Source organism: Salifodinibacter halophilus (assembly GCA_012999515.1).
GTDB lineage: Bacteria > Pseudomonadota > Gammaproteobacteria > Nevskiales > Salinisphaeraceae > Salifodinibacter > Salifodinibacter halophilus.
The window spans coordinates 2,072,850-2,129,484 of sequence record JABEEB010000001.1; the positions used below are offsets into that span (position 1 = coordinate 2,072,850).

56 protein-coding genes, 3 tRNA genes and 1 other RNA gene (2 of these 60 only partly in view) are annotated in these 56,635 nt (G+C 59.6%); 29 read left to right on the forward strand and 31 right to left on the reverse strand.

Features of this window, described 5'->3' with window-relative positions:
- The 3 genes from HKX41_09655 to HKX41_09665 all read right to left on the reverse strand — a co-directional run.
- A protein-coding gene (locus HKX41_09655) for a proline--tRNA ligase (protein ID NNC24409.1) crosses the window boundary here: on the reverse strand, positions 1-867 show its 5' portion. Its footprint begins 837 nt before the window's first position; the window shows 867 of its 1,704 coding nt (coding positions 1-867); it begins with the start codon at positions 865-867; its stop codon lies beyond the left edge, outside the window.
- A 106-nt stretch (positions 868-973) separates the two neighbouring features.
- Entirely contained in the window at positions 974-1,384 is a 411-nt protein-coding gene (locus HKX41_09660; protein ID NNC24410.1) for a M67 family metallopeptidase, read from the reverse strand.
- A 194-nt stretch (positions 1,385-1,578) separates the two neighbouring features.
- Entirely contained in the window at positions 1,579-2,148 is a 570-nt protein-coding gene (locus HKX41_09665) for a L,D-transpeptidase family protein (protein NNC24411.1), read from the reverse strand.
- Positions 2,149-2,432: 284 nt separating this feature from the next.
- On the opposite strand from HKX41_09665, the gene HKX41_09670 reads away from it, so the two are divergent.
- Together HKX41_09670 and HKX41_09675 are read left to right on the forward strand one after the other, a co-directional pair.
- Positions 2,433-3,452: an isocitrate dehydrogenase gene (locus tag HKX41_09670; GenBank protein ID NNC24412.1), complete on the forward strand. Its 1,020-nt coding sequence runs from the start codon at positions 2,433-2,435 to the stop codon at positions 3,450-3,452.
- 584 nt (positions 3,453-4,036) lie between these two features.
- Positions 4,037-5,527: a Ppx/GppA family phosphatase gene (locus tag HKX41_09675; protein NNC24413.1), complete on the forward strand. Its 1,491-nt coding sequence runs from the start codon at positions 4,037-4,039 to the stop codon at positions 5,525-5,527.
- A gap of 83 nt (positions 5,528-5,610) precedes the next feature.
- Here HKX41_09675 and prmC read toward each other — a convergent pair whose 3' ends face one another.
- The 3 genes from prmC to HKX41_09690 are packed head-to-tail and all read right to left on the reverse strand — an operon-like array spanning position 5,611 to position 8,884.
- Positions 5,611-6,513: a peptide chain release factor N(5)-glutamine methyltransferase gene (gene prmC / locus HKX41_09680; GenBank protein ID NNC24414.1), complete on the reverse strand. Its 903-nt coding sequence runs from the start codon at positions 6,511-6,513 to the stop codon at positions 5,611-5,613.
- Entirely contained in the window at positions 6,510-7,595 is a 1,086-nt protein-coding gene (gene prfA / locus HKX41_09685; protein NNC24415.1) for a peptide chain release factor 1, read from the reverse strand. Before prfA ends, prmC begins: the two co-directional genes overlap by 4 nt.
- Positions 7,592-8,884 carry a glutamyl-tRNA reductase gene (locus tag HKX41_09690; protein NNC24416.1) on the reverse strand — a complete coding sequence of 431 codons (1,293 nt, stop codon included), beginning with the start codon at positions 8,882-8,884 and terminating at the stop codon, positions 7,592-7,594. The genes prfA and HKX41_09690 overlap by 4 nt, the downstream gene beginning before the upstream one ends.
- Positions 8,885-8,959: 75 nt before the next feature.
- On the opposite strand from HKX41_09690, the gene lolB reads away from it, so the two are divergent.
- From lolB to HKX41_09730, 8 genes are all read left to right on the forward strand, one after another.
- Complete coding sequence (gene lolB, locus HKX41_09695; GenBank protein NNC24417.1) at positions 8,960-9,640, forward strand: outer membrane lipoprotein LolB; 681 nt, start codon at positions 8,960-8,962, stop codon at positions 9,638-9,640.
- Entirely contained in the window at positions 9,594-10,817 is a 1,224-nt protein-coding gene (locus HKX41_09700) for an MFS transporter (protein NNC24418.1), read from the forward strand. Before lolB ends, HKX41_09700 begins: the two co-directional genes overlap by 47 nt.
- Positions 10,818-10,976: 159 nt before the next feature.
- Positions 10,977-11,051 (forward strand) — tRNA-Gln (locus HKX41_09705).
- A gap of 37 nt (positions 11,052-11,088) precedes the next feature.
- The gene (locus HKX41_09710) at positions 11,089-12,045 is read left to right on the forward strand and encodes a ribose-phosphate diphosphokinase (GenBank protein NNC24419.1); all 957 of its coding nucleotides are present in this window, start codon (positions 11,089-11,091) and stop codon (positions 12,043-12,045) included.
- 195 nt (positions 12,046-12,240) lie between these two features.
- On the forward strand, positions 12,241-12,933 hold the full coding sequence (locus HKX41_09715; GenBank protein ID NNC24420.1) for a 50S ribosomal protein L25/general stress protein Ctc: 693 nt from the start codon (positions 12,241-12,243) through the stop codon (positions 12,931-12,933).
- A gap of 39 nt (positions 12,934-12,972) precedes the next feature.
- On the forward strand, positions 12,973-13,551 hold the full coding sequence (gene pth, locus HKX41_09720) for an aminoacyl-tRNA hydrolase (protein NNC24421.1): 579 nt from the start codon (positions 12,973-12,975) through the stop codon (positions 13,549-13,551).
- 2 nt (positions 13,552-13,553) lie between these two features.
- Positions 13,554-14,645: a redox-regulated ATPase YchF gene (gene ychF / locus HKX41_09725; protein NNC24422.1), complete on the forward strand. Its 1,092-nt coding sequence runs from the start codon at positions 13,554-13,556 to the stop codon at positions 14,643-14,645.
- A 45-nt stretch (positions 14,646-14,690) separates the two neighbouring features.
- A tRNA-Met gene (locus HKX41_09730) sits at positions 14,691-14,766 on the forward strand.
- 128 nt (positions 14,767-14,894) lie between these two features.
- Here HKX41_09730 and ilvB read toward each other — a convergent pair.
- Complete coding sequence (gene ilvB / locus HKX41_09735) at positions 14,895-16,691, reverse strand: biosynthetic-type acetolactate synthase large subunit (GenBank protein ID NNC24423.1); 1,797 nt, start codon at positions 16,689-16,691, stop codon at positions 14,895-14,897.
- 218 nt (positions 16,692-16,909) lie between these two features.
- Here ilvB and ilvN point away from each other — a divergent pair, with 218 nt between their 5' ends.
- From ilvN to HKX41_09770, 7 genes are read left to right on the forward strand one after another with little or no spacing between them, the layout of a single operon-like run.
- Complete coding sequence (gene ilvN, locus HKX41_09740; GenBank protein ID NNC24424.1) at positions 16,910-17,413, forward strand: acetolactate synthase small subunit; 504 nt, start codon at positions 16,910-16,912, stop codon at positions 17,411-17,413.
- A 32-nt stretch (positions 17,414-17,445) separates the two neighbouring features.
- Complete coding sequence (gene ilvC, locus HKX41_09745; GenBank protein ID NNC24425.1) at positions 17,446-18,462, forward strand: ketol-acid reductoisomerase; 1,017 nt, start codon at positions 17,446-17,448, stop codon at positions 18,460-18,462.
- A gap of 31 nt (positions 18,463-18,493) precedes the next feature.
- Positions 18,494-19,165 carry a hypothetical protein gene (locus HKX41_09750; protein ID NNC24426.1) on the forward strand — a complete coding sequence of 224 codons (672 nt, stop codon included), beginning with the start codon at positions 18,494-18,496 and terminating at the stop codon, positions 19,163-19,165.
- 6 nt (positions 19,166-19,171) lie between these two features.
- Entirely contained in the window at positions 19,172-19,939 is a 768-nt protein-coding gene (locus HKX41_09755; GenBank protein NNC24427.1) for a phosphatidylcholine/phosphatidylserine synthase, read from the forward strand.
- A 56-nt stretch (positions 19,940-19,995) separates the two neighbouring features.
- A complete protein-coding gene (locus HKX41_09760) occupies positions 19,996-20,790 on the forward strand; it encodes a uracil-DNA glycosylase (protein NNC24428.1) in 795 nt (264 codons plus the stop codon).
- A 53-nt stretch (positions 20,791-20,843) separates the two neighbouring features.
- Positions 20,844-21,278: a ribosomal protein S18-alanine N-acetyltransferase gene (gene rimI, locus HKX41_09765; protein ID NNC24429.1), complete on the forward strand. Its 435-nt coding sequence runs from the start codon at positions 20,844-20,846 to the stop codon at positions 21,276-21,278.
- Complete coding sequence (locus HKX41_09770) at positions 21,275-22,546, forward strand: MFS transporter (protein NNC24430.1); 1,272 nt, start codon at positions 21,275-21,277, stop codon at positions 22,544-22,546. Before rimI ends, HKX41_09770 begins: the two co-directional genes overlap by 4 nt.
- A gap of 106 nt (positions 22,547-22,652) precedes the next feature.
- Here the strand turns inward: HKX41_09770 and HKX41_09775 are convergent, their stop codons facing one another.
- From HKX41_09775 to HKX41_09790, 4 genes are all read right to left on the reverse strand, one after another.
- Positions 22,653-23,150, reverse strand: a complete 498-nt coding sequence (locus HKX41_09775) for an FxsA family protein (GenBank protein NNC24431.1) — start codon at positions 23,148-23,150, stop codon at positions 22,653-22,655.
- Positions 23,151-23,162: 12 nt separating this feature from the next.
- Positions 23,163-26,102, reverse strand: coding sequence for a valine--tRNA ligase (locus HKX41_09780; GenBank protein NNC24432.1), 2,940 nt, complete (start codon positions 26,100-26,102; stop codon positions 23,163-23,165).
- 71 nt (positions 26,103-26,173) lie between these two features.
- Positions 26,174-26,614 (reverse strand): DNA polymerase III subunit chi, encoded by a 441-nt coding sequence (locus tag HKX41_09785; protein NNC24433.1) that lies wholly within the window; start codon positions 26,612-26,614, stop codon positions 26,174-26,176.
- Complete coding sequence (locus tag HKX41_09790) at positions 26,611-28,119, reverse strand: leucyl aminopeptidase (protein ID NNC24434.1); 1,509 nt, start codon at positions 28,117-28,119, stop codon at positions 26,611-26,613. Before HKX41_09790 ends, HKX41_09785 begins: the two co-directional genes overlap by 4 nt.
- 264 nt (positions 28,120-28,383) lie before the next feature.
- On the opposite strand from HKX41_09790, the gene lptF reads away from it, so the two are divergent.
- A complete protein-coding gene (lptF, locus tag HKX41_09795) occupies positions 28,384-29,478 on the forward strand; it encodes an LPS export ABC transporter permease LptF (GenBank protein NNC24435.1) in 1,095 nt (364 codons plus the stop codon).
- Positions 29,475-30,542, forward strand: coding sequence for an LPS export ABC transporter permease LptG (gene lptG / locus HKX41_09800; protein NNC24436.1), 1,068 nt, complete (start codon positions 29,475-29,477; stop codon positions 30,540-30,542). Before lptF ends, lptG begins: the two co-directional genes overlap by 4 nt.
- A 16-nt stretch (positions 30,543-30,558) precedes the next feature.
- Here the strand turns inward: lptG and hisF are convergent, their stop codons facing one another.
- From hisF to trkA, 9 genes are all read right to left on the reverse strand, one after another.
- Positions 30,559-31,344 (reverse strand): imidazole glycerol phosphate synthase subunit HisF, encoded by a 786-nt coding sequence (hisF, locus tag HKX41_09805; GenBank protein ID NNC24437.1) that lies wholly within the window; start codon positions 31,342-31,344, stop codon positions 30,559-30,561.
- Positions 31,341-32,084, reverse strand: a complete 744-nt coding sequence (gene hisA / locus HKX41_09810) for a 1-(5-phosphoribosyl)-5-[(5-phosphoribosylamino)methylideneamino]imidazole-4-carboxamide isomerase (protein NNC24438.1) — start codon at positions 32,082-32,084, stop codon at positions 31,341-31,343. The genes hisF and hisA overlap by 4 nt, the downstream gene beginning before the upstream one ends.
- A gap of 41 nt (positions 32,085-32,125) precedes the next feature.
- Positions 32,126-32,773, reverse strand: a complete 648-nt coding sequence (gene hisH, locus HKX41_09815; GenBank protein ID NNC24439.1) for an imidazole glycerol phosphate synthase subunit HisH — start codon at positions 32,771-32,773, stop codon at positions 32,126-32,128.
- A gap of 12 nt (positions 32,774-32,785) precedes the next feature.
- Complete coding sequence (hisB, locus tag HKX41_09820) at positions 32,786-33,379, reverse strand: imidazoleglycerol-phosphate dehydratase HisB (protein ID NNC24440.1); 594 nt, start codon at positions 33,377-33,379, stop codon at positions 32,786-32,788.
- A gap of 56 nt (positions 33,380-33,435) precedes the next feature.
- On the reverse strand, positions 33,436-33,873 hold the full coding sequence (locus HKX41_09825; GenBank protein ID NNC24441.1) for a D-tyrosyl-tRNA(Tyr) deacylase: 438 nt from the start codon (positions 33,871-33,873) through the stop codon (positions 33,436-33,438).
- A complete protein-coding gene (locus HKX41_09830) occupies positions 33,870-34,829 on the reverse strand; it encodes a homoserine kinase (GenBank protein ID NNC24442.1) in 960 nt (319 codons plus the stop codon). Before HKX41_09830 ends, HKX41_09825 begins: the two co-directional genes overlap by 4 nt.
- The gene (locus tag HKX41_09835; GenBank protein ID NNC24443.1) at positions 34,829-35,137 is read right to left on the reverse strand and encodes a tetratricopeptide repeat protein; all 309 of its coding nucleotides are present in this window, start codon (positions 35,135-35,137) and stop codon (positions 34,829-34,831) included. Before HKX41_09835 ends, HKX41_09830 begins: the two co-directional genes overlap by 1 nt.
- A gap of 91 nt (positions 35,138-35,228) precedes the next feature.
- Positions 35,229-36,698 (reverse strand): potassium transporter, encoded by a 1,470-nt coding sequence (locus HKX41_09840; protein NNC24444.1) that lies wholly within the window; start codon positions 36,696-36,698, stop codon positions 35,229-35,231.
- Positions 36,699-36,785: 87 nt separating this feature from the next.
- A complete protein-coding gene (gene trkA / locus HKX41_09845; GenBank protein ID NNC24445.1) occupies positions 36,786-38,165 on the reverse strand; it encodes a Trk system potassium transporter TrkA in 1,380 nt (459 codons plus the stop codon).
- A gap of 150 nt (positions 38,166-38,315) precedes the next feature.
- Here trkA and hisI point away from each other — a divergent pair, with 150 nt between their 5' ends.
- From hisI to tatC, 5 genes are read left to right on the forward strand one after another with little or no spacing between them, the layout of a single operon-like run.
- The gene (hisI, locus tag HKX41_09850; protein ID NNC24446.1) at positions 38,316-38,726 is read left to right on the forward strand and encodes a phosphoribosyl-AMP cyclohydrolase; all 411 of its coding nucleotides are present in this window, start codon (positions 38,316-38,318) and stop codon (positions 38,724-38,726) included.
- A complete protein-coding gene (locus HKX41_09855; protein NNC24447.1) occupies positions 38,723-39,046 on the forward strand; it encodes a phosphoribosyl-ATP diphosphatase in 324 nt (107 codons plus the stop codon). The genes hisI and HKX41_09855 overlap by 4 nt, the downstream gene beginning before the upstream one ends.
- Before the next feature lie 39 nt (positions 39,047-39,085).
- Complete coding sequence (gene tatA, locus HKX41_09860) at positions 39,086-39,391, forward strand: twin-arginine translocase TatA/TatE family subunit (protein NNC24448.1); 306 nt, start codon at positions 39,086-39,088, stop codon at positions 39,389-39,391.
- A 14-nt stretch (positions 39,392-39,405) separates the two neighbouring features.
- The gene (gene tatB / locus HKX41_09865; protein NNC24449.1) at positions 39,406-39,996 is read left to right on the forward strand and encodes a twin-arginine translocase subunit TatB; all 591 of its coding nucleotides are present in this window, start codon (positions 39,406-39,408) and stop codon (positions 39,994-39,996) included.
- Positions 39,993-40,754 (forward strand): twin-arginine translocase subunit TatC, encoded by a 762-nt coding sequence (gene tatC, locus HKX41_09870; protein ID NNC24450.1) that lies wholly within the window; start codon positions 39,993-39,995, stop codon positions 40,752-40,754. The genes tatB and tatC overlap by 4 nt, the downstream gene beginning before the upstream one ends.
- 119 nt (positions 40,755-40,873) lie before the next feature.
- Here tatC and HKX41_09875 read toward each other — a convergent pair whose 3' ends face one another.
- The 3 genes from HKX41_09875 to HKX41_09885 all read right to left on the reverse strand — a co-directional run bounded on the left by HKX41_09875 (position 40,874) and on the right by HKX41_09885 (position 43,384).
- Complete coding sequence (locus tag HKX41_09875; protein ID NNC24451.1) at positions 40,874-42,238, reverse strand: PhoH family protein; 1,365 nt, start codon at positions 42,236-42,238, stop codon at positions 40,874-40,876.
- A 79-nt stretch (positions 42,239-42,317) separates the two neighbouring features.
- Entirely contained in the window at positions 42,318-42,806 is a 489-nt protein-coding gene (locus HKX41_09880; GenBank protein ID NNC24452.1) for a peroxiredoxin, read from the reverse strand.
- A gap of 38 nt (positions 42,807-42,844) precedes the next feature.
- Complete coding sequence (locus HKX41_09885; GenBank protein NNC24453.1) at positions 42,845-43,384, reverse strand: amino acid-binding protein; 540 nt, start codon at positions 43,382-43,384, stop codon at positions 42,845-42,847.
- A gap of 194 nt (positions 43,385-43,578) precedes the next feature.
- Here HKX41_09885 and HKX41_09890 point away from each other — a divergent pair, with 194 nt between their 5' ends.
- The 3 genes from HKX41_09890 to HKX41_09900 all read left to right on the forward strand — a co-directional run bounded on the left by HKX41_09890 (position 43,579) and on the right by HKX41_09900 (position 45,109).
- Positions 43,579-44,451: a 4-hydroxy-tetrahydrodipicolinate synthase gene (locus HKX41_09890; protein NNC24454.1), complete on the forward strand. Its 873-nt coding sequence runs from the start codon at positions 43,579-43,581 to the stop codon at positions 44,449-44,451.
- A gap of 79 nt (positions 44,452-44,530) precedes the next feature.
- Positions 44,531-44,872 (forward strand): hypothetical protein, encoded by a 342-nt coding sequence (locus HKX41_09895; GenBank protein ID NNC24455.1) that lies wholly within the window; start codon positions 44,531-44,533, stop codon positions 44,870-44,872.
- 146 nt (positions 44,873-45,018) lie between these two features.
- A tRNA-Ser gene (locus HKX41_09900) sits at positions 45,019-45,109 on the forward strand.
- A gap of 56 nt (positions 45,110-45,165) precedes the next feature.
- Here HKX41_09900 and HKX41_09905 read toward each other — a convergent pair.
- The 3 genes from HKX41_09905 to HKX41_09915 all read right to left on the reverse strand — a co-directional run bounded on the left by HKX41_09905 (position 45,166) and on the right by HKX41_09915 (position 48,935).
- Positions 45,166-46,989, reverse strand: coding sequence for an ATP-binding cassette domain-containing protein (locus HKX41_09905; GenBank protein ID NNC24456.1), 1,824 nt, complete (start codon positions 46,987-46,989; stop codon positions 45,166-45,168).
- Positions 46,990-47,116: 127 nt separating this feature from the next.
- Positions 47,117-47,971 carry an extracellular solute-binding protein gene (locus HKX41_09910; GenBank protein NNC24457.1) on the reverse strand — a complete coding sequence of 285 codons (855 nt, stop codon included), beginning with the start codon at positions 47,969-47,971 and terminating at the stop codon, positions 47,117-47,119.
- Positions 47,972-48,122: 151 nt separating this feature from the next.
- Positions 48,123-48,935, reverse strand: a complete 813-nt coding sequence (locus tag HKX41_09915; GenBank protein NNC24458.1) for a TOBE domain-containing protein — start codon at positions 48,933-48,935, stop codon at positions 48,123-48,125.
- Between the two features lie 502 nt (positions 48,936-49,437).
- On the opposite strand from HKX41_09915, the gene HKX41_09920 reads away from it, so the two are divergent.
- Positions 49,438-50,445, forward strand: coding sequence for an NAD-dependent epimerase (locus HKX41_09920; GenBank protein ID NNC24459.1), 1,008 nt, complete (start codon positions 49,438-49,440; stop codon positions 50,443-50,445).
- A gap of 102 nt (positions 50,446-50,547) precedes the next feature.
- Here HKX41_09920 and HKX41_09925 read toward each other — a convergent pair whose 3' ends face one another.
- Together HKX41_09925 and HKX41_09930 are read right to left on the reverse strand one after the other, a co-directional pair.
- A complete protein-coding gene (locus tag HKX41_09925) occupies positions 50,548-51,600 on the reverse strand; it encodes an NAD(P)-dependent alcohol dehydrogenase (GenBank protein NNC24460.1) in 1,053 nt (350 codons plus the stop codon).
- 167 nt (positions 51,601-51,767) lie between these two features.
- Positions 51,768-54,017: an ABC transporter substrate-binding protein gene (locus HKX41_09930; protein NNC24461.1), complete on the reverse strand. Its 2,250-nt coding sequence runs from the start codon at positions 54,015-54,017 to the stop codon at positions 51,768-51,770.
- Positions 54,018-54,133: 116 nt separating this feature from the next.
- Between HKX41_09930 and HKX41_09935 the strand changes: the two genes are divergently transcribed.
- A complete protein-coding gene (locus HKX41_09935; GenBank protein NNC24462.1) occupies positions 54,134-54,910 on the forward strand; it encodes an SURF1 family protein in 777 nt (258 codons plus the stop codon).
- Positions 54,911-54,990: 80 nt separating this feature from the next.
- On the opposite strand, the gene HKX41_09940 is transcribed toward HKX41_09935, so the two are convergent.
- The 3 genes from HKX41_09940 to smpB form a co-directional block, all read right to left on the reverse strand.
- Entirely contained in the window at positions 54,991-55,770 is a 780-nt protein-coding gene (locus HKX41_09940; GenBank protein ID NNC24463.1) for a 3-hydroxybutyrate dehydrogenase, read from the reverse strand.
- 387 nt (positions 55,771-56,157) lie between these two features.
- Positions 56,158-56,516: a transfer-messenger RNA gene (gene ssrA, locus HKX41_09945) on the reverse strand.
- A 39-nt stretch (positions 56,517-56,555) separates the two neighbouring features.
- Positions 56,556-56,635, reverse strand: partial view of an SsrA-binding protein SmpB gene (smpB, locus tag HKX41_09950; GenBank protein NNC24464.1) — the 3' end only. Its footprint extends 394 nt past the window's final position; 80 of the gene's 474 nt are visible here — the last part of the coding sequence; its start codon lies off the right edge, out of view — the gene reads right to left on this strand; its stop codon occupies positions 56,556-56,558.

The window sequence follows — 56,635 nt, forward strand, 5'->3', positions numbered from 1 at the left end:
GTCGCCATCGGTGCCATCAACGACGATCGCCTTGACCGTGTTCTCGGCGGGTACGTTCAGCGCACGGCATAGATCGGCGATCGTCGCTACGTTCGGTGTGTTGACCTGTTGCAACGCCGCGACTGGCGCTGGCCGCGGCGTGGTGGGTGGTGCCACGTCCGCGGTTTCGACGTTGGCAGCGTATCCGCCGGCGCTGGCGACTGCGAGTTCATCCTCGCCGGAGTCGGCCAGAATATGGAATTCTTCCGATTTCGAGCCGCCGATCGCGCCCGAGTCGGCGGCGACGACGCGGTAATCTAGCGCGAGCTGGTCGAGGATCCGCCGATAGGTCGCCGCCATGTTGTGGTATTCATGGTCCAGACTCGCGTCGTCGATATGGAATGAATAGGCGTCTTTCATGACGAATTCGCGCGCCCGCATCAGACCGAAGCGTGGGCGAATTTCGTCCCGGAACTTGGTCTGTATCTGGTAATAGTTGACCGGCAACTGGCGGTAGCTTTCCAGATCGCGTTTGACGAAGTCGACGACGACTTCCTCGTGGGTTGGGCCGAAACAATAGTCGCGTTCGGCTCGGTCGCGGATGCGCAGCATCAATCCGCCCATCTCGTCCCAGCGGCCGGATTCGTGCCAGAGATCGGCTGGCTGGACGGCAGGCATGAGGATTTCGAGCGCGCCCGCTGCGTCCATTTCGCTGCGCACGACGGCTTCGACACGGCGTAGGACACGCATGCCAATTGGGGTCCAGGTGTAGAGGCCAGCACTTAGGCGTCGAATCATGCCCGCGCGCAGCATCAACTGGTGCGAGACGATTTCGGCTTCGGCCGGGGTTTCGCGCGTGGTGGTCAGGGCTAGTTTTTGTAGGCGCATAGGCAGTGTTTCCGAGCGAGACCGAATTCTACAAAAAACACCGCATACAGGTTGCACGACGAAGGGCAGTAACGGTGTGTAGTTGGTCGAATATGGTTGTTTTTGTTCAATTCGATACGCGCAGTTTGACTTCCACAAAGCCGTGTTCGCCGAGCCGCCATGCGCGCATCACGTCGGCGGGCGACTGGGTGGGCGAGATGATCAGTGTGAAGGCATCCGGATAGCCGACGCCCGCGCGATCGGCCGCGCTTGGCTCGGCTGGTTGATCAGGGTGGCTGTGATAAACCGCGAGAAGCCGAGAGCCGGCGTGACGCATCGACTTGAAAGCCGCGATCTGGTCGCGTGCGTCGAGCGTGAATGCGCGCGCCGGATCGGGATGGACGTTGGCGATTGGATAAATCGTATCCTGGTGGTTGCCCTCACGCGCGATCACGCCGCAGATTTCAACCAACGGTTGCGCATTGGCGGCGTTAAGGAGCTCGTGCGTGGTCGATGGTGACAGCTTGAGTGTTTCCATGATCCGCTCAAGATCGGGCAGAACGCGTGCCTGCTTCGCAGCGCGGCGCGATCTGCGGCATAAGCAGACGGTGGCTGCGCCAACGCAGGTGAGTGTAAGCGTGCGTTATCCAGTTCAACGCCATGAGGCCGCATTCGAAAGTGGCTGCGATTGGCATCGGCTATGCCGGCCAAATGGCGGGTGACGTAGCACGCTCACCTGTAGATTTGGATGGGCGTGCCTTTTGGGACCAGCCGCCAGATCTCGTTGATGGCCTTATTTGAAACAGCGATGCAGCCGTGGGTCCAGTCGCCGCTACGCTTTTGCGTACTGTAATCCGGCTGGCCGTGAATCATGATGTTCTTGCCGGGATCGAAGCCGTGTTTACGGGCGTGGGCGCGGTCGGCCGCATTCGGATACGAGATGTGAAGCGACAGGTGAAAGCGGCTGTCGGGATTGCGCCAGTCGATGATATAGGCGCCGACCGGTGTTTTATCGTCGCCGCTTCGACGCTTGGTGCCGACTGGATCGAGCCCGAGTCCGATCGGATAACTGTCGATCACGATGCCATCGCGGTATAGGTACAACTCGCGCTGCGATTTCATCACGACCACGCGATCCACCTGCTCGGCGCCGTTTTCGAATCGGGCGGGATCGGTGGTCGCTGGCACCACGCTGGCATAAAGTGAGAGCACGGCGAAAAAAAGCGTGGTGACCAGTACTCGGCCGTGCGCTATAGCGCGGGCGAAAAAACGGGGTGGCAAGAGCGGGGTGTCGGCGGTCATGATCCTCTTGCGGCGTGTTATGGGGCCATGTTACTTATAACCAAGCTGGCACTAAATACAAGAACAACATGCATGCCACGTCAAGTAAGCCGAGCTGCGCGCAGGGTGTGAAGCGCCTTGCCGGCATTGAGACAGACGCTGAACTCTATAGTAGCGATTTAGGTTGCGGCTAAGCGTATTACTCGATCTTGGTCGAGTCGTATAATACGTCCATTATTGCCACGTCCTAAAGCGGCGCAGCTAGCGTTATACGCTACATGCGTTAGTAAACCAATGGAGTCAGTATGAAACCAATCCCCGCCACAATTATCAAAGGCGACGGCGTTGGCCCGTCGATCGTCGATTCGGCACTGCGGGTGCTTGATGCACTGGATATCGAGCTGCAATACGAATATGCCGATGTCGGTAAGGCCGCGTTGGACGCTGGTGCCAGCGATCCGGTGCCGCAATCGGCGGTGGATTCGATCGAGCGCACTGGGTTGGTATTGAAAGGGCCGGTGACGACGCCAGTCGGTGAAGGTTACAGCTCCGTCAACGTAGCACTGCGTAAACGCTTCAACCTATTCGCCAACGTCCGGCCGACACTGTCGCTGCCGGGCGCCCAATCGCGCTTCGAGAATCTCGACATTATTACGGTGCGCGAGAACACAGGGGGTATGTATTCCGGTGAAGGGCAAACAGTGACCGACGATGGCAATCGCGCCGAAGCGCTGTCGGTGGTCACGCGTGAACAGTCTGAACACATCATCCGCTTCGCCTTCGAGTTGGCGCGTGAACGTGGCCGTAAGAAAGTGACCCTCGCGCACAAGGCCAACATCATGAAGACGACCTCGGGGCTTTTCCTGCGTGTCGGCCGTGAAATCGCCGAGCAATATCCGGACATCGAATACGACGATGTCATCGTCGACGCGTGTGCCATGAAATTGGCGATGACGCCGGAAAACTTTGACGTGATTGTGACCACCAACTTGTTCGGGGACATCCTGTCGGATCTTTGCGCTGGTCTTGTCGGCGGATTGGGTTTGGCGCCAGGCGCGAATATCGGTGACGACTGCGCGATGTTCGAGGCTGTGCACGGCAGTGCACCGGATATAGCAGGCCAGAATATCGCGAATCCGACTTCAGTCATTCTGGCGGCTGCACTCATGCTTGATCATCTGAATGAGCACCAGAACGCCCAGCGTATTCGCACTGCCGTGCGCGGTGTGATTGCCGACCATGACCGCGTTACGCCGGATTTGGGCGGCCAAGGTACAACCGAGAGCTATACCGACGCTGTGGTGGAGCGCCTGCAGCAGGATTAGCCGTTTTTCCAGAAGCGGCCAGGAAGTGAAGCGTCGCGGTTTGCGTTGTATTTAGTTACGCCATGTGTGGTCGGTTGCCGGGACGGGATCGTTGAGCCGCGCCGCGTTAGCGGTCGCGGCTGTGGCTGCCGCTCTGGGAGGGTGCGGTGGCCCCTGGAATAGCCCGTAGCCGGATCCTGAAGCCGCGACGGATACGCTCTATACAACATTCAAAACACCGCCGCACCACCTCGGTCCCGCACGCTCAGAGCGAGTGCGCGGCCCGTTATCCGGCGGCGAGGACGATGAGCGACGGTTCGACCGTCCGTTGTTTTTTATACTGACGACACCTAAGCCAGGTTGATTCGTATAGCACTTGCCGCTTTCACGGTTTGCGTGAAAGCGGCACAAATAACTGGGCGAGGTAGAGTTGGTGGCTCTGGTTTGGTTGGCATGCCGTACTTCGCTTAGGCACTAGGACCTTGGACAAGGTGAGTGCTTTCGTTTGACAGCTGGTAGATATACTGTGAATGCGTGCTGGCGATGTCATTCGGCAGCATCGGTTCCGCGTCCGGATGCAGCCCGTGAGTACAGCGTCTGAAGCCATGCTGGAGCCCGCGACCACGGTCGCGGCTGTGGATCTGGGATCCAATAGCTTTCACTTAGTGGTGGCACGCGCCGTGGGCGGCGAGCTGCACGTGGTGGATCGCATCAAGGAATCGGTGCGTTTGGCAGCAGGCCTCGACGAAGACCGCTGTCTATCGCAAGCTGCCAGCGAACGGGCGCTGGATTGCCTGGCGCGTTTTGGGCAGCGCCTGCAACATTTACCACGCGGTCGGGTGCGTGCGGTGGGCACGAATACCCTGCGGCGCGCACACGGACTGGATGATTTTCTGGAGCGCGCCGAAGCCGCGCTCGGCCATCCCATCGACATTATCTACGGAGCCGAGGAAGCGCGCCTGATCTACGGTGGCGTGGTCCAGGATCTCGGCGAAGATTGGCCGCGTCGGCTGGTTGTGGATATTGGCGGGGGGTCTACCGAGTTGATCGTGGGCGAGCTCGCCGAACCCAGCGCCATGGAAAGTGTCTCCTTGGGCGCGGTGGTGCACACCTGCCAGCATTTCCCGGATGGCGAGATCACCGAGCCGCGTTGGCAGGCCGCCGTGCTGGCTGCGCAGGTGGCGCTGGAGCCGCTGGCCAGGCGCTATCGCGAGGCTGGCTGGGACGTGGCCTTGGGTGCGTCCGGGAGTGTCAAGGCGATCCGCGATGTCTGCGTCCAGGCCGGATGGACGGAGATGGTGCTCACGCCCGATGTGCTTCGCAAGCTGGCCAAGGCAATCTGCCAGGCCGGACATGTCGACAAGCTGGATTTCGGCGGCCTTTCGGCAGACCGTCGGCCCATTTTTGTGGGCGGTGCGGCGATTCTCACGGCTGTTTTTGAAAGCCTGGATGTGGCCGCCATGTCGGTTTCCGACAAGGCGTTGCGCGAAGGGGTGCTGCTGGATCTGCTCGGTCGGCTGGCGCAAAACGATGTGCGCGAGGCGAGTGTAGCCGCGGCCGGCCGTCGGTTTAGCGTGGACACGGCGCATGCTGAACGGGTTGCCGAGACCGCACAGCGATTGCTGGCCGATGCCAGTGACTGGATCGAGGATACGGCCGCATCGGATTTGTTGCGCTGGGCTGCCCTGCTGCATGAGGTTGGGCTGGTGATCGCCCACAAGGGGTATCACAGGCATGGCGAATACATCGTGCGCAATGCCGACCTACAGGGTTTCTCGCAGACCGAACAGACCGTTCTTGCGGCGCTGCTTCGGCTGCATCACGGCAAGTTTGGTCGCAGCGCGTTGGCGGCGTTGCCTTCAACGTATCAGGACACCACCGAGCGGCTCGCGGTGCTGCTGCGTTTGGCTGTTTTGCTGCACCGGGGCCGCTCTCCCCATGAGCAGCCGCCAGTTCATCTAATCATCGACAAATCATGTTTAACGCTGACATTCGACGACGGCTGGCTCGAGCGTCATCCCCTGACGCGTGAGGATTTGGCGCGCGAGTGCGAGCGCCTCAAACGCGTCAATTACACATTGCGCGTCGACGGATAGCCGGAGTCGCTGGTGGCTGCGTCACTACGGTGTCGGGGGCGCCATCAAGCGTCACTGGGCGGCCAATGGCCGCGTTCGGTTGGTTAGGAGGGATCCGCTGCGAAGCCATCGGCTGGCGCTATGGCGAGCGTGGCTCTCTTACGATCCGTGAGGTCCGCTTTTGTCTCGACCTGTGTAAAGCCGCCTCGTTGCAATGCCGTGCCCACGCCTTCGGCTTGCCACGGTGCGTGTTCGAGCATCAATAAGCCGCCAGGGGCGAGTGCGTTTGGCGCTGTCGCAATGATCTGGGTTAATGCGGCGTTGCCTGAGTCCGCGGCGATCAACGCCTGGTCTGGTTCCGCCGCAACCGCGGGGTCAGTGAGATGTGGGTCGCCGGGGGCAACGTACGGCGGATTGGCGATTACAGCGTTGAATTGCTGGCCGGCGACTGCGTCAAACCAGTCGCCGATGACAAACTCGATGTTGCTCGCGTTGTTGCGGGATGCGTTGTGTCGCGCTGTTTCAACGGCATGCGAGCTGATGTCGGTGGCGGTGATCTGCCAGCTTGGGCGTTCATGGGCTAGCGCGATCGCGATGGCGCCGCTGCCGGTGCCGAGGTCAGCGATGCGTAGTGGTTGATCGGCGGCCAGGCGTGCCAATGCAGTTTCGACAAGTAGTTCGGTCTCGGGGCGTGGAATCAGCACGTGACGATTGACCGTCAAAGTCTGACGCCAGAACCCGGCATCGCCGAGTAAATAGGCAAGTGGCGCACCGCGTGCGCGGCGTTCGAGCAGGGTTTCCAGGCGTGAGCGGGACGCTTGGTCAACGGCTTGGTCGCCGTGGGCAATCATGTGAGTGGTCGTCATGCCGGTGACTGAGGCCAATAATCGAAACGCTTCCAGCCGCGGTGCGTCGCTTGTTGTTTCAAGCCGTGCCGTGGTGTTTTCGATCAAGCCATTGATCGAGTCGGCATATGCGCTGTCGCCAGGCGGCGTCGTGTAATTCACTCGGCGCCGAGCGTGGCCAGTTGGTCGGCCTGATGTTCGCTGGTCAACGCGTTGATGACTTCGTCCAGCTCGCCTTCGATCACGCCTTCAAGCCGGTAGAGCGTGAGGTTGATGCGGTGGTCGGTCATCCGGCTCTGCGGGAAGTTATAGGTGCGGATGCGTTCGGAACGGTCGCCGCTGCCGACGAGTTGGCGGCGTTGTGCGGCCTGTTCGTTGGCTTGTTTGTCCTGTTCTGCGGTCAGCAATTTGGTTCGCAATAGCTTCATCGCACGCTCGCGGTTTTTATGCTGCGAACGTTCCTGCTGACATTCGACCACCACGCCAGTCGGCTGGTGCGTTATGCGGACAGCCGAGTCGGTAGTGTTGACATGCTGGCCGCCAGCGCCGGCGGCGCGGTAGGTGTCGACCCGTAACTCATTGGCCTCGATGTTGATGTCATTAATCTCATCTTGTTCCGGCAGAACAGCGACTGTGCAGGTCGAGGTGTGGATGCGGCCTTGTGATTCGGTGGTGGGCACGCGCTGGACGCGGTGCGCGCCGGATTCGAACTTGAGCTTCGAGTACGCGCCGTTGCCGATCACCCGCGAAATAATCTCTTTATAGCCACCTTGTTCGCCGGGACTGGCGGATAATAGTTCGACTTGCCAGCCTTCGCGTTCGGCATAGCTCGAATACATGCGTAGCAAATCGCCGGCGAACAGGGCGGCTTCGTCGCCACCAGCGCCGGCGCGTATTTCGAGGTAGACGTTGGCGTCGTCGTTGGGGTCGGTTGGGATCAGGTGGGTTTTTAGTTTGTCTTCCAGATCGGCCAGACGTTGACGCGCACCCGGGAGTTCGTCGTCGGCCATGGATCGGAGTTCGCTATCCGCGCTTTCGGTCATGGCGGCCAGGTCGTCGACTTCGGCGGCTAGTGAGCGCCAACTGCTGTAATCAGCTGCGACCGATTCCAGGCGCGCGTATTCCTTCGAGAGTTTGCGGAGCTGCTCGGCATCGCCGGCAATCTCCGGTTGCGCAAGTAGGTGTGAGAGCTCCTCGTGGCGTTCGATGAGCTCGTCGAGCTTATGGCGTAGCGTGGGTGTCATCGACCGGCCGAGTTGCCCCGTGTTGCTCGATTCGCGCCGGCATCGATGTCGAATAGCTCTTCCGCTGGTCGCAGCAGCCGTTGACGGTCGTGATCAGAAGCTTTTCTGAGTGCCACGGTAGGCGCGTGGATCAGGCGGTTGGTTAGTGTGTTGCCGAGATAATCGATTACGGCTTCCGGCGATTCGCCACGTGCAAGCCGTCGTTTAGCGCGGGCGATGACGTCGTCACGTGTCTGGTGCGCGTTTTCGCGGAGTGCGCGTATGGTATCGGTGGCCTGGCGGGAGTCCACCCACTCGAGATATTGCTCGGCGCGGTCGCGGATCATCGCGTCGGCGGCCTGTGCGGCGTCTTGCCGCGCTTGATAATTATCGTCGATCACTTCCTGTAGATCGTCGATCGACCATAAATGGACGTGGTCCAGCGCCCCCGCCGCCGGGTCGATGTCCCGTGGCACGGCGAGATCGAGCACGAAAATTGGCTTGTTCTGCCGCGCATGTATCGCGCTTTCAATCGTGTCAGCGCCGATGATTGGATCCGAGGCTGCCGTTGAACTAATCAACAGATCGGCTTCGGTCACGGCCTGATCGACCGCTTCGAAATCTACGGTTTGGCCGCCGAATCGTTCGGTCAGGGCCTCAGCGCGCTCGCGGTTGCGGTTGGCGAATGTAAAGTCGGTTAGACCGATATCGGCGAGATAGCGAGCGATCAGCTCAATGTTATCGCCGGCGCCCACAAGCAGCACGCGTTGTGCCGCCAGGTCCGGAAAAACATGGCCTGCGAGCTGGGCGCTCGTGTAGGCCACGGAAACGGGATTAGCGCCGATGTCGGTTGCCGTCCGGATATATTTGGCGGCCGAGAAACTGTGTTCGAACAGGCGCGTAATAACCGGGCCGACACCGTCGAACCGACGCGCGTTTTCCAGCGCCTGCTTCATCTGGCCGAGTATTTGCGATTCGCCGACCACCAGCGAGTCCAGACCCGCGGCGACGCGCAGGCTGTGCACGACGGTTTCCCGATCGCTCAGCCGGTAGAAGTAGTCGCTGTAGCAACTGTAATCGAGGCCGCGGAAGTCGCACAGCCATTCGGCGAGATCCACATCGGCCGGCGTGTTGGCTGCGGCGTAGATCTCAGTGCGATTACAGGTCGAGAGCACGACCGCCTCATCCACGCTGGTCCGCGCCAGCAAATCACTGAGTGCTGGGCTGAATTCGTCGGCTCCGAGTGCGACAGACTCGCGCACTGAAAGCGGGGCGCTATGATGGCTTATACCGGTACTTACTAGCGACATTGATGTATTCTACCGCGGTTGGCCAAAGGCGACATTAGAGTCCGCGCTATTATTACGTATTCCAATGGTTGGATCGTGACTTCGCGTGTTCAACCCCCGCTTTACCACCTTGCAATATTGTTGGTCGCCGCGATGCTCGGCGGCTGCGCAGTCATACATAAACCGCCCGAGCAACAGGCCGGTGTGGCTGATTCGGCGGCATGGCAGGCGCATAAGCAAGCCGTCGGGCAGCTGGATCGCTGGGCGCTTCAGGGGCGCGTAGCCTCAGGTAAGTTGCTGGGGTGGACAGGCAATCTCAATTGGCGCCAACGCGGCCAGCATTTTGCAGTGCGCTTGGCTGGTCCGCTTGGGGCAGGTGGGCTGCGCGCCAATGGCACGTTGAAACGTGTACAAGTGCGCACCCCAAAGCGCCGTTTCACGACGCGCCATCCCGATGCGATGGCCAAGCGCACGCTCGGGTTCGCGTTCCCGCTCAGCGCGCTCCGCTACTGGGCGCGTGGATTACCGGCGCCGGGCGATTACAAAAACATAAGCGTCAGCACCGACGGTAAACTGCAATCGCTGCGCCAGAATGGTTGGCATGTGGCCTATATGGACTACACCACGGTTAATGACACCGTAAAGCTACCGAAACGCGTCGTATTGGAAAATGGCGACAATCGCCTGCGGCTCGTTGTCGACCGTTGGTTCAATGTCGAGTCGGCTGGCGATGCATCCAGCCAGCGTGATTCGAAAACGACAGGTGGTGCGGGCTGACCAGGTGCCCGTAAAAGGCTTGCGCAACGGCTCATCCAGCGTTGCCGAGCGTATCGGTGGGATTAGCTGGGCGCATTTCGTCAACGACGGGGCAGCCAATTTTTTGCCCGGCGTGTTGCCGGTAATACTGGTCGAACTCAATTTCTCGGCTGGCCTGGCTGGCTCGATTATGGCGGCCCTCTTGATCGGGCAGGGGTTGCAGCCATTCATTGGGCTACTCGCTGACCGTATTGGCGGCCGCAGCCTGATGATTGCCGGTATTGTTGGCACCGCGTTTGGTGCAGCTCTCGTGGCTTTGGCCCAAAGTGTGCTCGTACTGGTGATCGCGCTATTGATCATTGGCGTGTTCAATGCGGTATTCCACCCGCAGATGCTGGCTGCGACACGCCAAATTGCCGCCAAGAGGGCGGCGGGCGCGATGTCGGTCGTGCTGGTCGGTGGCGAGATTGGCCGTGGCGTGTGGCCGGCGTTGGCCAGCGCTATTCTGGTAGCCTTCGGCCGGGAGTCTCTGGTCGTGTTGGCGGCACCGGGCGTGATGACCGCATTGTTGCTGCTGCGCTGGGCGCCGAAGCTTGAGCCGCAGCGCAAGGCCACTCGCATCGACTGGCGCACACATGCCGGGCCGCTCGGTGCGCTGGTCGCATTCTGTGCGCTGCGCGCGCTGGTTAATTTCGTGTTGATCACATTCCTGCCGCTAGTCTGGCATCAACATGGCGGTAACATGACCACCGGCGCGAGTCTGATCACCGTGCTCTATGTGGTCGGTGTTGTCGGTAACCTCGGTGGTGGCTGGCTGGGTGATCGTATCGGCAGACGAGCACTTCTCGTCACGTCGATGCTGGTGCTGCTGATCGCCACGGCGTTAATCCCGCTGATCAGTGGCATCGCATTCTGGCTGGCAATCGCGATCGCTGGAGTATGTTTATTCGCGACGCTGCCACTGACCGTGTTGATCGGCCAGGACTTCGTGCCCGAGGCGCGCGCATTTGGCTCGGGCATCGCGCTCGGTATGGCCAATGCTATCGGCGCGCTCGGGTTGTTGATCGTGAGTCCGCTGGCCGATATGTTCAGTGTCGAAACGCCGATGTGGATAGCTTGCGGGGCCGCTGCGATCGCGCTGGTGCTCGCGCTGAGCATGCCTTTACCGTCGCATCTGCGCGACAACCCCGCGTCGTAAGCCTGTTTTGGCCAGCTTTGGCAGCATGCGAATGCGCCCGCTACTCGTTGCAGTGGCAGCGTTTATTGCATGCCGAGCAGTGTGAATATCTGTATTTGGGATTGACGTTGTGCTGTGTGCGCTGGAAAATTTCGCACTCACCGCAGCATTGATACTTATTGGGGCGTAGCCAAGTGGTAAGGCATCGGGTTTTGATCCCGTGTACCGCAGGTTCGAATCCTGCCGCCCCAGCCAAAAATCGTGCACACGCTGCCCGCCATAAAGGTCGTTGATGATCGACTCGGGACTCATGGTCTTTACCGGCAACGCCAATCCGGCGTTGGCGCGCGAAGTTGCTGGCTATCTCAATCGGCCGCTGGGCCAGGCCAGCGTCGGGTCGTTTTCCGACGGCGAAGCGTATGTGCAGATCGAGGAAAACGTCCGTGGCCGTGACGTTTTCGTCGTACAGTCGACTTGCGAGCCGACCAACGACAACCTCATGGAGTTGCTGATGCTCATCGATGCGCTGCATCGCGCATCAGCGGGGCGTGTTACGGCCGTTATTCCTTATTTTGGCTATGCGCGCCAAGATCGGCGCCCGCGTTCGGCGCGTGTTCCGATCTCGGCCAAGGTTGTCGCGAATATGCTGGCGACCGTGCGCACCGATCGTGTATTAACGGTCGATATCCATGCCGACCAGATCCAAGGGTTTTTCGACATGCCCATGGATAATGTCTATGCCTCGCCGGTGCTCGTCGGCGACATCTGGCGGCAGAACAGCGGTGACGATCTCACCGTGGTTTCGCCCGACGTTGGCGGCGTGGTACGCGCTCGGGCTTTAGCCAAGCGGCTGGACGAGGCCGATCTGGCCATTATCGACAAGCGTCGGCCGAAGGCCAATAACGCCGAAGTCATGAACATCATCGGCGATGTCGACGGCAAACGATGTATCATTGTCGATGATCTGGTCGATACCGCGGGGACGCTCTGCCAGGCTGCTGGTGCGCTGAAAAAACGCGGCGCGACCGAGGTCAAGGCCTACATCACCCATCCCGTGCTCTCAGGTAAGGCGGTTGACAACATCAATGGCTCCGAACTCGATGAGATGGTGGTCACGGATACAATTCCGCTATCGGAGCCGGCTGAGGCGTCGGATCGGATCCGCCAGTTGCCGATTGCGGCACTGCTCGCCGAAACCATTCGCCGGATCAGTAGCGACGAGTCGGTTTCCACGCTTTACGTCGACTGAGCGCAGGGCGCTGCTCACTACGGGCGCCCCGCGACCTGGCTGCTTTGGCGTCGAGTTGGGATTAAACGCCCATTCGGCTCAAGATACGGGTCGCAAATTTTGGTTAAAGACGAATTAACGCGTTACACTAACGCGTTTTACAACAGCGCACGAAGCTGCGCGATACGCGCTGCTCGCTTGGACTAGGGTCAGGTCATGGACGAATTCGAACTGGAGGCAAAACCTCGAACAGAAACCGGGCGCGGTCCGAATCGGCGCCTGCGGCGTAGCGGCTGGGTGCCGGCGATCATCTACGGCGGCAATGGCGAGCCGTCCAAGATCGCGCTCGAGCAAGATGATCTTTGCCATCATCTCGAAAACGAAGCGTTTTTCTCGCACGTCATCCGCATCAAGATTGAAGGCGGTAAAAGCGAGGACGCGATCCTGCGCGATCTACAGCGCCACCCGGCGCGGCCGTTCGTCGAGCACGCGGACTTCCAGCGCGTCGTGGCGAATCAGCCGTTGCGCATGGGCGTGCCGTTGCATTTCGCGGGTGCCGAAGAATGTCCGGGCGTAGTCGAGGAAAACGGCATCGTTGAGCATAACCTCAATGAAGTTGAAATCGAGTGCTTGCCACGGCATTTGCCGGAATACATCGAAGTTGATTGCCACAACTTGAACGTCAACGACACGGTGCATTTGAGCGAGTTGACCATGCCCGCCAATGTCACGCTTGTTGCGCTGATGGGCGAAACCGACGAGGACGAAGAGAGTTCTCGGGATCAAAGTGTGGTCACGGTTAGCCTGCCGCGCGCTGAAGTCGAGACGCAAACCGAGGAAGAAGCGGAAGGCGAATCGGCGGACGCCGAGCAGCAAGGCGACAGCGAGCAAGACAGCGACAAGGAATAGAAACGCCGCGGATCGTCGGTCACAAAACTCGTCTCGACGATGGCCGAAGGGATTCGTGCTGTTCTAGCGCTGGGTAATCCGGGTGCCGGGCATGCAGCCGACCGTCACAATGTGGGCTTCTGGTTTGCCGATGAGCTGGCCAGCCAAGAGCGCGTCGATTTTTCGCGCGAGAAGCGCTTCAAGGCGGAGCTGGCGCGCCTGGGGGTCCAGGATGCGACTGCATGGTTGGCCAAGCCTTGGACTTATATGAACCACGTGGGTGAGAGCGCCGCTGCACTCGCGCGTTTCCATAAGCTGTCGGCTGCCCAGATATTGGTTGTCCACGATGAGTTGGATCTACCGCCGGGCACCGCTCGATTCAAAGCGGGCGGTGGCCATGGTGGGCATAACGGGCTGCGTGATGTGACTCGCGTTCTGGGTGTGGATTTCAAGCGTCTGCGTATCGGGATCGGCCATCCCGGTCATATGGATGCCGTGGTCGGTCATGTGTTGAGCAAGCCGGGCAAATCCGAGCGTGCGGCCATTGATGAATCGATCGAACGGTCGGTCGATGCAGTCAACGTGTTGCTGGCTGACGGTTGGGATCGCGCGGCACAAAAACTGAATTCTGCGAACTAAATATGGCGTTACAAGCCGGCATCGTGGGTCTGCCGAACGTAGGCAAATCAACGCTTTTCAATGCATTGACCGCCGCTGCTATTCCGGCGGAGAACTATCCGTTTTGCACTATCGACCCGAACGTTGGTGTGGTCAGCGTGCCGGACGAGCGGCTTGGTCAGCTTGCCGAAATCGCCAACCCGGCGGCAATCGTGCCGACCACCGTCGAGTTCGTGGATATTGCCGGCCTGGTCGCCGGCGCGGCGGATGGTGAAGGGCTGGGCAATCAGTTTCTAGCTAATATCCGTGAAACCGACGCCATTATCCATGTCGTGCGCTGTTTTGAGGACGACGACGTCATGCACGTTTCCGGTCGTGTCGATCCTGTTGGCGACGTTCAGACCATTGATACCGAATTGGCGCTGGCGGATTTGGCGACCGTAGAACGTGGTCTTAAGCGGGTGGAAAAAGCCGCGCGCTCCGGCGACAAGGACGCCAAACGACAACTGGATGTGTTTACCCGCGCCTACGAGCATTTGGATAGCGGCGCGCCGATCCGTTCGCTAACGCTGGACGATGATGAACGCGCCGCGCTGGCTGAACTGCACTTGATTACCGCCAAGCCGGCCTTGTTTGTTGCCAACGTCGACGAGGGCGGCTTCGTGAATAATCCAGCGCTGGATCGGCTCCAGGCCCATGCCGATGAGCAGGGTGCGCCGGTGGTCGCGGTTTGCGCTGCGCTTGAGGGCGAACTGGCGCAACTCGACGCCGACGACCAGCAAGCGTTTCTGGCCGATCTCGGTCAACAGGAGCCGGGGCTGAATCGAGTCATTCGGTCGACCTACCGTCTGCTCGGTCTACAGACGTTTTTCACAGCGGGGCCGGAGGAAGTCCGTGCCTGGCCGGTTCCGGTCGGCGCTACTGCGCCACAGGCAGCAGGCGTCATCCACTCGGATTTCGAGCGTGGCTTTATCCGTGCCGAAGTTACCGAGTTAGAAGACTATGTCCGGCTCGGTGGAGACAAGGGCGCCCGAGAAGCGGGGCGTCAACGCCTCGAAGGCAAGACCTATGTGGTCGCCGATGGCGATGTTGTCCATTTTCGGTTTAACGTCTGAAGTCTTGACAGCGCGAGGCTTGCGCCAGATCATATTGCGCTTTACGGCTATGTAGCTCAGGGGTTAGAGCACAGCATTCATAATGCTGGTGTCGCTGGTTCGATTCCAGCCATAGCCACCACTTTTCAGGGTTATGAAGCATGTGGATTCGCTACGTAGTAAATGCGTAGTACAAATTCACTTCACAACCCGCAGCATTGGCTGCAATACGAAAAAGGCCGGGCATTTGCCCGGCCTTTTTTATGCGTGCTAAGTGCGACTCGGGATATGGTCGCCGGTGATCATCTCCCGGTACGTCTTGCCGGGGCCGACCATCGGGTAGACGCCGGCATCCGGGTCGACTTGAACTTCCAGAAACGCCGGACCGTCGAAGTCGAGGAACGCCTCGATGGTCGCCTCCAGCTCCAAGGGGTCGTTTATCCGGCGTGCAAAGTTGAAGCCATCGGCTTCCGCCGCTTTGACGAAGTCTTTTTTGTGCAGTGACTTATCCGATGCCGATAGCCGGCCCTGGAAAAACAGCTTTTGCCACTGCTTAACCATGCCATCGCCGTTGTTGTTGAGTACCAGGATCTTGACGGGGCAGTTATAAGTCGTGGCCGTTTCCAATTCGCCGCTGGTCATACGGATCGAGGCGTCGCCGTCGATGTCGATGACCTGACGACGAGGCTGTGCAAACGCTGCACCGATAGCTGCCGGTAGCCCGAAGCCCATAGTGCCCATCGACCCCGACGTCAGCCACAGACGTGGCTCGCGGAAATCGAAGTACTGCGCCGACCACATCTGATGCTGACCGACGCCGGTTGCGATGACGGCTTCGCCGCCGGTCCGACGGTTGATCGCTTCGATGACCGCCTGCGGCTGGATGTACTCGCGGTCGCGGGCGTAGTCCATCGCGTAGGTGCTGCGCAGGTTGGCTATATGGTCGTGCCAGGCGGCGGGCGCGGCGTTGATACGCTGTCTCTGCCCGTAGTCGGTCAAACGTTTCAATGAGTCCGAGAATAGGCCGACGTGGTGCCAATCCACTGACTTGACCTTGTTGATCTCCGAGGCGTCGGCATCTAGATGCGCCACCGCCTGTGCCGACGGCGCGAATTCCGATGGCACACCGGCCACGCGGTCATCGAAACGGGCGCCGATGGCGATCAGCAGGTCGCAGTCTTCGACCGCATAGTTGGCGTAGGCCGTGCCATGCATCCCGAGCATGTGTAAGCTTAAGTCATCGGTCGTGTCCATCGTTCCGATGCCCATGAGCGTGGTAACGACTGGGATCCCGAACGTGTGCGCGAAGTCGCGAAGCGCCTGGCTCGCATCGGCGTTAACCACGCCGCCGCCGGCGTAAATCAGTGGCCGCTGGCTGGTGGCGAACAGATCGAAGAATGTCTGGCACTTATTGTCGTCGAGCTGGTTATCCCTAAGCGCTTGCATGCGCTGACGGTAGCCGGGCACAGGCAGCACGCCGCTGCCGCGGAAGATGTTTTGCTGGGTCTGCACATCCTTGGGGACATCGATGACCACCGGGCCCGGTCGGCCCGAGCGCGCGATCTCGAAAGCAGTGCGCACCGTGGCTTCGAGTTGATCCGGGTCGGTGACCATGAAAACGTGCTTGGAGACCGGGCTCATCAGGTTGGTGACTGGCGCCTCCTGGAAGGCATCGGTGCCAATGGCTGCACGCGCGACCTGGCCGGTAATCAATACCATCGCGACTGAGTCAGCCATGCAGTCGCGCACCGGTGTCACGGCGTTGGTCGCCCCGGGGCCGGAGGTAACAATCGCTGTGCCGACTTCGCCGCTAGCGCGCGCGTAGCCGGCTGCCATGAAACCAGCGCCTTGCTCGTTGGCGGGCACCACGAGCGGCATGGAGTCGTCGTGCGATTCGTTATAGCGGAAAATGGCGTCGTAGGTCGGCAGAATCGCGCCGCCGGAGTAGCCGAATACCGTCTTTACACCTTCGTCAGCCAGCACCTGTACAATAATATCTGCGCCCGCGAGGGTGCGGCCGGCGACCGGGTGAGGTTGTTCGACGATGGGTTCGACGGTTTCGGACATCGTGTGTTGATTCCGGTTGACAAACGGGCTTTTCATTATATCGCATGCACGGATTCGCGACTTGGCTTGTTCGGGGTGCGAGGCACCGGATAAGGCCTTTGGCCGGCGGCGTCAGTGACGCCAAGGTTGAATAAAAGGCGATTGAAGCGTAATTTTGTCGGCTTATCTTGATGTTGCCTGAGGCCAGCCCGCCCATGCGCCATATATTGTCGATACTGATGGCTAACGAGTCGGGCGCGCTCGTGCGCGTGGCCGGTATGTTCGCCCAACGTGGGTTCAACATCGAGAATCTGAATGTCGCGCCGACCGACAACGATGCAATGTCGCGACTGACGTTGGTAACCCGCGGCAGTGAGGCTGTGGTTGATCAGATTGTTCGGCAAACGCAAAAACTCGTTGACGTAATCGACGTACAGAACATGACCGCCGTTGACCATACGGAACTTGAAGTTGCGTTGGTCAAGATCCGTTCGGATATCGATCAGGAGAATCTGAACACGGTGCTAGGCGAGGTCGATGTACATAGCGTCGACACAACCGATGATCGACGGATGCTTCGTTTTCTAGGCACCGGTGACGAGTTGACTGCATTGATTGAACAACTAGGCGACGCGCGGATGCTCGAAGAACACGTCCGCAGTGGCGCCGTTACTCTGGCGCGCGGTGCCGAGCTGTTGCACAAGACCAACGACCGTTCGATTGACAAGACGATTGTCGAATAACGCCCAATCAACTGGAGAATCAGACCATGGCGATGACCGTTTTCTACGATAAGGACGCCGACCTCGAACTGATCAAACGCAAGAAGGTCGCGATCATTGGCTACGGCTCACAAGGCCATGCCCATGCCAATAACTTGAAGGAATCCGGTGTCGACGTTGTAGTTGGTCTGCGCACGGGTTCTGGCTCGGCCGCCAAGGCGGAACGCGCCGGTTTGCAGGTAGCGCCCATCGAGGACGCCGTGGCCGCTGCCGATCTCGTCATGCTGCTGACGCCCGACGAGCATCAGGTTGATGTCTACCAGAATCAGATTGAACCCAATCTCCCGAATGGCGCCACCGTTGGTTTCGCGCACGGTTTCAATATCCACTATCAGCTGATTGAGCCGCGTCCGGATGTCAACATCGTGATGATCGCGCCCAAGGGGCCGGGACATTTGGTGCGCTCGACGTACGAATCCGGGCGTGGCGTGCCGAGCCTGATCGCGGTGTATCAGGATGCCGCCGGGCAGGCCAAGGACCTGTCGCTGGCCTACGCGGTGGCCATCGGCGCAGGCCGGGCCGGGGTAATTGAGACCAGTTTCCAGGCCGAGACCGAAACCGACCTGTTTGGTGAACAGTCGGTGCTCTGTGGCGGTATGATGTCACTGATCCAGGCCGGCTACGAGACGCTGGTGGAAGCCGGTTATGAACCCGAAATGGCGTATTTCGAGTGCCTGCACGAAGTCAAACTGATCGTGGACCTGATCTACGAAGGCGGTATCGCTAACATGCGTTACTCGATCTCGAACACCGCCGAATACGGTGACATCACGCGCGGCAAACGCTTGGTCAACGAGGATACGCGTGCCGAAATGCGTAACATCCTCGAAGAGATCCAGAGCGGCTCGTTCGCGCGTGAATTTATTGCTGAGCACCAATCCGGTAGCCCAATGCTCAAGGCGGGTCGTCGGCGCGCGGCCGACAGCCAGATCGAGCAGGTTGGCGAGAAACTACGCGGCATGATGCCGTGGATCGCGGCCGACCGGGTCGTGGATCAGTCGCGGAACTAGCGCGGCGCTGGCTCGGTCGCGCGTCGTGGCCATGCAACGTAAAACGCTGTTCCGGATTGTGCCGGAAGGCTGGATTGTGTTGGCAGCGCTCCTGGCGTTGCTGGTGCTGATCCAGTCGTTTTTGTCGATCTGGTGGGTGTTGCCATTGGCGATATTAATCGCCGGTGTCGCCGCCTATTGTCATGATACGCCGCGTCATGTTCCGGCCGAGCCACTGGCTGTGGTTGCGCCGGTGGATGGTCGTGTCATCGAGACGGGGCGTGCCGAAGATCCGTTTTTGAATCGCGCAGCGATACGGATCTCGATCCGTGTGAGCTGGTGGTCAACGTATCTCATGCGTTCCCCGGTCGAAGGCACGGTGCTGGAATTGGCCGGCGAAGTTGTGGCGCGCGAAGGCGCGGTGGCGTCCTGGATACGGACCGACGAAGGCGACGAGCTGATCATGGCCGTGGTGCGCGGCAGCCTGTTTGGCTGCCACCCGTGCCGTGGTGACTACGGCGAGCGCGTCGGTCAGGGCCGCTGTTGTGGCACGCGGCGTTTGTCACGGCGGGTTGATCTCTACTTGCCACTCGGCACCCGTGCCGATGTCGAACCGGGGATGCGCGTTCGTGCCGGTGCCAGCGTGCTCGCCAAACTGGTGCACAAGCAACGCCGTGCGCGGCCGGCGGCGACGCCGGCGGCCGTTGCGGGCGCCGCGGGCTGAGCGGGCGTGCACGACCACGATCCGGATGCGCCCACGCAACGACGTCGGCGCGGTATTTATCTGCTGCCGAATCTGTTTACCACCGGCACCCTGTTTGCCGGTTTCTACGCCATTATCGCCGCAACGCAGGACTATTTCACGGTTGCCTCGATCGCTATTTTCGTAGCCATGCTTACCGACATGCTCGATGGGCGTGTCGCGCGTTGGACGCGCGCCGAAACTGATTTCGGTATTCAGTTCGATAGCCTGGCCGATTTAGTGGCTTTCGGCATGGCGAGTTCGCTTGTGGCATTCATGTTCAGTTTGGATGCCTTGGCACAAACCAGTGATGTGGCCGGCAAGTTGGGCTGGTTGGCGGCGTTTTTCTATATTGCATCGGCCGCGCTCCGCTTGGCGCGTTTCAATATTGCTCGCGGTGCGCCGACGGAAAAGAATCATTTCGTTGGCTTGCCGAGTCCGGCAGCGGCCGGCGTACTGGTCGGCTTTGTCTGGGTGATGACGCGCATGGGGGTCAGCGGTGACCAAGTCGTCGTGCCGGTGTTTGGCCTCACGGTGGCTACCGGCGCCCTCATGGTCTCGAATGTGCGCTATCGCAGTTTCAAAAAGCTAAGCACCCGCCGCCGTGTGCCGTTTCATTACGTGCTTGCCATGGTGGGTGTGTTCGTTCTGATCGTCTTGTTCCCGCCGTTTGTTCTGTTCGCCGCGTTTTTTGGTTTCGCCCTCTCGGGACCTGTCGAGGCGATCCTTCGGCGTCGGCACATACGGCGAAACTAGCGCGTGTGTTGACCTTGGCTAATGCCAAACAGCTTCGTTTGAGCTAATCTTTAACCATGACGGATGGGCATCGACAAGCTGTGTTCGATGCGCTGGGGCTGACGCCTTGGCAGCGTCGCGCGGGTGGGCCGCTTGGGCCGCCGAATCGGGACTACGACGCGGCGCGCGAAGCGTGCGCGGCGGCCCACGATGTGGATGCTGAGGCCGAGGCCAAAGTGGCTGATATGCCGGCTGCAACGTCGTCATCGTCGAAATGCGATGAGTATGTCCCGGACGCCGCGGCCGGCGACTGTGCTGGCCTCGATTGGGATGAGCTGGAGGCCTATCTGGAGCGCTGCGACCATCGCGGTGCCAGTCAGCCAGTGTTTGGAGTGGGCGCTCGCACGGCCGATGTGCTGATCGTCGGCGAGGCCCCCGGTGCCGAGGAGGACCGCCAGGGTGAGCCGTTCGTGGGCCGTTCGGGGCGGCTTCTCGACCAGATGCTCGCCGAAATTGACTGCTCGCGCACGTCTAACGTCTTCATTACTAACATCTGCAAATTTCGGCCACCCGATAACCGGGATCCAACAGCCGCGGAAGTTGCCGCCGATTGGCCGATACTCGAGCGCCAGATTGAGCTAATGGCGCCGAAACTGGTGGTGGCCACCGGGCGTGTGGCGGCACAGACGCTGTTGGCCAGCACGGTAAGTCTGGGAAGACTCCGTGGCCAGCGCCATCGTTATCCTGGCCGTGACCTGGACGTGATCGTCACCTATCACCCGGCTTTTCTGCTGCGTAGTCCGCAGCAGAAAGCGAAAGCGTGGATCGACCTGTGTGCCATCGCCGATTGCATCGAAACGGCGGCTCTATAGACGGGCACTTCCGAGTGTGTGCACGATCTGACACCGCGACCCACGTTCGCCCCATGCGCCGGGGTGACGTCGACGCTGTGCTGCAACTCGAGCGTGCGGTCTATCTTTTCCCCTGGAGTGCCCGCATCTTTCACGATTGCCTGCGCGTGGGGTATCACGCTTGGGTCGTCACGGATGATGCGGGCCGGGTGCTGGGGTACAGTTTCTTGTCGATCGTGCTGCAGGAGGCGCATATTCTCAATATTTGCGTCGCCGAGTCCGAACGCGGCCGCGGTCTGGCCGATCAACTGCTGGATATCATGATCGAAGCGGCAACAGCGGCTCGAGTGGAATCATTGATGCTCGAAGTTCGCCCGTCCAATCGGGCGGCACGGCGCCTGTATAAACGGCGTGGCTTTACGTTCCTCGGCCGGCGACCACGTTACTATCCCGCGTCGGAGGGGCGCGAGGATGCGTTGCTGCTCTGCCTTTCGCTTGTCGACGCATGACGCGGGCCTGGCGCTGGGCGTTTTACGACTGGGCTAATTCAGCGTTCGCGACAGTCGTTATCGCGGCGTTTTTCCCGGTCTTTTTCAAGACCGTGGCCGCGGCCGATCTGGCGTCGTCCGAGGCTACGTTCTGGCTCGGGCTCGGTAATGCGGCCGCCAGTCTGATCGTTTTCATCGCCGCGCCGGTTCTCGGTGGAGTAGTCGATTACGCGGGCCGTAAGCAGGCAGGTTTGATTACGGCAACCACCGTATCGGTAATCGCGACCGCTGCCCTTTTCTGGGTCGGCGCTGGTCAGTGGCCACTGGCACTAACCTGCTTCATCGTCGCACTTGCCGGATTTTTCGCGGCCATGGTCTGTTATGACAGCTTGCTCACCGACGTCAGTGAATCGGCCGACTATGCGCGCGTCTCGGCGCGCGGTTATGCGCTTGGTTATCTCGGCGGTGGCCTGTTACTGACCTTCGATGTCGTACTTGTCAGCGCGCCGCAGTGGTTTGGGTTGAGTGGGCCGAGCGCGGCTATTCGGTGGTCATTTGTCTCGGTCGCACTTTGGTGGTTGGTATTTTCGTTACCGCTCTGGCTCGGGGTGCGTGAGTGCCGGCCGGCGTCGCCTTTCGACCTGCGTCGAGCCGCACGCCAGAGTGTGCTCGATTTGTCGGATACAACCCGCGCGATTGTGACCCAGCCCGTAATCTGGCGTTTCCTTGCCGCTTACTGGCTCTATATCGATGCGATCCACACCATTGTGCGCATGGCGGTTGATTTCGGTCTCAATCTAGGTCTTGCCCGGCAGGATTTGGTCATGGCCATATTACTGGCGCAATTCGTCGGTTTCCCGGCCTCACTCTTTTTCGGCTGGTTAGCCATGCATTGGCGGCTCAGGGCCTCAATATTCATCGGGCTCGGTGTGTACGCGGCCATGAGTATTTGGAGTTATTTCCTGGTCGCTGCCTGGCAGTTCTATGTCATGGCTGTTTGCATCGGATTGGTCCAAGGTGGTGTGCAAGCGCTGTCGCGCGCCTACTTTGCAGCCATCATTCCGGCCGCCCAAAGTGGGCGCTATTTCGGCGTCTACAATATGCTTGGCAAGTTTTCCGCGATCATCGGCCCAGTGCTGGTCGGCGTGACGACGATGTTGACCGGAAATGTGCGGTTTTCAATCGTCTCGGTGAGCATCTTGCTGGTTGCCGGCGCTATTTTTCTGGCCACTAGCCGGGACCCGAAGCAAGCGCATAGGGCAACAGAGACCGTAAAACGCTCCGGTTAGCGGGCCAAACGGCATTCATTCGCCATCACGGTCTTAGCTGATTACGCTGGACTAAGTGGTCCGCATAATGCCGGCATTCCGGCGCCGGATATAGGCGGTTGGCCAATCAGGAGCGGTGGTGGTCGTGGCCGTTTCGCAGGTTGCGGCGCGGTTGGTCCTTGCGGCGTTCGTATTCGCCCTCAATTACGCTGTCGTCGTCGTTGTCGGTATCGCTATCGCCGAACGGGCTTTGGCGACCGAACGGTGTCGAGACGATAATGCGTGAGACCAGATACCGTGCGATACGCTCACGCAGCCGCGGGATCAGTAGTGCGAAGCCGACGGCGTCGGTGATTAAACCGGGGGTGAGTAGCATGAACCCGGCCAGCAGCAGTGCAGCACCGTTCAACATCGGTAGGGCCGGCATCTCGCCGCGCGCCTGCGTCTTGCGGATGCGCGCCAGGACGTCGATACCCTGTCGACGGGCGAGTTGACTGCCGACGATCGCGGTAATGACGACGATCACGACAGTGGCCAGTGCGCCGATTTGGCGGCCGACTTCGATCAGCAGCCAGAGTTCGGCGATGGGAACGACGATGAATGCGATTAAGAGTCTAGCGGCCATGGGATTGAAACGTTAGATTTCAGCAATGCGTTGGCGTTGTTCGGCCAACTCGTCTAGTTCAGTCTCTAGCGTACACTTTTGTTCCCGGTTTTTGTTGACAACCGTTTCCGGTGCTTTGTTGACGAAGTCAGTGTTGGCAAGGCGCGCGGTGACGTTATCGAGCTCGCCGCGGCGCTTGGCGATCTGGCCGTCGAGACGCTCAAGTTCGACTTCCTTGTCGATCAAGCCCGCCAGCGGCACACGTAACTGAAGGTGGCCAACTTGCGCGCTAGCCGAGGCCGGTACGTCGGCGGCTTCAACGTACTCGACCGATGCGACGCCAGCTAGAAAGTCGATAGCCGCACGCGATTGGTCGATGCGCGCACGGTCGGTTGTGTCGGCGTTGACCACATAGACCGGGATTGTGGACCGCGGCGCGAGGTCCATGCTGGCGCGGATTTGGCGCAGGCCAGTAATCACTGACTGTAGCCATGCCATGTCGGTTTCCGCGGTATGGTCCACGCGGGTCTGATCCGATGTCGGGAAGGGTTGCTCGGAGATGGTTTCACCGTCGGCAGCGAGCGAGCGGCCGCGCGCGATGGGCGCGATGCGTTGCCAAATGTCTTCGGTGATAAACGGAATCAGAGGATGCGCCAGCCGCAGCAGGGTTTCGAGAACCCGAGCAAGCGTGGCTCGCGTGGCATCGGCTTGAGCCGAGTCTGTTGCGGCGAGACTGGGCTTGGCAAGTTCTAAGTACCAATCGCAGAAGTGGTGCCAGACAAATTCGTGGATTGCGGCGCTGGCCAGATCGAAACGGTAGGCGTCGAACTGGCGGCACACTTCGGCTTCGGTGGTTTGCAGCTGCGACACGATCCAACGCGCGGCTAGATCGGGGTCGGTTTGGGTGTGCGCGGTAGCGTCGAACTCGTCGCCGACTTGCAGTAGTACAAAACGCGCGGCGTTCCAGAGTTTGTTGCAGAAATTGCGGTAGCCGGCCACGCGGTCCAGATCGAAGCGGATATCGCGTCCGGGCGAGGCCAGGGCGGCGAATGTGAAGCGAAGCGCGTCGCTGCCGTTGGCCGGGATGCCATCCGGATAAGCGGTTCGCGTTTGTTTCGCGATGGCATCGGCTTTTTGCGGCTGCATCATGCCGGCGGTGCGTTTTTCGACGAGCGACGCCAGGTCGATGCCGTCGATCAGATCGATTGGATCGAGCACGTTGCCCTTGGATTTCGACATCTTATTGCCGTCGGAGTCGCGCACCAGGCCGTGGACATAGATCTCGCGAAACGGGACGTCGTCCATGAATTCCAGGCCCATCATGATCATGCGGGCGACCCAGAAGAAGATGATGTCGAAACCGGTCACCAGCACGCTGGTTGGATAGAACTGGTTCAAAGCTTCGGTCTGTTCCGGCCATCCGAGTGTGGAAAATGGCCACAGCGCCGACGAGAACCAGGTATCCAGCACGTCGGTATCACGTTCCAGGTGGACGTCGTCGGTGAGGCCGTAATCGGCTCGAACATTGGCTTCGGATCGGCCAACGTAGACATTGCCACTGTCGTCGTACCATGCCGGGATGCGGTGACCCCACCAGATCTGGCGCGAAATACACCAGTCCTGGATATTGTTCATCCACTCGAAATAGGTGCGCGCCCAGTTATCGGGTACAAAGTGAATGCGACCGTCTTCGACGGCGTCGATCGCCGGCTTAGCCAGCGTTTGAGCGTCAACAAACCATTGATTGGTCAGAAGGGGTTCGATGACCTCGTTCGAACGATCGCCGTAGGGCTGCATCATCGTGCTTTGTTCGGCCGCGATCATCAGGCCTTCGGCGTCGATGGCCTCGACAATTCGGCGGCGGGCTTCGTAGCGGTCGAGGCCGCGATATTCGTCGGGTACGAGATTGATGGCGTCGACAGCGTCAGGATCCGGTGTTCCGGCTTGGTCACGGATGGCGCCGGCCGTGCGCGCGGCCGCGCTGTAAGGTTCGCCGTCGGTGCGCAGGCTGGCGTCGTCGGTCATCAGCCGGTACATCGGGATGGCGTTGCGGCTGGCGACCTCGTAGTCGTTGAAGTCGTGTGCGCCGGTGATCTTGACTGCGCCCGAGCCAAAATCGGGGTCCGGGTATTCATCGGTAATGATCGGAATCAGTCGGCGCTGAGATTCCGGGCCGACCGGGATCTCGCAATATTGGCCCACAATTGGCGCGTAGCGTGTGTCGTCGGGATGTACGGCGATCGCGCCGTCGCCGAGCATCGTCTCGGGCCGGGTCGTGGCGATCGAGATATAGTCGCGAGACTCGCGGAAGGTCTCGTTACCGTCATCATCAGTTTCGATGTAGTCGTAGGTCGCACCCGCCTCCAAGGGATACTTGAAGTGCCACATCGTGCCGTCGGTCTCGACGTTTTCGACCTCGAGATCAGAGATGGCGGTTTTTAGGACCGGGTCCCAGTTGACGAGTCGCTGGCCGCGATAGATCAAGCCGCGTCGGTGCAGGTCGACGAAGACTTCGACCACGGCTTCGGACAGGCCGTTGTCCATGGTAAAGCGCTCGCGCGACCAATCGACCGAGGCGCCGAGCCGGCGCATCTGGCGTGTGATATGCCCGCCCGAGTTTTGTTTCCAATCCCAGATGCGGTTCACGAGCGCTTCGCGACCAAGTTCGGCGGGGGATTGGCCTTCGGCTTCGACCTGGCGTTCGACCAGCATCTGAGTGGCAATACCGGCGTGATCGGTGCCCGGTTGCCAGAGCGTTGGTTGACCACACATACGGTGGTAGCGGGTCAGCGCGTCCATCAACGTATGTTGGAACGCGTGGCCCATATGCAGACTGCCGGTCACGTTCGGGGGCGGCAGCATGATCGAGTACGGTGCGCCGGTCGCACTCGTCGACGGCGAAAAGCGTCCATCGGCTTCCCAGCGCGGATACCAGCGCGCCTCGATGGTGTGCGGATCGAACGTTTTGGCCATCGAGTCCTGCCGGGTAGTGGCCGGGGAATCGGTCTGGGGGTCAGGCAACGCTGTTCCTCGGAGTTTTCGCGTCAGCCGTTGTCGGCCGACACATGGTGGGTTTGCAGTTGGTAGCCGCGGTCGCGGTAGAAACGATACGCCGCGCGCGCTTCATTGCGGCGCTCATCGGCCACGATCTCGCTTTGAGAGGTAAAACGCGAGAAAAATGGCGACACATCACCGCCCAGGTTGATCAACACATCGTTGAAATCGGTCGGTGGTTCTTCTGCGCCAATCAGGATTGGCGTGCGGCGATCGTCGCTAGCGCGGTTCGCGGCTGCGAGATGCGGCACGAAACTGTTCTGGCGGAACGTCCACATCAGTTCGTCGAGACGCCGGGCTTGCGCGTCGTCGACCGCGTGCACGTAGACGTGTCGCCGACTGGCCCGGTTGTCCTCGGCCAGTCGGCAACAGAATCGTTCAGCCGTCGTCGCGGCGCTTTCGGCGAGTATGTAGAACGATATCTCGGTCACGCGTCGTCGTGGGTGCGGTCGATGAGGTACTGGGTCAGCAGGCCGACCGGACGGCCCGTCGCGCCCTTCTCGCTACCCGATTTCCACGCCACACCGGCGATGTCCAGATGCGCCCAGCGCAACTTGCGTGCGAATCGGTTCAAAAAGCAAGCGGCTGTGACCGAGCCGGCGAGGTGGCCGCCAACGTTGGCCATATCGGCGAAGTTGGAATCCAACTGCTCCTGGTATTCATCCCAGACCGGCATCGGCCAGGCGCGGTCGCCGACCGTGTCGCCGGCGTCACGCAGCGCGCGCCGCAGCGGGCTATTATTGCCGTAGAGCGCGGCTGCCTGCGAGCCGAGCGCGACCAAGGCGGCACCGGTAAGCGTGGCCATGTCGATGACCGCGTCCGGGTCGTAGTGGCGTTCGACATAGGTCAGCGCATCGGCCAACGCCAGCCGGCCTTCGGCGTCGGTGTTTAGGATTTCGATCGTCTGGCCCGACATGCTGGTCAGAATATCGCCGGGTCGATAAGCATCGCCATCGGGCAGATTTTCCACCGCGGGCACGACGCCGACCACGTTCTGGGGCAGGTTCATTTCGGCCGCCGCTTCGACTGCACCGAACACGCTCGCAGCGCCGCCCATGTCGTATTTCATCTCGTCCATGGCCGCACTGGGTTTGATGCTGATGCCACCGGAGTCGAACGTTACGCCTTTACCGACCAGTACGATCGGTTTGTCCTTTTTAGCACCGCCGTTGTACTCCATGACGATCAGGCGCGCCGGCTGGCGCGAGCCACGCGACACGCCGAGCAGGGCGCCCATGCCGAGCTCGGCCATTTCGTCTTCGCCCAACACGCTGGTTTTGAGCTTGTCGTGAGCGCCGGCTAGCTCCTTGGCATTGTCGGCCAGATAGCTCGGTGTGCAGATGTTGGCTGGCAGATTGCCCAGATCCTTGGCGCGTTTGAGGCCCGCGGCGGTGGCCCGACCTTCATTGACACCGCGCTCGGCGGCGCGCAGATCCGACCGGCGGGGTACCTGGAACACTAGCCGGGTCAATTTTTGACGCGGTGATTCGAATCCTTGGCCACGACAGGTGTCAAAGCGATACAGGTTCTCTTCGACGGTCAGCAGCGCACTTTTAACTTGCCATGCAAAATCATCGCGACCACGCACGTTCTGCTCGGTCAGGTAAAACGCCGCATCGACGCCACCCAGTGCGCTCAGTTGTTTGATTGCGGCGGCGCAGGCTTTTTCATAAGCACGGTCGTTGAATTCCCGCTCTTTGCCGCAGCCAACCAGTAGCACGCGATCGCACAGGAGTTCTTCGACGTTGTGGAGCACGGCGGTGTCGCCGAGCTTGCCGTCGAGGTCGCCACGGCGAAGGATCGAACTGAGGAGTCCATCGGCTGCGAAATCGAGTGCGCGAGCTTGTTGTGTGAGTTTGCGGCGATCGAATACACCGACGACGACGCAGCCCACGCGCTGTTTTTCCGGGCTGCCACTTTTGACCAGATATTCCATTTCGTCTCCGTTGCCAGTTCGTGCAAGACGTTCTAATTGACTGCTCCAGCGCGCGTACTGCAGATGCCCCTATGCGCGCTCGGTATGCAAAGCTATCGGACTTTGTTCACAATGCATCGGCATGCAGACTTGAGTGTGGTTGTTACGTCTGCGCGCCTAATTGTGGAAGTCAACATTATTTTACACCGATTTTTGAAAAAAATCATGCCAATAGCCGAACGAAGTAGAAGTTTTCGTTCAGTCGGTAGCTGAAAGTATTCGTTCATGACGACGATACTCTTTCGCTATTTACTAGCCGAGTTAACGCGCACATGGCTCGTTATCACCGGTGTGTTTTCGGTGCTGACGCTTGGGCTCGGTTTGTCTAAGTATGTTGCGCGTGCCGCGGCCGGACAAATCCCCGTGGATACCGTGTTTCGGTTGGCGCTCGATACGCTGATCAAGAACCTGGAGATCGTCCTGCCGGTCGCGATTTTCCTGGCAATACTGCTGGTACTCGGACGACTGTGTCGCGACAACGAAATGATGGCGCTTTTTGCCTGCCGCAGCGGTATCTGGCGGGTATATAAACCGATTCTTGCGTTTGCGGTCGCGGGGGCGATTCTGGCGGGCGGTATCAGTAATGTCGCTAAGCCGTATGCTGAGCGCTCGATGCACGCGCTGGAGCAGCAGAACGTTGTGTCCATGATCCAGTCGCTGTCACCCGGTCAGTTTCGCAGCTTTCGCAACGGCGATATGACGTTCTACGGGGGGCGGCGGACGCAAAGCGGCGGCCTCGCCGAAATCTTTATACAGTTAGATCAAACTCCGGAGAGCAATAAGTCTCGGCCGGTTGTGATCCATGCGAAACGTGCGACTCAGCGGACCAATTCGGAAACCGGGCGTGTGGTGTTCGTTTTGCACGATGGTTGGCGTTACGAGGGCGTGGCCGGCAAGGCCGATTTCCGCATCGTGCGCTTTGACGAATACGGTATTCAGGTTAAACCAGGGCAAGCGTCGCCGTCCGATAGTTTCAACACCAAATCTACGTTGTATCTGATGGCCAGCAATGACCCGGATGCCATTGCTGATTGGCAGATTCGGCTGTCTGTGCCGTTATCCATCATCATCCTCGCGTTGCTGGCGTTGCCGATTGGGCAGGTGCCGCCTCGCGCCGGGCGCTATGGAAGGATCGTGCTTGGCATCGTGCTGTGCGTGTTTTATGTCAACGGCATCAACTTAGCGTCTACTGCGATCAAATCAGGTGCGGTTTCGGCATGGGTTGGTGTCTGGTGGGTGCATCTGATTGTGCTCGGCCTCGCGTGCGTACTCATGGCGCGTCAGCAGGGCTGGTTCTACTTATCGAGGCATGCGCGATGACGCTGATCGACCGCTACATCGCACGTACGATCTTCGCTGCGACTGCCGTCGTGGCGGTAGTCATCATTGCGTTGATGATGTTGATCGGCGTAATTAATCAACTCGACGAAATCGGCCAGGGCAACTACCACGTTATCGCGATGCTTGGTGTTGTCATGCTGCAATTACCCAGCCGTATTCTCTTGACGCTGCCGGCGATCGTGCTGCTTGGAGCGCTGGCAGGTCTGGGGTCGTTGGCAAGTCATTCGGAATTAATCGTGATCCGCGGTGCTGGGCTTTCGATGCGTCGACTCGCTGGTTCTGTCGCGATTATCGGCGCGATTCTGGCGGCTATTACGCTCGCAATCAGTACTTATATTGCGCCGCGTGCACAGACCGCTGCACTATCGGTTCAGCACACTGCGCTAAACGGTGGTGAGAATTCTGGCGCATTGGGCAGCGGGATTTGGTTACGTCAGAAAGACAAGGTTTTTAACTTCGGCCATGTGCTACCTGACGGGCGGCTGACCGGCATCCACGTTTATCAGTTCGATTCTGGCGGCGGCATTGGCAAAATCGTGGCGTCGGACAAGGGTCGGGTCAAAAAGAATCAGCTTGTTCTGGATAACCCACGGATCACGAAGCTGTCGACCCAGCGTGTGACCACCGAACATCCGGATCGGCGTGCCATGCCGGTGACGATCGATCAGCATATTCTCAAATTGGCCGTCACGGCGCCGTCACAATTGACTATCGTCGGGCTGCATCACTACATCCAATTTCTCGAGGCCAACGACGTCGATGCGACGCGCTATCGGCTTGCTTTCTGGCAGCAGGTCGCGACGCCGATCACGGCCTTCGTGTTGGCGATTTTCGCGCTGCCATTCGCTTTTGGCGCCTTGCGTGACGCCGGTGCGGGCCAACGGCTGTTCATCGGCGGCTTGGGTGGGCTCGCTTTCGTGTTGCTACACCGTATTGTGGCGGCGATGGCGCCAGTTTATGGCGTGTGGCCGCCGTTGGCCGCACTGTTGCCGACGCTCGTGTTGGCGAGCGCGACCGCAATCTGGATTCGTCGGCTGGATTAGGACCGGGAGCGGGGTGCTAGCTTATCGCGGTGTTACGCATCACAAGGCCACGCTCGCGCAGATAGGCCTTGGCCTGCTGGATGGTGTAGGTGCCAAAGTGAAAGATCGACGCGGCCAGCACAGCGTCAGCATGGCCGGCTGCCAGGCCGTCGTAGAGGTCATCAAGTTCGCCCACACCGCCCGAAGCGATTACCGGGATGTCCACCGCATCCGAGATGGCGCGCGTCAACGCGACGTCGAAACCGGATTTTGTGCCGTCTTTGTCCATGCTGGTGAGCAGGATTTCGCCGGCGCCGAGCGCGGTTAGCTTTTGTGCCCACTCGATGACTTCGATGCCTGTCGCACGCCGTCCGCCATGGGTGAATATCTCCCAGCGTGGGGCTTCGTCGTCGTGTGAAACCCGCTTGGCGTCGAGCGCTGAGACGATGCACTGCGAGCCGTAGCGTGCTGCCGCTTCGCCAATAAAATCGGCGTTGTCGATGGCCGCGGTATTGATCGAGACCTTGTCGGCGCCTGCTGACAAGAGGCGACGGACGTCGGCCAATGTGCGGACACCGCCGCCGACAGTGAGCGGGATGAACACTTCGCCCGCCACGCGTTCCACGACGTTCAATAGTGTGGCCCGTTCCTCGTGACTGGCGGTGATGTCCAGAAAGACCAGCTCATCGGCACCTTGACGATCATAGCGCCGCGCGACTTCGATGGGATTGCCGGCTTGTTTGATGTCGAGGAATTGAACGCCCTTGACGACTTGTCCCTGGTCTATATCCAGACAGGGGATGATGCGCCTGGCTAGGCTCATGGTGTCGTGTGCGCTTTGTCGACCAGGGCGCGAGCTTCGCCGAAGTCGATGCCGCCTTCGTAGAGCGCGCGGCCGAGTATCACGCCACTGACACCTTCCTCCTCGGCATCCAGCAGCGCGCGGATGTCGTCGAGATTGGTTGCCCCGCCGGAAGCAATGACGGGTATAGTCAGCTCGCTGGCGAGAGTTTGCGTGGCATCGGCGTTCAAGCCTTGCATCATGCCGTCGCGGGCGATATCGGTATGAATAATCGCAACGACCCCTTCGGCTTCGAAACGCGAGGCTAGTTCTCCGACTCGGTGGTTGGAGAGTTTCGACCAGCCATCGGTGGCGACCATGCCGTTTTCCGAGTCGAGTCCCACGATGATGTGGCCGGGGAATTCGACTGCCGCGTCAGCGACGAAATGGGGTCCAGACACGGCCCGAGTGCCTAGAATGACGTATTCGACGCCTTGTTCCAGATATGTGTCGATATCGGTTTCTTCGCGAATGCCGCCGCCGATTTGCACCGGGACGTCACCAGCCGCAGCGACGATATTGCCGACGACTTTATTGTTGACGGGGCGACCGGCGCGGGCGCCGTCGAGGTCGACAACATGAAGCCGGTCGGCGCCTGTTGCCAACCAGTGCTCGGCGACGCGCACCGGGTCTTCGTCGAAGACCGTTGCGTCGTCCATCCGGCCCTGGCGCAGACGTACGCACTGGCCATCCTTGATATCGATCGCGGGGATCAATTGCACGCCTTAACCTCCCTTGTGTCAGCGGCTTGTTGGATCGTTAGTCAGCCGGCCTGTCCGTTCCAGGCGAGAAAATTGGCCAGCAGTTGCAGGCCTGGTGACTGACTCTTTTCGGGGTGAAACTGTACGGCAAAGACATTAGGACGCAGTAGCACCGAAGCAAACTCCAGGCCGTAGGTTGTTGTACCGGCGATATCGTTCGCGTTGGTTGGCAGCGCGTAGTAGCTGTGGACGAAATAAAACCAACTGGCTGCGTCGATGTTTTGCCAGAGTTGATGATCGCGGGTCTGGCGGATCTGATTCCAACCCATGTGTGGAATTTTGCGCCGGCGACCATCCGGCTGTGCGTCGGGGGATGCAAACGCCACGGTATCGCCGTCAAAAGCGCCTAGACACGATACGCCGCCCGACTCCTCCGAGTGCGCCATCAACATCTCAATGCCGAGACAGATTCCCATCAACGGTCGTGTCTCGATAAAGCGCCGGACCATGTCGTCTAGGCCGAGTCGCGCCAGTTCGTTCATGCAATACCCGATCGCGCCGACGCCGGGCAGAATCAACCGGTCCTTGGTCGCCAGGTTCTTGGGGTCGGAACTGACTTCAATGGACTCGCCGGATGACACGTGGTCGAGTGCTTTTCCGATCGAGTGCAGATTGCCCATGCCGTAGTCGATAATGCCGACAGTCGCCATTGCGTGGTCCGTCTAGAGTGTGTTTTTTGTGGACGGTGTCTGATTCGTGCGGCGCTCGTCGATCGCGATCGCGCCACGAAGCGCGCGGGCGAATGCTTTGAAGCAGGTCTCGGCGACGTGGTGCGCGTTGCTGCCTTTGAGCCCGTCGAGGTGAAGCGTGAGGTCCGCGCCGCGGGCGACGCCTTGAAAGAACTCTCGCACGAGTTCGACGTCGAACGTGCCGATCTTGTCGCAGTAGAACGTCACATCGAAGTACAGCCCAGCGCGGCCCGAACAGTCGATGACGGCGCGCGTCAGCGCTTCGTCCAGCGGCACAATTGCATGGCCGTAGCGAACGATGCCTGTTTTGTCACCGAGTGCCGACGTAAGCGTGGCGCCGAATACGAGACCGACATCTTCGACCGTATGGTGGTCGTCGACCCAGGTATCTCCGGCCACACTGAGTTCAATATCGATTAGGCCGTGTCGCGCGATCTGCGCGAGCATATGGTCGAAAAAACCGATGCCGGTACTGCCTGCGAGCGCCCCCGTGCCGTCAAGGTCGAGCGTTATCTCGACATTGGTTTCAGCGGTTTGGCGACGATTTGTAGTTTGGCGGCTTGTCATGCCGGCTGGTTCCTATCCCCGGACGTTCTGATAATACGCATATTTGTCGGTGTGCGCTAACCCTCGATCCAGAAGGTCACCGGGCCGTCGTTGACCAGTTCGACCTGCATATCGGCCCCGAAGCGTCCGGTGGCAACGGGTGCATCTCGAGTGTTTAATTCGGCGACGAATACGTCAAACAATGTGTTAGCGATCGCTGGTTCGGCTGTCGGTCCGAAGCCGGCGCGATTACCGCGCGACGTGTCGGCCGCTAGTGTGAATTGAGGGATGGCGAGCACAGCGCCGCCAGCATCGACGACATTGACATTCATACGGCCCGCGCTATCGCTGAACAGCCGGTAGGCGGCCACGCGCTTGGCTAGACGTGCGGCGTTGCTGTGGTCGTCGGTAGCCGTGACGCCGACAAACGTACAGATCCCGGTCTCGATATGGGCGATCGAGGTGCCGTCGACGGAAACGCTGGCGCGTTGGGCGCGTTGCAGTAAGGCGATCACGATGACTGGCGCGGCATGAGGGCCGGCGGATCGGCGCGCAGTTGTCGCAACAGGCGTTCGAACGGTGCTGGGTCGTGCACGTTCGGAGCTGCTGCGCTACGCGGAAAGTGATAGTCGATCAGGCGTGAGACCCAGAAACGAAGTGCCGCGGCACCGAGCATGCGTGGCCAGGCATCGATTTCCGGCTGACCGAGCGTGCAGCGTTGTTGATAGGCGGCGATAAACGCCGCCCAGCAGTCAGCGTGGAATTGGTTGTCGGCATCGAATGCCCAGTCGCAGCAGATCACGGCCAGATCGAACAGGGTGTGTTCGTCACAGGCGTAGAAGAAGTCGATAACGCCGGTCACGCGTGTGCCTTCGAACAGCACGTTATCGCGGAACAGGTCGGCATGGATCAGCGTGCGCGGTAGCCCGTCATAGGCCGCGAGAGCTGCCCGTTGATCTGCGAGTTCGGCGTCGACAAGCGCGCGCTGATCGGCTGTTAGCACGGATGCCAGCTGTGGGCGATTGTCTGCGATCCACGCGAGATCACGCGGGTTGGCCTGACTTAGCCCGCTACCGGACGCAGCGCGGTGCATTTCGGCGACTACGCGGGCCAGCGATGCGCAATGCGCCGGACCCGGCTCGACAACACTGGCGCCCGGCAGCCGATAAGCCAGGGCGCATGGACGGTTGCAAATCTCGCTGAGAAAACCGCCGTCATCACGCGCGACTGGATGAATAACCGGCAATCCGTGGCCAGCGAGGTGGTCCATTAACTGCATGAAAAACGGCAGCGACCTGTGTTCGAGATCCTCGAACACGGTTAAAACCCAGGCGCCGAGCGTAGTGTCGACGAAATACGTCGAATTGGTCACGCCTTCGCCGATACCGCGGAAGTCGGTTAGTTCACCGACCGAGTAGGCGTCGAGGACCGCGCGGATATCGGCCGCGGCCAGCCGGGTATAAACTGCCATCACTCGTTATCGGGCGTGTCCAGGTGCTTTTGTGCGCGTTTGGCGAAGACTCGCATTTCTTTGGCGGCTTGGTGGTCGCCGCGGCGTTCGGCGACTTCGATGCCGGTGTTGAATGCCTCAAAAGCTTCACGCGGGCGATCATCGGCCGCCAGCGATTGTCCGTAGAGTTTCCACGCAGCCGAGTATTCGGGGTCGTGCGCCACGGCAGCACCTAGATGCCGGGCCGCTTCAGCGGTCTCGTCGGCCTTGAATAGTAGATCGCCCAGACTGAACCGAAGCAACGGCCCGTCGTGGCCGGCGGCAAGCATGTTTTCGAGTTGTTCGCGCACCTTTTTGCCTATGGACCCGGCGTATTTGAATATTTGTCAGTGTGATTATAAGCAACTCGATGCCGGCCCATCAGTGCCGCCAGAAAGTTGGTGTAAAAATCACGAGTAGCGTGAAAATCTGGAGGCGTCCGAGCAGCATCGCCACGCATAGCACCCATTTGGCTAAAGCCGGGAGTGAGGTCATGGTGCTGGAAATATCACCGAGACCGGGGCCAAGGTTGTTCAGTGTTGCCGCGACGGCTGAAAACGCCGTGACCGGATCTAGATTGAAGCCGAGTAAAATCAGAAACAGCACCACGTAAACGGTGATGTAGACCGAGAAAAATCCCCACACAGCGTGGACCACGCGGTTGGCCACGACTTGTTCGCCCATCTTGACCGGAAACATGGCGCTCGGATGGACGAGCCGGCGTATTTCTCGAAGGCCCTGTTTGGCCAGCAGGACAACACGGACGACCTTCATGCCACCCGTGGTCGATCCCGCGCAGCCGCCGACGAAGCTGCCGAGAATCAAAAACATCGGCAAAAAGCTGGGCCAGACGCTGTAATCGGTGGTGGTAAACCCGGTCGTGGTGCCGATCGAGACGACTTGAAACAGGGCGCGGATGATCGCCGTGCCTGGATCGGTATAAGTGCCGTGGGCGAGCAAAACCACGGTGGCCAAAGCGGTGGCACCCGCGGCCATGATCCAGAGCATGCGCGTTTCGAAGTCGCGCCAGTAGTCGAGTGGGTTGGCGCTGCGCCAGATCGCGAAATGCATGCTGAAGCTAGTAGCGCCGAGTAGCATGGCGACAATCGAGATCAATTCCACCAGTGCGCTGTCGTGGTAGCCGATTGATTGGTCATGGTTGGCGAAACCACCGGTCGCGATCGCCGAAAACGCGTCCGAAATCGCATCGAACGGGGACAAGCCGGCGAGCCAGAAAAGTAGCGCGGAGGCCGCCGTCAGCGAGACGTAGAGATACCAGAGCATCTTGGCCGTCTCGCGGATACGCGGGGTGAGTTTCGAGGTTTTAACCGGGCCGAGCGTATCGGCTCGATAGAGTTGCATGCCACCCACACCCAACATTGGCAGCACGGCGATGGCCAGCACGATGACACCCATGCCGCCCATCCAATGGAGTAGCACGCGCCAGAACAGGATGGCGTGTGGCATGTAGTCGAGCTCGGTCAGCACGGTCGCGCCGGTCGTCGTCAGGCCGGATACGGACTCGAACACGGCGTTGGTGATCGATATCTGCGGCGTTGTAACCAGAATGAATGGAAGAGCGCCAAACAGGCTGAGTACGAACCAGAAAAATACCACCACCAGGAAGCCGTCGCGGATTTTCAATTCGCGTCGAGCGTTGCGCGTTGGCCACCAAATGATGCAACCGGCGACCACTGTGATTGCGAAGCTGGCGACAAACGCTGGTATTTGGCCGTCGCCGTAGATCGCACCCACGATGGCCGGACCCAGCATGGCGGTCGAGAAGATCATCAGCAGGATGCCGATGACTCGCTGGACACCGGCAAAGGCGTAGTCGAATTGCAGGCGCATCAAGGTTTAGGGCCGGCTGAATGCTCGTCCGCCGCAGCTGGTGCTGATAGGTGGCTGCAAGCTGGTTTGAAAATGGATTGGCGCCCGTCAGACATGCCGTGCGCCCACCTGGAACAGACGTTCGACGCCCGGTGTGGCTTGTTTGTCAGCGATGAAAACGATGACGTGGTCGCCTGCGCCGAGCACCGTGTCGTCGGCGGTGAGAAGCTTGCTGCGGCCGCGTATGACACCGCCAAATGTGGCCCCCTTGGGTAGTTGAATATCGCCGATCCGGCGATCAACGACGCGAGAGCTGTCTTGCTCACCGTGCACGACCAGTTCCATGACTTCGGCGGCACCCCGGCGCAGGGCGTGAACGCGAACCACGTCGCCTCGGCGCACGTGGGCGAGTAGCGCGCTGATTGTCGATTGTTTCGGCGAGATCGCGATGTCGATCTGGTTGCCTGAGGATTGCACCAGGTCGACGTAGGCCAATCGATTGATCAGCGACATCACCTTGCGTGCGCCCAGGCGTTTGGCCAGCATCGCCGACAGGATGTTGGCCTCGTCGTCGTTGGTGATCGCACAGAAAACGTCGACGTGGTCGATGTTCTCCTCGCGCAGCAACGATTCGTTGGCCGCGTCGCCCTGGAGGGTGATGGCGTTGTCGAGATTGTATGAGAGCTTGCGCGCGCGGCGCGCGCTCGACTCGATGACCTTGACCTGACAGGTACGTTCCAGCGCCTTGGCCAGACGTTCGCCGATATGGCCGCCGCCGGCCAGCATCACGTGCTTGATCCGCCGATCAGCATGACGCAGTTCACTGATCACCCGCCGCACATTGGCACGCGCTGCGACGAAGTAAATCTCGTCGTCGGTCTCGATTATGGTGTCGTCTGTTAACTCGATGGGGCGGTCGCGTCGATAGATGGCCGTCACGCGGAGATTGACGTTGGGAAGCCGTTTCTTGAGCTGCGACAGGGGTTCGCCGACGAGTGCACCACCGTAATAGGCTTGTACGCCCGCGACCTGGATATTGTCTTGGGCAAAATCCACGACCTGAAGCGCTCCGGGGAACTGGATCAACCGCTTGATGTAATCGGTGACCAGTTGCTCCGGACTGATGGTCATGTCGATTGGAATGGCTTCCTGGTGGAAAAGCTGTGGCTCCGCCAGGTATTCCGAGGAGCGGATGCGCGCGACCTTGGTCGGCGTGTGGAACAAGGTGTAGGCGATTTGACACGCCACCATGTTGACTTCGTCGGATTGGGTGACGGCAATGATCAGGTCAGCGTCGTCGGCACCGGCTTGACGCAGAATGGCTGGATGACTGGCATAGCCGGTGACTGCGCGCACGTCGAGACGATCCTGCAGCGGGCGCAGCAGGACCTCATTCGTGTCGACGATCGTAACGTCGTGATTTTCCTCGGCGAGATTCTCGGCAAGTGTCGCGCCAACCTCGCCGGCGCCTAGAATAATTGTTTTCATGGCGCGAACCGTAGTCGCTGGTGCGTCAATGCGCAACTAATGGCTTTGATCCGGCTAAACCCACCGGGTTCCAAAACCGACTGAGATTGCCGAATCGGTCTGCAGGCGTTCCAATAGCGGTACGCTTAAAAAGATAACGACCAAATCACGATGGCCGAAACCGACGAAAACGAAAATGCGTGGCTGGAGAGTGTTGCGTGGTCCGACGATGGATTGGTGCCGACGGTTACACAGTCGGCTGCCACCGGACGCGTTCTCATGCTTGCTTATATGGACCGCGAGGCGCTCGCCGCGACCCGGGACAGCGGCTTTGCTACTTACTATTCGCGATCCAAGGGGCGGCTCTGGGTCAAGGGCGAATCATCCGGTGCGACCCAGCAGGTGCGCAGTATCCATCTGGATTGCGACGGCGATACCATCCTGTTGATGGTCGACCAACGTGGCGGTGTGGCCTGTCATACAGGACGCCAATCCTGCTTCTATCGGGCGTATGATGAAGGTGAGTGGCGTGAGACTGATACTGTCCAGGTCGCGCCCGAAACGTTATACAAAAGCCCATGACGACTACCGACACGCTGGAACAACTTGACGCCATTCTGGCCAGCCGCCGCGAGGCGGACAGTGGATCGAGCTATACGGCCAATCTATTCGCCGGCGGTGCGTCCGATATAGTCGCCAAGATCGAGGAAGAAACTGGCGAAGTCGCCGAAGCCGCACAGCTGGACGACGATGGTCACCTAGCTCGGGAGGTGGCAGACTTATGGTTTCACTGCATGGTGCTTTTGCAATCACGCGGTCTCGACAGCCAGGCTGTTCTGGCCGTGCTGGCCGAGCGACTGGGTATGTCCGGCCTGGACGAAAAAGCGGCTCGAACGAACTAGCGCGGGAACCGACAATCAAAGTCGGTAGACGAGGTTATTATGGGACTTGGCGGTATCAGCCCTTGGCAACTACTTATCTTGCTGGCCATCGTGCTGGCGATCTTCGGGACGAAGAAACTCCGCAACATCGGCGGTGACCTCGGCTCGGCAATGCGCGATTTTCGCGGCGCGATGCGCGATAGCGACAGCGACGAACAAGACAACAACCCATCCGAAGACGACGATGATCAGCGGGTCGTTAACCATCAGGCAAGTGAGAACGCTGATGCGGGTGCGCAAACGCGTAATACGAGCGAATCGAAAACTGGGCAGACGACTGAAGAGTCGGGCCAGAACAAAAGCTAGCCTAGTCGCCAGCGATGTTCGACTTCGGTTTCTGGGAACTATCGCTGATCGGCGTTCTCGCGCTCGTTATCCTTGGCCCGGAACGACTGCCGGTGGTGGCGCGCACGCTGGGTGGCTGGGTGCGCCGTGGCCGACGTTTCGTCAGAAACTTCGGTGAAGAGATAAGCGGCGACACAAGCGTTACCGAACTGCGTCAAGAAGTCCGGCGGATGCGTAGCGAAATCGAAGGCGAGACCCGCCATGCGATGGATGAAATCGATCGCATGGGTCGGGGCGACGACCTAAATGGCAGCCAGGCTTCAACCCAGATAAACGATTCCAGCGAGTCTGAACAGCCCCCTTCGGCTTACGAATTCGGCCTCGACGACGTTGATAGCGCGCCCGGCACGGATGGCGACGCCCAATCCGCCACGACAGCAGACGCGTCCCGGAACCATGAGTCGGTCGACGAATCAGTGCTCACGCACCACGAAAGCGAAGACGCGGAAGCCCTGTATGCTCGGGCACGGCAGCACTACTTCCAATCCGACGCCGATTCGGCCGGGGATGAACCGGACGACCAGTTCGCGACCGCGGATGACATAAGGCACGCGGACCGCGAATGAGCGAAGAAGAAGACGATCAGCCCCTGAAGCAGGAACCGCTGATCAATCATCTCCTCGAGCTTCGCACCCGGTTGCTCAAGATACTGATCGGCGTCGTGCTGGTTTTTACGCCGTGCGCTTATTTCGCGCGTGATCTGTTTTCTTATCTGTCGGGCCCACTGCTGGCCGCCATGCCGGCTAAGAACAGCCTTATTGCCACCGGCGTGGCCGCGCCGTTTTTGGCGCCGTTCAAGTTGGCAATGCTGGTCGCGGTCGCGATTTCGTTGCCCTGGACGCTGTTTCAAATCTGGATGTTTACGGCCCCCGCGCTCTATAAGCGCGAACGTAAGCTGATCATTCCGTTATTGGCCTCCAGTACCTTCTTGTTTTTCGCGGGTATGGCGTTTGCTTACTACGTCATCTTCCCGATCATTTTCAGGTTTTTTATATCGGTGGCGCCGGCCGGTGTGCAGGTAACCACCGACATCTCGGCTTATCTCGACTTCGTGCTAAAGCTTTTTATGGCTTTTGGCGCCGCGTTTGAAATGCCGGTCGCCATCTTTCTAATCGTCTGGACGGGGTTTGTGTCGACCGCGCAGCTTGGCCGCTACAGGCCGTACGTCATCATTGCGGCGTTCGCCTTCGGGATGCTGTTGACGCCACCGGACATCATTTCGCAGACGTGCTTGGCGGTGCCGCTCTATCTGCTTTATGAGGTCGGCATCCTGGCCGCCCGGCTGCTCCTGCCGGATACCAGCGACGACGCCGACGCGGGTTAAGCAGTCAGCTCATGGTAATGCGCGGCCACCGGTGATCAGCGCAGGCTGACGGGTAATTTCAGCGATGCTGAACGGCGTGTCGCTTGGCGTGTGTCGTTCGGTGTGGCGCGAACTGGCGGCTAGAGTTGACTCGAGGCGTAGTCGGCCAAGCGCGACCGTTCGCCCCGGGCGAGGGTGACATGGCCGGCGTGGGGCCAGTTGCGGAACCGGTCGACGACGTAGGTGAGCCCGGAGCTGGTTGCGGTGAGATAGGGGGTGTCGATCTGGGCGAGGTTGCCAAGACATACGAATTTGGTGCCCGGCCCAGCTCGGGTGATCAAGGTCTTCATTTGTTTCGGCGTTAAATTCTGGGCTTCGTCGAGGATGACAAAGCGCTCGAAGAACGTGCGTCCGCGCATAAAGTTGACCGAGCGGATCTTGATCCGGTTCGAAAGCAGCTCCTGAGTCGCGGCGCGCTCCCAGCCGCTGGATTCCTCGCGACCGGTCAGCACTTCAAGATTGTCCATGAGTGCGCCCATCCAGGGCGTCATCTTCTCTTCTTCGGTTCCGGGTAGAAAGCCGATATCGTCACCCACGGGTACGGTCACACGGGTCATGATGATTTCGCTGTAGCGGTCCGCGTCCAAGACCTGGGCCAGAGCTGCGGCCAGGGTGATCAGCGTCTTACCGGTGCCGGCCGAGCCCAGCAATGTCACGAAATCGATTTCCGGATCCATCAGCAGATTGAATGCGAAATTCTGCTCGCGGTTGCGCGCATGCATGCCCCAGACCGCGCGTTTGCCCGGGCGATAGTCGTCGGCGAGTTCGAGTGTCGCGGCGCCGTCGCCGATCTCGCGGGTGATCAACTCCGGATCGTTGGGGCGCTCGAAATGCAGCAGTTCGTTGAGGTGCCAGTCGGACAGATCGTCGGATTCGATGCGATACCAGGTGCCGGTTGCGTCCTGCCACGACGATAGATCGTCGGCGTGCATGTCCCAGAAGTTATCCGGCAGCCGGGTATAGCCGGTATACAGCAGGTCGAGGTCTTCCAAGACCTTGTCGTTGGCGTAGTCCTCGGCTGCAACCCCGACCACCGCGGCTTTGATCCGCAGGTTAATATCCTTCGAGATCAACACCACGTCGGTCTCGACCGCGGCCTGTTGCAGCGCTAGTGCGCTTAGCAGGATCGAATTGTCCGGTTTGTTGCCGGGCAAAAGCGTCGGCAGCGCCGTTTCTGGTGAGCGGGTTTCGAAGCGTATTCGGCCGCTGGCATGTGGCGTCGTATCGCCGTTGATGACCGGGTTGATGGCGTTTAGCGCGAGGCCTTGTTCGATCGACGCCGTATTGGTGGCCGCCATTAAGTCGTCGAGGAAGCGGTTGACCTGGCGGACGTTGCGCGCGACTTCGGAGACCCCTTTTTTGCCGCCGTCGAGCTCCTCGAGCACGACCATGGGGATGAAGAGATCGTGTTCTTCGAACCGAAACAAGGCACTCGGATCGTGCATCAGGACATTGGTGTCCAGCACGTATGTCTTGTGGTTCGTGCGGGTGCTGCGGACGGGGGCGTTGGGTGTCACTGCCAAATTAATCGGTTGCTGTGCACTCGGTGTTCAAGTTGTGCACGGCGCTCAGTACGGCGTCGGCGTGGTCGGGAACTTTGACATCCCGCCACATCCGGCGAAGGACGCCGTCGGGGCCGATGATAAACGTCGAACGCTCGATGCCGATGTGTTGCCGGCCGTAGAGTTTTTTCTCTTTCAGGACGTCGTAATCCTGGCACATGGTTTCGTCGGCGTCGCTGATTAGCGCGAACGGAAATTCGTGTTTGGCCCGAAAGTTTTCGTGCTTGCGAACCGAGTCGCGCGAGACGCCGACGATCTCAGCGCCTTCCGCCTGAAACTTCGGGTAGAGATCGCGAAATGCTTCGCCTTCCTGCGTGCAGCCCGGCGTATTATCGCGCGGGTAGAAGTACAGCACGAGATATTGTCCAGCGAAATCGGCGAGCGCGAGCGTTTGATTATCGGTCGCGGGCGCGGAGAAATCCGGCGCGGGCCGGTCGAGTTCGATTGCCATGGAACGCCTCGACTACTGTGGTTGCGGTATCTGGATGGTCAGTGCTTGATGGGATCGAGCACGCCGTCGGCAAATAGTTCGTCGCAAAGATCCATGAACGCGTCACGCAGGCTTTGCGGGTGTTGAATGGTCGGTACTTCGAGCGTGAAATGCAGACTGCACATAGCCGCTCCGGTAAGTGACGAGCGGTAGGTTTGGGCTGTCAATTCCGTGGTTCGCACGCCGTAGTCATTGAAAAAACGCGACAACGACACTAGCAGGTTGTCCTGATCGGGCGCGACAATATCTGCCGCGTACGGCCGGCAGTCGGTGGTGCTCGGTCGCCGGGCTGCTGTATTTGACTGAATGGCAAGCCCGAGTGAATCGCCCAGCCCCGGCAGCGCTGACTCCATTTTGGCGATCTCGCTCCAGTTGCCAACCGCAAGGATCGTGACCACGGTCTGGTCGCCGACTGGCATGATGCGGAAATCGTCGATCGCGCAGCCGCGTTGACTGATGGCAGTGAGTAGTTCGGTCAGCAGCGTTTCCCGGGCGGGGCCCATTGCAACGATCGACAGATATTTTTTGGTGTCGGCCATAAAAGGTTGGGGGTCGGCGAACGCCGGATCGACGCAGATGTTATTACAACCCTGTAAGGATACGGTTACAATCTGGAACTGAACAAGTTGTCGGGCTGGCGTGAGTGCGCCGCATATCTACAGTCCGGCTACGATACAGCACAACTAATGAGGGCGAGGACTTGGTAGCGAATGATTCGGGCCTTGGCGGCAGTATGGTGGCGCTGGTCACGCCGATGCACGCTGACGGCAGCGTCGACTGGAATGCGCTCGAGCGCTTAATCAACTGGCACATCGAGTCCGGCACCGACGGTATCGTCTCGGTTGGAACGACCGGCGAGTCCGCCACGCTTGGCTTCAACGAACACGATGAGTTGATCGGGCGGACCGTGGAAATCGTTGACAATCGCGTGCCGGTGATCGCCGGTACTGGTGGCAATGCCACCGATGAGGCTATTCGTTTGACGCGCCAAGCCAAGCGAGTTGGAGCCGATGCGTGTCTGCTGGTTACGCCGTACTACAATAAGCCAACCCAGGAAGGCTTGTATCGGCATTTTCACACCATCGCCATGGCCGTGGACATCCCGCAGGTGTTGTATAACGTTCCGAGTCGCACCGGGGTCGATATGCTGCCCGAGACCGTGGCGCGCTTGGCCGAAATCGATAACGTGGTGGCATTGAAGGAAGCCAAGGGCTCGCTCGACCGCATCCACGAGTTGATTAAAACCCTGGGCGAAGATGTTGCAATCTTCTCGGGCGATGACGGCACCGCCATGGAAACCATGCTGGTCGGCGGTAAGGGCAATATATCGGTGACAGCCAATGTCGCGCCCCAGAAAATGCATGAAATGTGTCAAGCCGCCGTGGCTGGTGAACGCGAGCGCGCCGAAGCACTCGACGCCGAGCTGGCGAAATTGAACAGTGCTCTGTTTCTGGAGCCCAACCCCGTAGCTGTGAAATGGGCACTGGCAGAACTCGGCTATATGGAGCCGGGCATTCGTCTGCCGATGACACCGCTGGCCGAACATTTTCACGATACGGTGCGCGACGCGCTCGCCGACTTCGGGTTAAGCCCGGCCGGTGCCTGAGCATACATACGTAGCGGAACCGATCCCGGCGACCTCAAGGAATCCAAACGGCAACCGAATCGGTGCCAAAGCGACGACTATGACAATGCCAATCACTCGTCAAACGACGCTGCTTATCCTAGGGGTGGGCGTCATAACGCTGCTCATTGCCGGGTGTAGTGGGCCACCGAATTGCACGAAACCCCAGCCTTACATGAAAGCCAAGAGCTATCCCAAGCTCACGATCCCACCGGGGCTGGATAAAGTGTCTGCCGACGACGCGATGAATATTCCAAAGGTTCCGGACGACGGTCCCATTGGCCAATATGAGCAAGCGCCGGCTAACACAGCGCCCGATGACCCGGCCGCACGCTGCCTGACAACGCCACCGCCGTTGCCGAAGTCGACAATCGATATGAGCAAGTCGAACGACGAATCATAATTGCCGGCTGTGCTTCGGTAAGACCACTATGGGGTGGCCCAAGGGCGGCGGTCACATTACAATCGGCGCGAGCATCAGCGCGATTCGATAATCGCTTGATCTCGTGGCCCGAAAGAGGGCAATAACGGTTACAATTTTGCACCGACGGAGAGGTGGCCGAGCGGTCGAAGGCGCACGCCTGGAAAGCGTGTGTACGGTGCTCCCGTACCGAGGGTTCGAATCCCTCCCTCTCCGCCACATCGATGATCAAGTGGGGCGCGGCCTGGACGGTGAGTGCTCAGGCGCACACCTGCTTACGCATCGCCATCCGGCCAAACTTGAATGGCCTCGGGCGGAATCCGAAGCCGGCATTGCTCGCCGTCGGCCAGTTGGCCAGGGCCCAATCCGCGAAGCGTTAACTCGAGCCTGTCGCCTAGACGCACAATGGCCTCAAATCGGCTGCCCAGATCGACGCTGTCGATGACCGTGGCCAGGTAAGGCCCGTTGGCGTCGATGATGATCTGCTCGGCGCGTAGGCTCCAAGCGACAGGCGTGCCGGTGGCCTGCGCGCGCGGGGTGACACGCAGTTCGACGCCGTCCGCCGCAATGTGGTCGATCGAGCGAACGGTGCCCGTGCCGCGGTTGGGAATGCCGACAAGCCGGGCGACTTGAGGCGAAGCCGGGCGTTGGAATATCCGCTGGCGTGGACCGGACTGGAGACAGCGGCCGGCGTCGATAACCATGATGTCGTCGGCCAGTAGTGCGGCTTCTTCTGGATCGTGGGTAACCAGCACCGTCGTCAGGCCCACCTCCTGTTGCAGGCGGCGCAGTTCGCGCTTTAAGTCATCGCGAACCGGTGTATCCAGGGCGGAAAACGGCTCATCGAGCAGCAGCAGACGCGGTTGACGGACCAACGCCCGTGCCAGCGCGACACGCCGCTGCTGGCCGCCGGATAGCTCATCCGGAAATCGATCTTCTAGGTCTTGTAGATGCAGTCGGTCCAACCAATAAGCAGCCACGCCGGGGTCGGCGTCCACGCCGAAATTAATCTGTTGCCATACGGTTTGTTCGGGCAGCAGGGCTGAATGTTGCGGCACGTAGCCGATTTGTCTTTGTTCAGCGGGCAGGTCAACGAGCGACTGGCCATTGGCCGTAATCGTGCCGGCGGTTGGCTGCATCAGCCCGGCGAGCAGTTTCAACGTTAGCGATTTACCGGCACCGGATGGGCCGAGAACAGCCAGATGGTGACTAGCCGCGGTATGGGCGAGATGTAGCTTGAACTGTCCGAGTCGGGCGGATAGATCGAAATCCAGGCGCGATGCGGGTGCGGCGTTCGGTTCGACCGGCGCTGGCATGGCCACGCGCGGTCGGCGGCGGCGACCGGGGCGACGACTGCTAAGCAGGAGAACCGCAAACGCGGCCAGTAACGTCACGGCGACCGGGGCGCGGGTCGCCGGCAGGCCGGTGCTGCTGAACTGAACGTAGGTATAGACCGGTAGCGAAAAAGGGTGGTAGGCGAGAATCACGGTGGCGCCGAATTCGCCAAAGGCACGTAGCCAGGCAAGCAGCAGTCCCGCCCGGATGTTTGGTGCGGCGATCGGCAGAGCGACGCGCATGAAACGTGCGCGCCGGCCGTGACCGAGTGTGGCCGCGACGGCCGTGAGATCCGGGTCGATGGTGGTGAAGGCCGAGCGTGCGGCAATTATTAAAAATGGTGCCGCCACAAAAATTTGCGCCAGTACGATGCCCGTTAGCGAGTCCGTGAGATGGCCGCCGAAAAGCCGCCCGAGTGGCGTGTACGGACCGACAACGTAGATGAGTAGAACGCCGCTTATAAGCGGTGGCAAAGCCAGTGGCAGTTGGACCGCGACGCCGATTAAATGGGCGAGGCGGCCGCGGGCGTGGGCCAGAACATAGGCCAGCGGTACGCCGAGAATGGCGATTATAGCCGCCGAGATTGTGGCGGCTGCAGCTGAGGTTGCCAGAGCTTCCAGTAGGCGCGGTTGTGCGAGGTTGAGCCCGGTTTCGGGCAATTGCCAGACGCAAAAGACCAAAATCGGAGCGAGCAGATAGACCGCCAATAGACTGCCCAGGCCGGTGAGCAACGGCGCAATGGACGTGGTGCGGAATGGGGTCATGGTGTGTCGTCCACAGCCCAGCGATACGGAGGCGCGCCGGTTTTAGTGATCGGCATCGCCATCATGCTGTGTGCGCGTGACGAGCATTGTCGGTGACGCTGTGGGTGACATCAGCGAGTGAGATCGTTTATCTCGTGGCTGGCACGCTGTTCAGCGAGGGCATGGCCGATTTATCGCCGCTAATGGAAGGCGGTTGAATCAAGTTAAAGCCGTTGTTCCGAAGTATCCGTTTACCCTGTTTGCTGAGCAGGAAGTTGATGAACGCCGAAGCGGCGGCCTTGTGTGGTGCGTGGTCCAAGATTGTGATCGTATAGCGTGCACCGATGTGTGCTGGCTCGATGGTCACCGTCGGAATATCAGCAGCGGCTGCTTCGCCGGCATAGAAAAAACCGGCATCAATCTGGCCGGATTGCAGGCGGCCGATTAGATCCTGCTCTGGATAAACCTTTGCGCGCTCGAGTAGTTGTTGTTCCAGTTTGGGTTGGTTTTTCTTGGTCGCGATTTGCCGGGCCGCTTTGACGGTCAGCTCGCCTTTGGGGTCGAGTTGCGGATCGGTGCGCCCGGCTTTTACGCCGGGGCGGGTTAAGACTCGATACCACGGCTGTGATTGCAGCGCGTTTGAGAAATGGCTCTTTGGGTTATAACCAATGACCAGCGGCGATTTCATGAAAGTGGCGTACCAGTCGATGTAGCCGGCGTCGCCGCTACCCAGCAATTGCCGATTGACCGATGGGTGGGCGCTGATGAATACGTCGCCGTGGCGTATGCCGCCCTTGATTTCGCTGGCCAGTTTGCTCGATCCGGCGGCGAACCCTTGAAATTGATCACCAGTCGCTTTTTCGAATGCGGGGCGAATGGCTTTCTGCATGACGTGGGCCAGTGAGCCTGCGTAGAGAACTTTGACCGTGTCCGACGCAGCGGTAATAGGGAAAAACTGCGCGCTCACGAACACGAGCAAGGCCAGTACTTGGCCCGCGCGCATGGAGAAGCGGCGGGGTCGGCCGTTCTGGCTGTCGGTGTTGACGCTCGGTTGGCGGATCAATCTAGAGCGTGGAATTGTTCAAGCTTCGATATGAAGCTTACTAAATAGCGAATAGTCGGGCAATGCGCACGCAGCAGGCGGCGTCGGGGCATTATTCACATTGGGCGAGGATTACGCTCGATGCTTTGAAAAACGCCGTCGCGGCCTCGCCTTCGGCGAGGCCCATTGTGTCGGCACTCGAACGTGTAATCACGGCGGCGATCGTATTGTTGCCGGCGAGTTGCAACACGATTTCGGCGTTGACGTTATCGCGTGTGATCGTGGTGACCGTGCCGGTTAATTGGTTGCGCGTGGATAGTGACACTGCCGGTGTATGGCCGGCGGCAAGGATGATTTCGCTTGCTTTGATGAGTGCGATCAATCGCGTTTCGTTGTCGATCGCTAGGTTGTCGGCGCTGGCGTTGGTGATGGTGGCGGCCAGTTGTGCGCCGCCGGACAGCTCGAGCATCACCTCGGCGTTGACGGCACCGCGCGTGACCGATACGACGTGGCCGTAGAATTGGTTGCGGGCACTGGTTTGCATTGCGAGTCGTCCCACCAGGTCCAGATCACTTTGAAGAAAGTCTATTCGTTGATTGAGCCGCGCGATGAATCGTTTCTGTTCCTCGGCCGCCGCTCGATAGACGCGCACGAGTTGTTCGCCACGTGCGCTTAAGTGACTGCCGCCGCCGCCAGTGCCGCCGGTGGCGGCGACGACCAGCGCGTTGTCTGAGAGATTGTTCATGGCGTGTACGGCGTCCCAAGCTCCCTTGTAACTGAGCCCTACTGCACGCGCCGCAGCGGCCAGTGAGCCGGTTGCTGCGATCTGTTCCAGCAAAGCGATACGCTGGCTGCCGATCGGCGAATCGGATCCGCCGATGCGCAGGTCACCGGCAATCTCGTGTGTTCTGTCGAGCGTGGTCACGGATTTAGCCTAACTTGAAGCAGCGTGAAGTTGCCTTTGCGCCCCGCATGTTTAACACGGCCATAGGCTGGCGTTTGCTATTCTGACGCTGCAGAAGTCGCGTGGTTATCCGGCGCCAAGGGTGGTGCGCTGCACCCCGAGCGTGTCGGAGGGGAAGCCAACGCGCTTGTCTGTGCGCACGAAAACCCATAATGAACGTCGCGTATCGTCATCCACCGATATAATAGAACACCTTGGCATCGACCGTTGGCCTGCGCGCGCATATCGGTGCCGAGCTATCCAACCACAATGGCTATGCGGCGCCGAATGCGAATCACAGCCACTACTCGATCAGGCGCTCCAAAACCCGCCGGTGACCCCGACGGCGGCTCAAACAGAACGGCTGCAGTACACTCCGGCGGTTAAGGGGTAAAAGCTGCGCTTGATTCACCAGCTCTGGACTGAAATCAAGGCGCACTGAATGGCGTGGCTGTGTTTCACAGCGTCGACAAGGAAAGATTAAATGCGAATTCTGGTCACCGGCGCGGCCGGCTTCGTCGGGTTTTACGTAGCTTGGCAACTACTCGAACGCGGTGACACAGTCATCGGTGTCGACAGCCTGAATGACTATTACGATCCGAAATTAAAGCGCGCGCGGCTGGCTCGGCTCGAACAAAAGCCGGGGTTTGTCAGCGAGGTGATCGATCTGGCCGATCATGAGGCGGTGACCCGGGTATTTGCCGAAAACGGTTGCGATCGTGTCGCGCACATGGCGGCCCAGGCTGGAGTGCGCTACTCGATCGAGAATCCTCAGGCCTATGTCGATAGTAACGTTACCGGTACGCTTAATATTCTGGAAGGCTGTCGCCATCACGGCGTTGAGCATTTGGTTTATGCGTCGACCAGCTCGGTCTATGGCGCCTCCACCGACATGCCGTTTTCGCCGCACGGCGATGCCGACCATCCGCTCGCGATCTACGCTGCGACCAAACGCACGGGTGAGCTGATGGCCCATGCTTATGCGCATTTATTCGGGGTGCCCAGCACCGGTCTGCGTTTTTTCACTGTCTATGGCCCGTGGGGCCGGCCGGATATGGCGCCGATTCATTTTGCGTCGAAAATGGTCGCTGGTGAGTCAATCCCCGTGTTCAACGAAGGCCGCCACAGGCGTGATTTCACCTACATCGACGATATCGCTGAAGGCGTGGTTCGTGCGATCGACCAAACGGCGACGCCGAATCCGAATTGGTCAAGTGATGCGCCCGATCCGGGATCCAGTAATGTCCCGTGGCGGATTTACAACATCGGCAACGGCGAATCTGTGGCGTTGATGCACTTTATCGAGTGCCTGGAATCTAGCCTTGGTATAACCGCCGCTAAGGATTATCAGCCGATGCAGCCGGGCGACGTTGAAGCCACTCATGCCGATGTCTCGGATTTGTTCGAGGCCGTTGGATATCGGCCGCAGGTGGGGGTCGCCGAAGGTGTGCAGCGCTTTGTCGATTGGTATCGCGATTATTATCGGGTGTAGCCCGATTGGTCCGGGTGGACGCGCAGGCGTCGCTCGTTTCTCTGTGAGCGAGTCAGCAGCTGGCCGGTTCAAACGAACCGGCCAGCCGACTGGCGTATAGGACTACTGTTTTAACGAGTGCATATCGATCACGAAACGATATTTGATATCGCTTTGTTTGATGCGCTCGTAGGCGTGGTTGATGTTATTGATGTCCAACATCTCGATATCGCAGGTGATGTCGTTGTCGGCGCAGAAATCCATCATTTCCTGGGTTTCCGGCATGCCGCCGATCAATGAACCAGCCAGCACGCGTCGATTGCCGACAAGGTTGGCACCCTGCAACTCCGGATCGACGGCATCGAGCAGGCCGACGAGGATGTGGATGCCGTCGAATGTCAGTGCATTCAGATACGGATTGACGTCGTGCGGTACCGGCACGGTGTCCAGCACATAGTCGAGTTGGCCGGCAATGTTGGCCATTTGGTCGTCGTCGCTGGAAATCACGACGTGATGCGCGCCCTGACTGGTCGCTTCTGCGACCTTGCTTTCGGAGCGCGTGAACACCGTGACTTCAGCACCGAGTGCGCGGGCGAATTTGATGCCCATATGACCGAGGCCGCCCATGCCGACGACGCCGACTTTATGCCCAGGTTTGACGCCGTAATGCACCAATGGTGAATAGGTCGTGATGCCAGCGCAGAGCAGGGGGGCGGCGGCTGCGGTATCGAGTTTTTCCGGCACCCGGACAACAAAGCGTTGACTGACGACCACCGCTTCGGAGTAGCCGCCGTAAGTGGTACTGCCGTCATGCGGGTCGTGGCCGTTATAGGTCGGGGTCATGCCGCTGCGGCAATATTGCTCCAAGCCGCGTTCACAGGCTTCGCAGCCGCGGCACGAATCGACCATGCAGCCGACACCCACGATATCGCCGGCCTTGAACTGCGTTACTTCGCTGCCGGTCTCGCTTACACGGCCGATAATCTCGTGACCTGGCACGACTGGATATTCGGTGACACCCCAGTCGTTTTGTGCGAAGTGGATATCGGTGTGACAGACACCGCAGTAGAGAATGTCGATGGCAACGTCGTCCGGCCGCGGTTCGCGCCGGTCGATCGTCAATGGGGCGAGGTTTGAAGCCTGAGATTGTGCACCGTAAGCGCGTGCTTCGCTCATCTATGAAACTCCGTTTATGGATCATGTGCCGGGCCATTCGCGCACTGTTTAGGTGCCCGAAAGTCCCAGCCCGTTAGGCGATATTATTTTGCTTATGGCAATGGAAATGCGGGCTGCGATAATTAATTTCAATCGCCCGCCGGGGCATCGCCATAGAGGCGTCGAATCTAGCCTCGGGCGAACCAGCCAGCCACGATGAGTACAGCAATGCCCAACAGCACCGGCATCACAACGCGTGAGATCCATTCCAGCCGATGGACGCGGGTGTCATAACCGCGTTTGACCCAATGCAGTTTGAGCGTTGAGCTGGCGATACCGTAGAGGAGCATCAGATAGACCACAAAATAGAGATAGTCGAGAAGCGTGAGATAGCTGATATCCGGTAGCTGACGCGAGGTTTTGAGACTGAAGGACACGGTGGTCAACAGCGCTATGACGCCGAGGTTTAGCCGCGCGGTAAACGGCGGCCCTTCGACCGGTACGAACAACATCGCGTAGCCCAGCATCAACACGAAGAATAGCGGCGCCAGATTGGATAGGACGTAGCTGCTGGCCAGGCGTTGCACGTGTACCAGCACGTTCAGGCGTGAGTAATCGATATGCGATTGGCGGTTGGTGCGCAGTAGATGCGGGTCACCGAGCGATGATTGCGTGGAATCCGAGTCCGCGAACACGTGGATATTGGCTAGCCGCCACGCTGTGGAGTGATGCAGTAGCCCACGCTCGGTATCGCCAGTGCCTGGTCTCATGCCGATACGATCCGGCACGAGTTTGACATGGTTGGCCTGCGTGTCCTTGGGCCGCATACGGATGGCTAATGTCTGCGAGTCGAACGGGAATTGGTGGAAATCAAAATCGGCGGCAAAGGTAGCATCGGCACGGTACGCGACGTAGTGTTGACCGTCTTCGGTTCTTTCAGCGACCGGGGTGCCGAGGTCGACCGACTCTAGCGAGCGGTTGAAGATAATGTTATCGGGGTTGAAATCCGATGCGTCGAGATAGCGAAACCAAAGATAAAAATCGGCTTTAAATGTCGAGCTGTGGGTATCGATATTGCGGATACTGCGGATATCGATGCCGGTGTAGACAATATTGGTTTTGTCGTAGCGGTGGCCGCCCATCGTGACTTTTCGGTCTGGACTGGCTTTTGTATCCGGGGGCGGGGTGGCGGACTCGTTGCCGGCCGGCGTCAACTGAACAGGCGCCGAGATCAGTTGCCCGCGCGAATACATGCCGAAAGTCGAAGGTTTGATCACGCCGCCGTTTTCATTGAAATACAGCAACCCGGTGATGCCGCGATAAGCCGTTGTCAGCGAGTGGTGGCGGCCGAGCTGTTTTTGTAGTGCGTCGCGCAGCCCGCGCGTTGAATGGTCGCCGTCGAGCTGTTTTAAAGCGGCGGCGATCATCCCCACAGCGTCGTAGTTCGGCGCCGCGACTGGCCGTGGTTCGCGTTGGTAACGAGTGCGAAACGCGCCGATAAATGCTTGGGCCTTTTCGTTGGCCACGTCCGGCAGAAAATAAGTCGTCGCGAAGATGCCGTTAGTGGCTTGGGCCATCGTCGCGTCCGACTGTTTTAGCGAGCTAAATGCCTGTCGGAATGAGTTTAGACCGACAGCATCGCCGCCGATTATGGTTAAGTCCACGTTAGCGGCATGGAGTTTGGTTACCAGCCGCGCCGCGTCGTGTCCCAGCAGACCGATGTATAACGCACCGGGATGGGGTTGTTTTTTGAGTCGTGCCACGATCTTGTCGAGACGTTTGCCGGTAGCCGGTTTCGATGAATCCACCGCAAAACGATGCTTGATTTGCATACCGAGGCTTCTGGCTTTGTCGATGTAGGCGCGCGCCAGCGTTTTGCCGTAGGCGTCGGTCTCGTAGACCACGCTTACGTTTTTCTGATTCAGTACTCCGTCGGTATATAGCGCGCTGAAGCGACCCTTGCTGTCGTTGTCCGGTACGACCCGGAAATACCAGGGATTGTTTTGAACCAGCTCGGGCGCTGTCGAGCTGCCGGTTACCACTGGCATGTTTTTATTTTTGAAAACCGGCGCCGCCGTGACCGAGACCGAGGAAAAATAGGCTCCGACAGCCGCGATGGCGTCGCTGTCGGCGATTTTATTGGCCAGTTGACGGCCGTGCTTCGGGTTCGACTTGGTGTCGTATGGTGTAAGCGCCAGCGGCCGGCCATCGATGCCGCCGTTTTGGTTGACTCTTTTGGCTTGGAGTTTGGCCGCCGCAAGCATTGCTTGACCGCTCTCGGCGTAGTCGCCGCTCATGGGGCCGAGAACGGCAATTTCGACGGGCCGTGGCTGGGATTGCCAGTACAGCAGGCTGCCTACGATACCCACGCATATCAGAAGACTGGCAACTGTGGCCAGAATACCGCGGAGCCCGAAACGCCGCCCGTCTGTCGCCATTGTTCCCCGGTTATGTGCTGCCGTTTAGTTATGTCGAATACAGCCCACTGGTTTATACCACGTTGTACGCTATATGACATTGAACAGGGCGTGCCACAGGATGTTGCAATAATCCGATGCGTAAGGAATTGAGCCTAGGACACTATCGATTGACGCTGCCGCCGTGGTGGGGTGCTTTGTTGGTTGCAATTATCGTGCCCGGGCTTTGCGCACTCGGTGTTTGGCAGATTCAGCGCGCCCATTATAAGGAGCGCTTGCAGGCTACGATCCAGGCGGCGCGCGCCCAGGGCCCCCAGCCATTGCGGGCGGGCACCGCGCGTGACGCCGCGAACGGTGGGTCATCGGCGCTGGCGTATCGACAACGGTATGTCGTCACCGGCCGCTATGATGAGGCGCATCAGATACTGTTAACCGACCAAAGCCAGGGGCAGCGTATTGGCTACCGCGTCTGGACGCCCCTGGTTCTAACCAACGGCGTACGCGTCATGGTCGATCGTGGCTGGATCCCGCGGGCGGATGAACAGTCCAAACAGCCACCCAATCCGCCGGCACCGGACGGTACGGTTCGCATTAAAGGGAGTTGGCGCAACTATCCGCAGCCGGGGCTCGAGTTCGGCCTACGTGATCAAGCGTGTCATCCGGATCGCTGGCCACGGACGCTGAGCTATCCCGGGGACGCGACGGTTGCGTGTCAGTATGACGGCCAGGTGGCGAATGGCTTGCTATTACTCGATCCGAAAGCCGACGGAGGCTTTGTCCGCGACTGGGAAGATGGCCGGCTCGGGTTGCCGCCATTTGCCCATTATGCGTATGCATCGCAATGGTTTCTGGGGGCAGTAGTTGCCATTGCCATACTGGTTATAACCAATATGCGTCGTCGAAGTGATGCGTGATGTAAATGTGTCAAATCGGCTGACAGAACACCAGAACAGCGTGCGAATCGCGCTAGGGCGCGCACCGTACTAGTGCGGGCTTACTGCATACCCCAGCCGTGCGTCAGGAGCATGGATTGTCCGGTCAGGGCATTGGTTTTGTAACAGGCCAGCACCACAGCCATTTCGGAGATGTCTTCGACCGTCGTAAATTGGCCGTCCACCGTGCCCTGGAGCATGACATCGCTGACGACTTCGTCTTCACTGATTCCTAGATTTTCCGCCTGTTCTGGAATCTGCTTTTCGACCAGCGGCGTACGTACGAAACCAGGGCAGATCACGTTCGCGCGCACGCCATACTCGGCGCCTTCCTTAGCCACTGTGCGGCACAGGCCGAGCAGGGCATGTTTCGCGCTTACATAAGGTGATTTCAGTGGTGAGGCCTCGTGCGAGTGGATTGAGCCCATGTAGATCACGGTGCCTTTTTGCGCTGCATACATGTGGCGCAGGCATGCCTTGGTGGTCAGAAAGGCGCCGTGCAAATGGATGTCGATGATCTTTTGCCAGTCCTCGTAAGCGAGATTCTCGACCCGATCTATGTGTTGGGCACCGGCGTTGCTGACCAGGACATCCACGCCACCAAAGCGTGACACGGTTTGTTCGACGCCTTGTTCGACAGCCTGTTCGTCGGTCACGTCCATCTCGACGGCCATGGTGCTGTCGCCATTGGCGTCGATATCGCGCGCGGCTGCTTGTGCCCGCTCCCTATCTAGATCAGCGACCGTGACATAGGCGCCGTCGGCCACATACGCCTGGGCAATACTCTTGCCAATACCGCTTGCTGCGCCGGTGACAAGTGCCACCTGATTCTTCATCCGCATGAGCCATGACCTCCGCTGGCGTCCAACTTCCCACCGTATTTATCTGGCGTATACGACTCTTGTGTGCTCATAAGCCAGGCAGCACTGATTATCGCTGGCCAGCCCGTCTTAGTACAGAAATCTACACAAACAAGAGGGAGATAGTGGGGTGCCACCGAGGAGGCTTGTGTGGTTAATGCGCGAGGTCGCAGCTTTTTAGCGACACAAGAGCCTGAGCGAAGCGTGCCTTGCCGGACAGAAGTGGCTTAATGCCGGCTCCGGTCCGGTCGCGTCTATGTGCGCATGCGGCGATCAGGCCAAACCACTACGTTTGGTCGACAGCTAATGACACCTGGTCGCCGCAATCGTCCCGAAAAAATAAAACCCCTGTAAAAACAGGGGCGTAAATGGTGGAGGCGGCGGGATTCGAACCCGCGTCCACGGATTCGCCACCCTCGGGTCTACATGCTTATTTCGCCTTCGGTTGTCGGCCAACGTTGCCCGGCGAACAGGGACCGCGTTGGCTTACCTCCGTTTACTATTAACGAATCGGCCCGGAGTGGGGCTTTATCGCGAGTCTGTAAGAGTCGATACCCGGTTCCAGAAGTACAGACACTTGCCGGATGGGCAGCAGCGGGTTTTATGCCGCTACGGCGTAGTTGTCGTCGTTTGCAACTAGCTTTAATTGCAACTGGTTTTACGAGGTGAGTCGCGACCTCGGCATGCACCTTGGGCGTTGACATCCGCGTCGAAGCCAAATCGCCCCCGGAAATTCGTCACCAGTATAACGCTGCTTGCGCCAGCCGTCAGTTTCTAAGCAACTGGGCCTTGCGGCGTTGCCAGTCGCGTTCTTTTTGGGTTTCACGCTTGTCGTGTTTTTCCTTGC

Excerpts from the sequence above, each read along its gene's own strand:
- HKX41_09835 (NNC24443.1), bottom strand. The coding sequence starts at position 35,137 with ATGCTTGCCGCCGGCCACGACGGGCCGTTGCTTCGGTTCAGTCTGGGC.
- HKX41_09885 (NNC24453.1), bottom strand. The coding sequence starts at position 43,384 with ATGGCCGACACCAAAAAATATCTGTCGATCGTTGCAATGGGCCCCGCC.
- HKX41_09840 (NNC24444.1), bottom strand. The coding sequence starts at position 36,698 with ATGCGCCTGCAATTCGACTACGCCTTTGCCGGTGTCCAGCGAGTCATC.
- trkA (NNC24445.1), bottom strand. The coding sequence starts at position 38,165 with ATGAAAACAATTATTCTAGGCGCCGGCGAGGTTGGCGCGACACTTGCC.
- HKX41_09925 (NNC24460.1), bottom strand. The coding sequence starts at position 51,600 with ATGAGCGAAGCACGCGCTTACGGTGCACAATCTCAGGCTTCAAACCTC.
- HKX41_09770 (NNC24430.1), top strand. The coding sequence starts at position 21,275 with ATGACGCGGGCCTGGCGCTGGGCGTTTTACGACTGGGCTAATTCAGCG.
- HKX41_09700 (NNC24418.1), top strand. The coding sequence starts at position 9,594 with ATGCATCCAGCCAGCGTGATTCGAAAACGACAGGTGGTGCGGGCTGAC.
- HKX41_09895 (NNC24455.1), top strand. The coding sequence starts at position 44,531 with ATGACAATGCCAATCACTCGTCAAACGACGCTGCTTATCCTAGGGGTG.
- HKX41_09690 (NNC24416.1), bottom strand. The coding sequence starts at position 8,884 with ATGTCGCTAGTAAGTACCGGTATAAGCCATCATAGCGCCCCGCTTTCA.
- prfA (NNC24415.1), bottom strand. The coding sequence starts at position 7,595 with ATGACACCCACGCTACGCCATAAGCTCGACGAGCTCATCGAACGCCAC.
- HKX41_09875 (NNC24451.1), bottom strand. The coding sequence starts at position 42,238 with ATGCACGATCCGAGTGCCTTGTTTCGGTTCGAAGAACACGATCTCTTC.
- HKX41_09930 (NNC24461.1), bottom strand. The coding sequence starts at position 54,017 with ATGGCGACAGACGGGCGGCGTTTCGGGCTCCGCGGTATTCTGGCCACA.
- tatC (NNC24450.1), top strand. The coding sequence starts at position 39,993 with ATGAGCGAAGAAGAAGACGATCAGCCCCTGAAGCAGGAACCGCTGATC.
- HKX41_09855 (NNC24447.1), top strand. The coding sequence starts at position 38,723 with ATGACGACTACCGACACGCTGGAACAACTTGACGCCATTCTGGCCAGC.
- tatA (NNC24448.1), top strand. The coding sequence starts at position 39,086 with ATGGGACTTGGCGGTATCAGCCCTTGGCAACTACTTATCTTGCTGGCC.
- HKX41_09760 (NNC24428.1), top strand. The coding sequence starts at position 19,996 with ATGACGGATGGGCATCGACAAGCTGTGTTCGATGCGCTGGGGCTGACG.
- HKX41_09940 (NNC24463.1), bottom strand. The coding sequence starts at position 55,770 with ATGCGGATGAAGAATCAGGTGGCACTTGTCACCGGCGCAGCAAGCGGT.
- HKX41_09775 (NNC24431.1), bottom strand. The coding sequence starts at position 23,150 with ATGGCCGCTAGACTCTTAATCGCATTCATCGTCGTTCCCATCGCCGAA.
- hisI (NNC24446.1), top strand. The coding sequence starts at position 38,316 with ATGGCCGAAACCGACGAAAACGAAAATGCGTGGCTGGAGAGTGTTGCG.
- HKX41_09660 (NNC24410.1), bottom strand. The coding sequence starts at position 1,384 with ATGGAAACACTCAAGCTGTCACCATCGACCACGCACGAGCTCCTTAAC.
- HKX41_09935 (NNC24462.1), top strand. The coding sequence starts at position 54,134 with ATGCGTAAGGAATTGAGCCTAGGACACTATCGATTGACGCTGCCGCCG.
- HKX41_09675 (NNC24413.1), top strand. The coding sequence starts at position 4,037 with ATGCTGGAGCCCGCGACCACGGTCGCGGCTGTGGATCTGGGATCCAAT.
- HKX41_09780 (NNC24432.1), bottom strand. The coding sequence starts at position 26,102 with ATGGCCAAAACGTTCGATCCGCACACCATCGAGGCGCGCTGGTATCCG.
- HKX41_09830 (NNC24442.1), bottom strand. The coding sequence starts at position 34,829 with ATGGCAGTTTATACCCGGCTGGCCGCGGCCGATATCCGCGCGGTCCTC.
- HKX41_09790 (NNC24434.1), bottom strand. The coding sequence starts at position 28,119 with ATGGAATATCTGGTCAAAAGTGGCAGCCCGGAAAAACAGCGCGTGGGC.
- rimI (NNC24429.1), top strand. The coding sequence starts at position 20,844 with ATGCGCCGGGGTGACGTCGACGCTGTGCTGCAACTCGAGCGTGCGGTC.
- HKX41_09910 (NNC24457.1), bottom strand. The coding sequence starts at position 47,971 with ATGCGCGCGGGCCAAGTACTGGCCTTGCTCGTGTTCGTGAGCGCGCAG.
- HKX41_09920 (NNC24459.1), top strand. The coding sequence starts at position 49,438 with ATGCGAATTCTGGTCACCGGCGCGGCCGGCTTCGTCGGGTTTTACGTA.
- HKX41_09880 (NNC24452.1), bottom strand. The coding sequence starts at position 42,806 with ATGGCAATCGAACTCGACCGGCCCGCGCCGGATTTCTCCGCGCCCGCG.
- ilvC (NNC24425.1), top strand. The coding sequence starts at position 17,446 with ATGACCGTTTTCTACGATAAGGACGCCGACCTCGAACTGATCAAACGC.
- HKX41_09890 (NNC24454.1), top strand. The coding sequence starts at position 43,579 with ATGGTGGCGCTGGTCACGCCGATGCACGCTGACGGCAGCGTCGACTGG.
- HKX41_09665 (NNC24411.1), bottom strand. The coding sequence starts at position 2,148 with ATGACCGCCGACACCCCGCTCTTGCCACCCCGTTTTTTCGCCCGCGCT.
- hisH (NNC24439.1), bottom strand. The coding sequence starts at position 32,773 with ATGGCGACTGTCGGCATTATCGACTACGGCATGGGCAATCTGCACTCG.
- HKX41_09710 (NNC24419.1), top strand. The coding sequence starts at position 11,089 with ATGATCGACTCGGGACTCATGGTCTTTACCGGCAACGCCAATCCGGCG.
- HKX41_09715 (NNC24420.1), top strand. The coding sequence starts at position 12,241 with ATGGACGAATTCGAACTGGAGGCAAAACCTCGAACAGAAACCGGGCGC.
- ychF (NNC24422.1), top strand. The coding sequence starts at position 13,554 with ATGGCGTTACAAGCCGGCATCGTGGGTCTGCCGAACGTAGGCAAATCA.
- ilvN (NNC24424.1), top strand. The coding sequence starts at position 16,910 with ATGGCTAACGAGTCGGGCGCGCTCGTGCGCGTGGCCGGTATGTTCGCC.
- tatB (NNC24449.1), top strand. The coding sequence starts at position 39,406 with ATGTTCGACTTCGGTTTCTGGGAACTATCGCTGATCGGCGTTCTCGCG.
- pth (NNC24421.1), top strand. The coding sequence starts at position 12,973 with ATGGCCGAAGGGATTCGTGCTGTTCTAGCGCTGGGTAATCCGGGTGCC.
- lptF (NNC24435.1), top strand. The coding sequence starts at position 28,384 with ATGACGACGATACTCTTTCGCTATTTACTAGCCGAGTTAACGCGCACA.
- hisB (NNC24440.1), bottom strand. The coding sequence starts at position 33,379 with ATGACAAGCCGCCAAACTACAAATCGTCGCCAAACCGCTGAAACCAAT.
- ilvB (NNC24423.1), bottom strand. The coding sequence starts at position 16,691 with ATGTCCGAAACCGTCGAACCCATCGTCGAACAACCTCACCCGGTCGCC.
- HKX41_09905 (NNC24456.1), bottom strand. The coding sequence starts at position 46,989 with ATGACCCCATTCCGCACCACGTCCATTGCGCCGTTGCTCACCGGCCTG.
- hisF (NNC24437.1), bottom strand. The coding sequence starts at position 31,344 with ATGAGCCTAGCCAGGCGCATCATCCCCTGTCTGGATATAGACCAGGGA.
- HKX41_09670 (NNC24412.1), top strand. The coding sequence starts at position 2,433 with ATGAAACCAATCCCCGCCACAATTATCAAAGGCGACGGCGTTGGCCCG.
- lptG (NNC24436.1), top strand. The coding sequence starts at position 29,475 with ATGACGCTGATCGACCGCTACATCGCACGTACGATCTTCGCTGCGACT.
- HKX41_09750 (NNC24426.1), top strand. The coding sequence starts at position 18,494 with ATGCAACGTAAAACGCTGTTCCGGATTGTGCCGGAAGGCTGGATTGTG.